Raw genomic sequence first — 57,671 nt, 5'->3', positions numbered from 1 at the left:
ACGCGATCACGCCGTTATCGGTTCAAATTTTTGGATCGAGCGTCCGCTATCATTGCAGGTGAGCGACTTGTCCCTGGCCGCGCAGCTCCTCGTTTGTTCGAAAATCGCTACGCCTTAGGCATCTGGTCGACGCGGCGATGGTTGGCGGCAATTTCGTCGATCGCCTTGGTCGACAGTCCCGCTTGGGCGCCAAACTCTTTCCAATTCCCGATCGCCTCATCGACGGAGTAAAGCAGCTCCCGCAATCGCTTTCCCCGAAACAAGCGAAAACGCGCCGCCGTGGCCTCAAAGTCGGCGATCGTAAACTCCTTGCGTTTTCCCTGGAGCGTCATCTGATGCTGACTCGTCCAGGGACCGTCAGGGTTGTAGCTGTATGTCACGTCAAACGCTGGCGACAACCGCCACTGTCCGCCTTTGTCCATCAAGAATGCAATGTTCTTGGTATGGTCATCCTGGTTGCGGGCCAGAATATTGAAAACGGACCGGCGAAAGAGTTGCTCTCTTTCCGCTCGACCGACGCCGAGGCGTTCGGCAATTTCAATCGCCTGTTCATAGCTGTGCGCTCCCGCCTGGTTGAAGTCAAAATGCCCGAGCGCACATAGCGACTGCATGAAGACTTTCTCACCATCGTCGGTACGGTCGAACCGTTTGGTCATGAAATGGTTGCGTCCATTCTCGCAAAAGATTCGACATGGGCTCATCTCAATCCCCGCGGCGACCGCCATCTGGTAATACGCGAACTCAATCAGGCCGTACCCGCGCGGATCTTCCAGCTCTTTGTCTCGGTTCCCAGCGACGCCGTCGAACTTGAGCAGCCAATAACCAAACCCTGACGGGGCCTCAACTTGTCCGGAGCGGACTTCGCCGGTCGCTTCATTCCAAGCGATTACCGCCTTCGCGCGAGCGCCGCCGGCCGATGTGCCGACCCGGAGGATTTCCTGCATCGCAGCGACGTCCCCTTTCGCTTCCCCGCTAAACCGCGACTGGAGACTTTCCTTTTGCGCCAGTGCATCCGCGGCCAGCTTGACCAGCTGCGCTACGTCAATCGCCTCCGACTTGTCCGGTCGCTGGCGCAGGGCCGGTTCAAACTCCAGCGCCCCCATGCTGCGTCTTCCCATGTAGCAAAGTCGTTCGACCGGAGAAAAGCTCTCGCTGCTTCGCCCCGAGCGCTGCAACCACGCGTCAATCAACAGGTTCCCGAACTTGTCCGGCAAGGCGTCTGCCAGCATTCCGGGCAAACCATAGAAGGTTTCCGCAGCCAGGTTCGGAAAGCTGTGAATCGCAGGCCCCAGGGGCATCATGAACGGAGCGAGCTCGATCCCACTTTCCTGAAATGCCGGCATATATTCAAACGTCGCGACGTCACGATCGGCATTCCACGCCACAGCGCCAATCTCACTCCCCCACAGGCGAACCGTCGCGACGTCTATCGGCATCGACTACTCTCCCCAGGTCCAGCTGCCAAAATCTTGGCCCTTCTTCTTCGACTGCGATGCGCGCCGCCGCTCGCGTCCCTGCATTCGAGCCAACTGAACCGGGCTAAGCGTTTGCTCGGGCAAGAGATTTTCGAGTTGCGACAGCAGGCCCAAGCCGCGCAGGATCGCAACCATGGTCGCCAGTGTGGTGACCTCCCCCTCTTCCGCCTTCTGCAAGGTGCGACGAGCGATGCCCGCCTCCGCGGCCAGGTGTGCCTGGGTCAGGTTACGGTTCAGGCGTTCTCGACGCAGCCGATCCCCTAGCTCGCGAAGGATCTCGTCGTCACTTTTGGTGGTAGACGTCATAACATGCTCGTTTTTGCGCTTTAGACCTCACTATCCAGCATAATGCGCAATAACGAACGCGAAATACAAAAAGCGCACGACAATGCGCAAAAGACGAGAATATTAACCCAGAGCGCACTTAAATGCGCTTTGCAGCGAAATTGGATCTAGCTCAACAGCTTACGCCAGACGATCTTTCGCCCGATGCAACGTCAGCGCCATCAAGGCCGAATGGGTTCCCAGTTGCGAGACTTCTGGGTCGTCATCGGTCGGCGTCAGCATTTGGTAAGAGCCGTCGGCCTGCATCATCCAGGCCTGGCGACGATCCTTCAGGCAGATGTCGAGGATCTCCCACAGTCGCTCTTTCAGCGGACGCGCCTCGATCGGGACGATCGCTTCGACCCGTTTCGAGAGATTCCGCGACATCCAGTCGGCCGAGCCGATGTAGTACTCGCCGTCGAGCGGCGTTTCGGCGCCGTTGGCGAAGTAGTAGATCCGCGAATGCTCCAGGAACCGGCCGACGATCGAACGGAGCCGGACGTTGTCGGTCACCCCTTCGACTCCGGGGCGCAAACAGGCGAACCCGCGGACGATCAACTCGACATGCACGCCGGCCTGCGACGCTTCGACAATCGCGCGACACAACTCCGGATCTTCCATCGCGTTGAACTTGGCGACGATCAGGGCGGGTAAGCCTTGTTGATGATTGTCGATTTCGCGCTGCACCATTTGCAGGAACTTCTCCCGCATGTTGATCGGCGCGACCAACAACTTGTCGAACGACGGCGAGCGCGAGCGCCCGGTCAGCATGTGGAACAGGTTCACCACGTCATTGCAGATCACCGGATCGCAGGTGAACAGGCCGATGTCGGTATAGACGCGGGCCGTTTTGACGTGGTAGTTGCCGGTGCCGATGTGGGCGTAACAGCGCAGGCCGTCCGCTTCTTTTCTTACGACCAGCGCGATCTTGGTATGCGTCTTTAAGCCGAGCACACCATAGACGACATGGGCGCCGATCTTCTCCAGTTCCTTGGCCCAGTGCAGATTCCGCTCTTCGTCAAACCGGGCCTTCAGCTCGATCAGACAGGCGACCTGCTTGCCTGACTCGGCCGCTTGAATCAATGAACGGACGAACGGCGTGTCGTCGCCGACCCGATACACCGTCATCTTGATGGCGACCACTTTCGGATCGCGGGCCGCACGGCGAATGAAGTTTTCGACCGTTGCGTCAAAGCTGTCGTATGGGTGATGCACCAGCAGATCGCCCGCCTTGATGACCGAGAAAATATCGGCCTCGTCGTCGAGCAACGCGTTCGGGATCACCGGATTCCACGGCTCGTCGCGCAGACCCTTAATATCAAGACTGGCGATCGGCATCAGGCCCGAATAGTCAAGCTCCGACGGCAGTTCGTAGACGTCATCTTCGGTCAGCTCAAACTGCCGCATCAGCAGCCCGCGAACCCACGGGTTCGGGTTGTTTTCAATCTCCAAGCGGACGACCGGCTGGAACTTACGCTGTCGCAATTCTTCGGCGACGACGGTGCGGAGGCTCTCCATATCATCATCATCGTCGAGTTCGACTTCGGCGTTCCGCGTAATCCGAAACGCCGTCGAGTCGACGATCATCATGCCGGGAAAGAGGGTCTCGGCGTTGTGGTGAATCAGATCCTTCAAGCCGAGATAGAACCACTTCGACTTGTCCTCGTCTTCCAGCGCGATCCACTGCGGCAGGATGTTCGGCACTTTGACCCGCGCGAACAGATTCTCTTCCGAATCAGGCACCCGCAACACGAAGCCGAGCGAGATCGACAGGTTCGACATGTAGGGGAAGGGATGCCCCGGATCGAGCGCCAGCGGTGTGAGCGCCGGGTAGACGTTGCGGGTAAAGAACTCGTGCGCCCGCTCGCGCTGCGCTTCGGTCAAGTCTTCCCACTGCAACAGGTGAATGCCGTTCCCGGCCAGCTGCGGCAAGATCGCGTTGTCGTACGCTTCGCCTTGCTGGGCGTACATTTCATCGACCGCCTGCCGCAGCGCCTGCAGGTGAAGTTCGGTCGCCGGAGCGCCGATCGAATGCGATAGTTCGGCCCGCTTGCGCGTTCGCAATAGGGCGAGCCGTTTCATGAAGAACTCGTCCAAGTTCGACGTGAAGATCGCCAGAAACTTGACCCGCTCCAACAGCGGCGTCCGATCGTCGAGCGCTTGCTGCAACACGCGGCGATTGAATTCGAGCCAGCTCAAATCTCGGTCGAACCAGGCGTCGCGCCAAGTCTTTGGTTCATCAGCGACAGGAACTTCCGGTCGATCGAGCATCGTAACTCTCAGTAGTGGCGGAATAGGGATTGTGGGATTCCTCGTTGAATCCTACACGTTCTAGGGGGAACAGCAACAGCGGTTCTCTCGCGAACTCACCCCGAAATGCTCCTAATTTACCGGTTCGATTGGTCTTGGGAATTTGGGGGACTAGCTGCTAAAACCGCAACATATCACCAACTCCATTTTCCCCCGAGAGAGCGAGATGCACACCGCTGGCGGCGCCCTGTTTCTAGATCGCGACGGCACCATCAATGTCGAACGCGAATATCTCTCAGACCCGGGACAGCTGGAACTGCTGCCGGGCGCCGCCGCCGCCATCGCCGCCGCCAACCAGGCCAAGGTGCCGGTGATCGTCGTCACCAACCAATCTGGCGTCGCCCGAGGGATGTTTCCCGAGTCTCGGATCGCCGAGGTGCATGATCGCCTGGATCAGTTGTTGGCCGAGCAAGAGGCGTCGATCGACGCCTACTACTACTGCCCGCACCATCCGAAATCGGCCAGCGCCCAATATCGGCACAACTGCGAGTGCCGCAAGCCGCGGGCCGGAATGCTGTTCGCCGCGGCGGCTGAGTTTGGCATGGATCTTCGCGAAAGCGTGATGATCGGCGATAAGGCGTCTGATCTGGGACTGGGCCCGCTGGCCGAATGCCAGACGATGCTGGTCCGCACCGGCTATGGCCGAGAGACCGAAAGTCAGCTTCCCGCCGCCGTTCCCTCGCTGGTCGGCCGCTTTGACTCGCTGTTGCCGGCAGTCCAGTTTTGGCTGCAAGCTCGGGCCCAGCGCCAAATCATCGCCGCCTAGCTGCCTATTGGAAAATGCCATCGTGGCATCTTCCAACCTCGCCAGGCTCAGAGCGTAGCTCTTCGCGGCTCGCAAAATAACGACTTACGTCGCTATTTTGGGATCGCATCCCTGCGATCACGCAGTCCGTCGAGAAAATCAACGGACTGCTAGCTGGTCAATCCGGCCCAGGTATCTATACCGTAAGGGGAATTGCCTCCCCTTTACTGGCAATCCTGGCTGTGTCCGCTGGTCGTTCGTCGATCATCCGGGATGACCGCAGCACTTCCTCGTTATGCGCGCCCGGTCGAACGCACCCGGGCGGAGACAGCTTTTGTGACTCGAGAGTATCGAATCTCCCCGACTGCGGAAGTGGTTTGGGGTCGAACCTAGCTCGTGTGTGCCGGAATTCTCGCCTTAACTCATCCTCAGAGTCGAAAGGGGGGAGCCGATCGCAACTTTTCGCATAGCGGCACGAAGGTTGCCTGAAGGATGGATGGAAAAATAGTTGAGGAGAGCAATCAAGCTAACCAATCGCCAGCGACTCCTGCCGGGGCGCGGCACAACCGCTGAGGGAGACGGGCCATGGTCGATTCACCAAACCCCTTAGAGTCGTCAGACTCGGACAAGGACGAAAATCTATTTTCCGCCGCCGAAGAGGCGGAGGGTCCCGCACCTGCGGATCTTGCGCAGCCGCAATTCCCCATCGTCGGTTTAGGAGCATCGGCGGGGGGATTGGAATCGCTGGAATACTTCTTCACCAACATGCCGCTCGACTCGGGCATGGCGTTTATCGTCGTGCAGCATCTCTCTCCCGATTTCAAGAGCGTGATGGACGAACTGCTGGCGCGGCAGACCCAGATTCCGATCCACCGGGTCACCCACGGCATCGAGGTCGAACCGAACTCGATCTACCTGATTCCGCCGAAGAAAGAAATGATCATCGCCAACGGCAAATTGCTGCTGAGCGATAAAGAGCCGAACTCGGGACTCAACCTGCCGATCGACATCTTCTTTCGCTCGCTGGCGCAAGATTGCGGTCCGCGCTCCATTGGAGTCATTCTCTCGGGCACCGGTAGCGATGGTTCGCGCGGTATTCGCGACATTCACGAAGCGGGAGGACTGGTCGTCGCCCAGGATGGTTCATCCGCAAAATTTGACGGCATGCCCAAGAGCGCCGTCGAGACCGGTGACGTCGATCTGGTGCTGCCGCCCGATCGGATCCCAGCGGCGATTGTTTCCTACGTGCAGCGGCATGGCGTCATCGACCCCGATTTCGACGCCGCGAACAACCCGGCGCTGTTGGAAGGTTTTGACGCGATCTTCCAATTGCTGCGGACCAACTACGACATCAACTTTTCGTTCTATAAACGGACAACCGTCGCCCGGCGCGTGCAGCGTCGCTTGGTAATGAACCAGATCACCGATCTGGACGAATACGTCGAACGCCTGCGCAACGACTCCGGCGAATTGAATCGACTTTACAAAGACTTGTTAATCGGCGTCACCAAGTTTTTCCGCGATGGCGATGCGTTTGAACGCCTGAAGAGCGAAGTCTTGCCGCCGCTGATCGATAAAGTGTCGACCGACGGAGAGCTGCGCGTCTGGGTCGCCGGCTGCGCGACCGGCGAAGAAGCGTACTCGCTGGCGATCTTGATCCAAGAGATCGCCGACCAGCGGAATCGCCCGCTGAACGTGAAGATCTTCGCCACCGACGTTCACCGCACGTCGCTCGAATTCGCCAGCGCCGGCGTCTATACCGAGTCGTCCGTTTCGGAAGTTCCATCAAGTCGGCTCGAGCGATTCTTTACCCGCGTCAAGAATGGCTTCCGCGTCTCGCAAGACTTGCGACAGATGATCGTGTTTGCGCCGCACAACGTGATCAAAGACGCGCCCTTCACCAAGATCGACCTGATCACCTGCCGCAATATGCTGATCTATTTAGAGCCGCTGGCGCAGAAAAAGGCGGTCTCTCTGTTTCATTTCGCCCTCAATACCGGCGGCGTCATGATGATGGGGCCGAGCGAAACCCCAGGCGAACTGGCGGAAGAGTTCACCGCGATCGACGAGCGCTGGAAGGTCTTTCGCAAACGGCGCGACAAACGTCTACCGCCCGATATGCGTCTGCCGCTATCGGCCGGGTATCGCCGTCCGCCGGGAGCTACCAACTTTAGCGCCCCCACGCTTGCGCCGCCTGACGGTCCGCTCCTGCGGGCCTACGACGACTTGCTGAAAGACTACGCGCCGGCGAGTCTGCTGGTGAACGATCATCGCGAATTGGTTCAGTCGTTTGGCGGCGGATCGGAGTACATGAAGCTGCGCGACGGGCGGCCGTCGCGTGACTTCCTCGACCTGCTGTTGCCCGACCTGCGGATCCCGGTGTCGACCGCCATGCAACAAGCGGCCAAAAAGCAGGCGCCTGTCCGATTTCGCGCGCTGCAGATCGAGGAAGGCGAGCAGCGGCGATTGGTGAACCTGACGGTCAAGCCGCTGCAAGATCGCCAGTCGGGCGGCGAGTTCTACCTGCTGAAGTTCGAACCAGTCGAGTCGGTAAGCGGAGGCGGCGACGAAGAGCCGGACGACTCGGTAGGACTCGATGAGGCGTCGCGCGATCAAATTGCAGCCCTTGAAGGCGAACTGAGTTACGCCAAAGAGAACCTGCAGGCAACCGTCGAAGAGATGGAGACGAGCAACGAAGAGTTGCAAGCGACGAACGAAGAGTTGGTCGCCTCGAACGAGGAATTGCAGAGCACCAACGAAGAGTTGCACAGCGTCAACGAAGAGCTTTACACGGTCAACGCCGAGTATCAAAAGAAGATTGCCGAATTGTCGGAAATAACGGCCGACCTCGACAGTTTGCTGCACAGCACCGAACTGGGCGTCATCTTCCTCGACCGCGATCTTTGCATCCGAAAATTTACGCCCACGATCGGAGACGTCTTTCACCTGGTGCCGGCCGACGTCGGCCGCCGGATCGACAGCTTTTCGCACAGCATTCGCTACTCCCACTTGATTGAAGATTTGCGGAGCGTTCTCGACACCGGCGAGATGATCGAACAAGAGGTGAAGTCCGGACAATCGCAGACTTCGCTGATGCGGATCTTGCCCTACCGGCCAAAATCGGTGATTGAGGGGGTCATCTTGACCTTGATCGACGTCAGCCGATTAAAGCGGATCGAAGCCGAGTCGCGCGACATGTCGAAGGTGTTTACCGACGCCGCCGATCCGATCATTATCGAAGACCTGGAAGGCCGCGTTACCGACCTCAACGCCGAAGCGGAACGAGTCTATCGTTTCCAACGAAGCGAACTGCTGGGCAAGAGTTTTGAGCTGCTAGTTCCGGAAGAAGAACGTGCCCGCGCCCGTGAACTGCGCCAGCGCTGTTTGCGCGAAGGAGGGCTGCGCAACGCCGAAACCGTCAAGCAAAACCGGAATGGCGACGCCTTTCCGGTACTTCTGACTCTCTCGATCTTGACCGACGAAGAGGGACAACCGCGGGCGATCGCCAGCACCGCAAAGGACATTACCGACCGCGTGCGGGCCGAAAAATCGGCGCAAATCGCCGCCAACAATCGCGACCAATTTTTGGCGATGCTCTCGCACGAACTGCGTAATCCGCTTGGCGCTACGCTGACCGCGACTTATGTGCTCGATCTGGAACCGAATCTCTCGCCAAACGTTCGCGAGGTGTGCGACGTCATCCAACGGCAAACGTTGCAAGCGGCGCGACTGCTCGACGACCTGCTTGACGTGGCGCGTGTGACGCGCGGCAAGATTGAAATCCGTCCTCAAATCGTCGAACTTCGCACCCTGACCGACGACGTCGTCCAAGCGGTCGATCCGCTGATTCAAGCCAGGCGGCACAACCTGATCATCGACGTCCCGGATACGCCGGTACTGGTGAAAGGGGATCCGACGCGGCTGCTGCAGATTCAGGAAAACCTGCTGGCCAACGCCGCCCGGTATACGCCGCCGGAAGGCGAACTTCGTTTTTCGCTGTCGGTGGAAGATGGCGAAGCGGTCAATCGCATCCAGGACAACGGTAGCGGAATTCCGCCACACATGCTGGAGCGCATCTTTGAGTTGTTCGTCCAATCGGACGACACGCTCGACCGCACCGACGGCGGCATGGGACTTGGCCTGACCTTAGTAAAAACCTTGACCGAACTGCACGGCGGCCGCGTTACCGCCAATAGCGATGGACCGGGACAGGGGAGTGAGTTCGTCGTGCGCCTGCCGCTGCTATCCGATGACGCGGCGCCGACGACCAACGGTAACGGCAAACCCACGTCAGCTCATCGGCGCCGCCGGATTGTGCTGGTCGAAGACAATCAGGATTGCCGCGAGATGCTCGAAGCGATGCTGCGTCTGGATGGACATGAAGTCCGCACGGCGAAAGATGGGCGCCAGGGACTCGACCTCATTTTGCATCAACGCCCCGACGTGGCGATCGTCGATATTGGACTTCCGCAGCTGACCGGCTACCAAGTTGCCCGCGGCGTGCGGAAGGAACTCGGTAGCTCGATCTACTTGATCGCGCTGACCGGGTATGGCCGCAACGAAGATCGCCAGGCGGTCTACGACGCCGGGTTCGATAAGCACCTGGTCAAACCGCTGAAACCGGCGGAAATGACGCGGGCGCTCAACGAGATGTCCGACTAATCCAGCTCTTGCGGATCGTTCACAGTGAGCCGGGAGAGGGGCGAAATTTGCGTTGCTTGGCCTGGCGGGGAATAATGGTCCTCACGTACCTACCCGCCTTTTCCTTCGCCACACCTGAGCCGCCCATGCGATACGCCTTTTGCGTCCTGGTTCTGGCTGTTTGCGCAGCCTCCTCCGCCCAAGCCGCCGAACGTCCGAACTTCGTCTTCTTCCTGGTCGACGATCTCGGCTGGGCCGATCTTGGTTGTTACGGCAGCACGTTCCACGAAACGCCCAACATCGACAAACTCGCCGGCGGAGGGATGCGATTCACCCAGGGGTACGCCGCTTGTCCCGTTTGCTCGCCAACGCGGGCCAGCATCATGACCGGTCGCCATCCGGTGCGGGTCGACATCACCGACTGGATACCCGGCGCCCGCAATAACAAGGGACGGTTTAAGCATGTCAACGATCGTGATGATCTCGCCTTGGAAGAAACGACGATCGCCGAAACGCTGCGTGAGAACAACTACCAAACCTTCTTCGCCGGCAAATGGCATCTCGGCAATGAAGGGAACTGGCCGACCGAGCAGGGCTTCGACATCAATATCGGTGGACATCACAAAGGATCTCCTCCCGGCGGCTACTACTCGCCTTGGAACAACCCGGTTCTCAAGTCGAAGGGGGACGGCGAATACCTGACCGAACGTTTGACCGAAGAGTCGATCCACTTCCTGGAGACGCGCGACCAGGCGAAGCCGTTTCTGCTGTACCTGGCGTATTACAACGTTCACACTCCGATCCAGCCTTACAAGAAGCGGGTCGATCACTACCAGGAAAAAGCGAAGCAGTTTGAAGGCAAGACGCCATTCCAGGCCGAGGGCGCCGCGAGGTCGCGCATGCGGCAAGACAATCCGGAATACGCCTCGATGGTCGCCGCCGTCGATGATAGCGTCGGCGCAATTCTCGACGCGCTCGATCGATTGAGCCTAGCCGACGACACGGTCGTCATTTTCTTCTCCGACAATGGCGGCCTCTGCACGGTTGGCGGCATGGGACCGACTTGCAACTTGCCGCTTCGAAGCGGCAAAGGTTGGCTCTACGAGGGAGGCGTTCGCGAACCGATGATCATTCGCGCCCCCGGCGTCACCAAGCCGGGCAGCGTCTGCGACACGCCGGTCGTCAGCATGGACTTCTTCCCGACGATGCTGGCCCTGGCCGACTTGCCGGCTCAGCCGCAGTTGCACGTCGACGGCGAAAGCCTGGTTCCGCTGCTAGAAGGCGAATCGCCGACCGAACAGCGCACCTTCTATTGGCACTACCCGCACTACCATGGCTCGAAATGGACGCCGGGCGCTTCGATCCGCGACGGCGACTGGAAGCTGATCGAGTTTTACGAAGATGACCGGGTCGAACTGTTCAACCTGAAACAAGATCCCGGCGAACATCACGATCTGAGCACGTCGAACCCCGAGAAAACGACACAGCTTCGGCAGAAGCTGAAAGCCTGGCAAACCAAGCTGAAGGCGAAAATGCCGGAAGAAGTTGCCGGTTTTAAGAAAGATTAACCGGTTCACACGCCATCTACCTGGGATGAACTTATCTTTCTGGTGACCAATCGGGGCGAATTTCGCCCCGGTTTAAATCTTGGTGAACGGGGAAAACCATGAATCACTTACGTCTCTTCCTCCTGAGTATCGTTGTTCTGACTTCGGCCAACATGCTGCCTGCCGGCGATTGGCCGCATTGGCGGGGGCCCAATGATCTCGGCGCCGCCGAGCCGGGACAAAGCCCACCAGCCGAGTTCAGCGACACGCAAAATGTGCTCTGGAAAACGCCCGTCCCAGGTCGCGGGCACTCTTCCCCCACCATCATTGGCGACAAGGTGTTTCTAACGACTGCCGACGTCGCCGCGCAAACGCAATCGGTGCTCTGCTTCGATCGCCAGACCGGCAAACCGGTTTGGAGCACCATCGTCAATACCGGCGGTTTGCCGCGTGAGATCCACTCCCACAACACGCACGCCACGCCGACGGTCGCCTGCGACGCCCAGCAACTGTTCGTCGTTTTCAACAATCATGAATCGGCACAACTGGCGGCCCTCGACCTCAATGGCAAGATCCTTTGGAAGAAGCAGGGGCCTTTTTCGCCGGAGCAATACAAGTTTGGCTACGGCCCCTCGCCGCTCCTCTACGACGACCTGGTGATCGTGGCGGCCGAATACGAAAAGGGGTACATCGTCGCGTTGAACAAGAAGAATGGGGACGTGGCCTGGAAGATTGATCGCCCGCAGATCAGCTTCTCTTCTCCCGTGGTCGCCAATATCGCCGGTCGCGATCAAATGCTCATCAGCGGTCTCGGCAAGGTCTGCAGCTTTGACCCCAAGAGCGGCAAACAACTGTGGGCGGTCGACGGTCCGGCGATCGCCACCTGCGGCACGTTGGTCTGGCAGGGCGATACGGTATTCGCCAGCGGCGGCTATCCCGAGAAAGAGACGATGGCGGTCAAAGCGGATGGTTCCGGCAAAGTCCTGTGGCGGCAAGGCGTTCGCTGCTACGAACAATCGCTGGTCGCCGCCGATGGCTATGTCTACGCGGTCAGCGACGACGGCATCGGCTATTGCTGGAACGCCGAGACTGGCGAAGAGATGTGGAAAAAGCGCCTAGGCGGGTCGGTAAGTTCCTCTCCGACGCTGGTCGGCGACTTGATCTACCTGTTCAACGAACGGGGAAAGTGCTTCGTCTTCAAGACGAACCCCGAAAAGTTCGAACTGGTCGCCGAAAACCAACTTGGCGACGAAGCGTACGCGTCGCCATCGTTCTGCGATGGCAAGATGTTCATGCGAACCGCCGACTCGACCGATGGAACCCGCAGAGAGACGCTCTACTGCATCGGCGAATAAGCAAGACACTAGCCCGCCGCGCAAGCGAGGAAATGCGGTTGCGCTCCGGGCTAGTAAAGACCTTACGACTCCGGCTTGATTTCGACTTCGACCGGCTTCAGGCTGACGCCGCCGGAGGAGCGTAGTTCCAGCTCGTACGTTTTGCCTTCGATCATCTTGATGTTCGGCGCTTCGCCATGGGCGGTGCGGACCCCTTTCGACTTGGCCGCTTCGGGATCGTTGGCCAGCTTCCAGAAGTCTTTCCAGAGTTGGTTCTCGAACTCGGTCACCTCGGGGTTTTGCGCGTAGACGGCCGGGCGATCGCCGATCGTATCGATGTCCGGCACTTCGCTCGCCTTTTGGTCTTCGCCAAAGATCTTGCGGAAGAGGAAGATCGACGTGTTGCGGAAGGGGTCGGCTTCTTCGACATATTTGTCGTCGAATTTCACGACCCAATACTCGATGTAAGCGACGTCCCCTTTAATCTCAAACTCGCGGGGCAGGCCGATCGGTTTGCCTTGCTTGTCGATTTCGAGGAACCGCACCTTCGAGACCTTTTCGCCGCTTTCCGGATCAACCAGCTGGTCGACGACGTGAAATTGGCCAATCCGTTGATCGACCTTCAGCAGCTTCAGGCGAACGCCCAGCTGCTCGATTTCGGCCTGTTTATGCGAGATCTCTTCTTCCAGCGCCGAGACCTTCTGCAGCGCGATTTCTTTCTCGTGATAGATGTTGTAGCCGAAAAAGGAGGCGATACCCAAAACGGTCGCTACCAACACCGCGAGCACCGTGCGGAGCGTGCTGTTAATCGTCGAGATCGTTTCCATCGTCTTGGCCATCAGCACATCTTCCCCGTTGCTTGATTTCTTGCGGTCGCCTACCGGAATTGTACACCACGCCGCACGGCCGCGAAGCGCAAAAGAAGAGGGTCCAAGTTGGCCCCTCTCCTGAAACCCTGAGTAGTGCAGGCAATTTTACGGGCGTTGCGGATCTTGCGAGAAGATCTGGAAGCTGTACGGGGCAAGCGCCACCGTATCGGAATAATCGTGGCCGTCATACGGCTCGGGATCGGGCTCGTTGTCGACGGCGTCGTTGTCGCCGGCGTCGTGGAAACCGCCGGGGCCGGTTTCGTCGTGCCGGTTAAACGTGCCGACATGCATCTCGTAAATCACGAGCTGGTTATACGTCGGCAGTTCGAAGGCGTCTCCTTCCCATTCGAAGCGATCGGGCTCGTAAATGATGCCATCGCCGACCGAGTTGGTCACTTTACGAGCGTAGGGATCAATTCGCGACAGCTCTTGCTCTCCGTTGCGAATCATAAAGCGATAACGCTGACCTGGTTTGGCGCCTTGAATATCGGCGTACCAATAACCATGCTCTTCTCGCGTCATCAAGTGGGTTTCGGCGTTCCAATCGTTGAACTCGCCGATAACGGCGACAGAATCGGCATTGGGCGCCCAAACGCGAAATGCCGTGCCATGCTCGTAGGGAATCGCTCCCATGCCGAGATGATGTTTCACCTGATCGAGCGATTGCTCTGTCGTCGTCGCCATCTTTGCTTATCTCCGCGAACCGATCCTAGAAGTGACAAACCAGTCCCCAGCGTTTCCGTCTGACGGAATCCGCCAACCAACAGGCTGACAATAAACAAGATCACGAACACAACCGCGGCGATCAAAGCGATAACGAAAAACGTGATAGCCCAACCCAACATGACTGTCTCCTTTGGTATAGATGGAATTGTTCGTGATAACTTCGCGAACAATTCCCAGGTTACGCAAGCAGCGTTCCAAACGACGTAAGTCGTTAAATAGCAATACCTTTTCCAGATCGAACAGCGAAAATTTGATCGTGTGGCCGCCTGACCGGCAGCAAGTCAGCCGCGCCAACGGCGATTGCCCGCATATTAAAGTAGAGTGGTTCGTACACCACCTGCATTTCCGATCCACAACCGCCGATGGAAACTGATTCCGCTACCCAGCCAGAACGCCCGGCCATCGTCCAGCTCGACCATGTCGGCCGCGTCTTCACCATGGGCGAGGTGAAGGTCGAAGTGCTGCGCGACTTCTGCCTCGACATCTACGAAGGGGAGTTCCTGGCGGTCGTCGGCCCTAGCGGTAGCGGCAAGTCGACCATCCTGAACCTGGTCGGCGGGCTCGATCAGCCCACATCCGGCCAGATCCTCTTTCGGGGCGAAGATCTCACCTCGGCGACCAATCGCCGTTTAACGTCGTATCGCCGCGATCATGTCGGGTTCGTCTTTCAGTTCTACAACCTGGCGCCCAACCTGACCGCCCGCGAAAACGTGCTGACCGCCACCGAGATCGTCCGCGATCCGGCCGACGTCGACGAGGTGCTGGAGATGGTCGGGTTGACCGAGCGGGCCGATCACTTTCCGGCTCAACTCTCCGGCGGAGAACAACAACGGGTCGCCATCGCCCGGGCAGTCGCCAAAAACCCCAGCTTGCTTCTCTGCGACGAGCCGACCGGGGCGCTCGACTATGCGACCGGCATCAAGGCGCTCCGGCTGTTGGTCGACGTCAATCGGCGGATGGGGACCACCATCGTCTTGATCACGCACAACAGCGCCATCGCCGAGACCGCCAATCGCGTCGTTCACCTCCGCAGCGGGCAAATCAGCGAGATGGTCGTCAACGAGCATCCCATCGCGCCCGAAGAGGTGACCTGGTGAGTATGCTTGATCGCAAACTTGCCCGGGACCTGCTGCAATCGCGGGGTCTGCTGTTAGCGATCGTCAGCATCATGACGCTGGGCATCGGCCTGTTCGTCGGCATGCAGTCGACCTACCACAGTCTCAGCGAAGCGAAACAACGCTATTACGCCAACTGCCGGGTCGCCGACTTTTGGGTCGACCTGAAGAAGCTGCCGCTGGCCGAAGTTGACGCCGTCCGCCGGATGGAAGGAATTCGGCAGTTGCAGCCGCGGATCCAGTTCGCCGCGACGGTCGATCTCGACAATCGCGTCAAACCGCTCAACGGCCTGGTGATCGCCATGCCCGAGCGGCGGCAACCGGTCTTGAACGACGTCATGATGGTCCGGGGAAGCTATTTCACCGGGCGGCGTGAGAACGAAGTGGTGATCAACGACAAGTTCGCCGCCGCCAATCGAATCTCGCCCGGCGACTGGATCCATCTGCTGATGAACGACCGCCGCCAAGAGTTTTTTGTTGTCGGCACGGCGATCAGCGCCGAGTTCACCTATCTGCTGGGCCCGGGCGCATTAACGCCCGACCCCGAGAACTTCGGCGTCTTTTACGTCCCCCAGCGATTCGCCGAAGACGCCTACGACTTTTCCGGCGCCGCCAATCAGTTGGTGGGCGCTGTCGCGCCGGAGACCAATCTCGATCGCCTGCTGGACGATATCGAACTGGAGCTTGATCCGTACGGCGTTTTCTCGGCGACGCCGCTGAAAGACTACACCTCGAACTACTATATCTCGAACGAGATCGAACAGCTGGCGACCTTCGCGACGTTCTTGCCCTCGGTGTTTCTCGCGGTCGCCGCGCTGGTGCTGAACGTCTTAATGACGCGACTTGCCCGGCAACAGCGGGTTGTCGTCGGCACGTTTAAGGCGATCGGCTACAGCGACTGGACGTTGTTCCTCCACTTTTTGAAGTATGGCGCCGCGGTCGGCATTGCTGGGGCGATTGGCGGATCGGCGCTCGGGATGTTGCTGACGCAAGGAATGACGGCGCAGTACCAAACGCTGTTTCAGTTTCCCGATCTGCGGGCCGAGTTTTTCCTCGGTACGCATTTGACCGGCCTGGCGGTCAGCTTGGTTTGCTCGATCCTCGGTTCGCTGTACGGCGCCCGCTCGATGCTGATTTTGAAACCGGTAGAAGCGATGCGGAGCGAACCGCCGAAACACTCCGGCCGCATCTGGCTCGAGCATTTCCCCTGGATCTGGAACCAGCTTTCGTCGCCCTGGCGGGCCGCCTTGCGCGGCATGATGCGCAATCGCGTCCGAACCGGCGTGGCGATCTTCGCGTCGATGACCGGCGCTTCGATCCTGGTCGCCGGATTGATGATGTACGAAGCGACCGACTATTTCATCCGCGTTCAATTTGAAGAGATCATTCGCAGCGACGTCGATCTCTCGTTCAAAGAGGTGGTCGATCAAGCGGCGATCAACGAACTGCGACGGTTGCCCGGAGCCGATCTGGCCGAGCCGACGTTTAATGTCGCCTGTACGCTGGAGAACGGCGTTCATAAGAAACGGAGCGGAGTGCTGGGGATCATCCCTAGCGCAAGTCTGACGTCTCCCCGCAATCAAGCCGGCGAGCCGATCAAAGTGCCGGAAGTTGGTCTGACGCTCGATCGCCAATTGGCCGAGATCCTCGACGTCGGTCGCGGCGACTTGCTGGTCTTGCGGCCCGTGCAGGGAGATCAAACGCCCAAGACCGTTCCGGTCGCCCAGATCTGCGACGGGATGTTCGGACTCAGCTGCTATGCCGACATCCACTATCTCAATCAGCTTCGGGGCGAAGAGTTCGCCGCCAGCGGCGCTCAATTGAAAGTCAATCCAGCCCCCGGCAAGATCGATCAGCTTTATCGAGAACTGAAGCGAATGCCGGCGATCGAATCGGTGAACGCTCGGATCGATATGATTCGGAACATGCGAGACACGTTCGTTCAGGCGCAGCTGGTCATGATCTTCTCGATCGTCCTGTTCGCCGGCATTATTTTTTTCGGCAGCGTCCTGAACGCCACGCTGATTAACCTGTCAGAGCGAGAGCGCGAGGCGGCGACCTTGGGGGCGATCGGGTACACGCGATGGGAGATCGGCGCCATGTTCTTGCGCGAAAGCATGCTGGCCAACGTGATCGGCACGCTGCTCGGTTTTCCACTCGGCTATCAGCTGGTCGTGCTCATGACCTATACGATTGATAAAGACCTGGTTCGATTTCCGGTGGTGACGGCGACCTGGATCTATGTCGCAGGCTGCGTCGCCTCGGTCTCGTTCGCGTTGCTGGCCCATGCGGTGGTGCAGCGGCGGATCAACACCATGAATCTGCTTGACGCGCTTCAAGTGAAGGAATAGCCATGACGAAGAAACGGGCCGGCGAAAGCTGGCTGAACAAATGGACGATTCTGGCGGCCGTCGTCGTCGCGCTGGTTGGCGGCTGGCTCGCCTTTGGCCAAGCGTCCGGCGTGCCGGTCGAAACGGTTCGCCCGACGCAAGGCCCGATCGCGCAGTACGTCGACGAGCAGGGGAAGACGCGCCTGCCGCGGACCTACGAGATCACCATGCCGCTGGCCGGGCGGATCGAGGCGATCACGCTCGAGCCGGGCGATCCGGTGCGGAAAGGAGAGACAGTCGCCCGACTGGTGCAAAGCGACTTGCGCAATGACCTGGACGAAGCGGAAGCGGCGGTAGAGCGGCTGACCGCTTCGATCGCCGAAAACGCCGACACGACGGTCGAAGCTACCAGCAAAACCCAGGCGTCGCACTTCGTCGAGTCGATGAAGTCGACCGTCGAAGCGGCCAAGTCGCGGATGGTCGCCGGTCAGTCGCGCGTCGACTACGCCAACACCTTCCTCGGTCGGGTCGAACAACTGATTCCCTCGCGGGCCAAGACCGAAGTCGAACTCGATCAGGCGCAGCTCCGTAAAGTGGAAGCCGATACCGACTACCAGCAAGACGTGTTGATCTACCAGGCGATGAAGTCAATCGACTCCGCCACGATGCTCTTGCCGACGTTGGTACAGCAGTACATCGACCGTAAAGACCTGACGATCGCCGTCCTCAAGCAGGAAAAGGCGGAGGCCGAAGCGCGGCTGCGGCAGGCGAAGACCAACGTCGAGCGGAGCACGATGACCAGTCCGATCGACGGCGTCATCCTGGAGCGATCGATCGTCAACGAACAGCAACTTCCCGCCGGCGCCGCGCTGCTGACGATTGGCGACCTGCAGCAACTGGAAGTCGAAGCCGATCTGCTCAGTCAAAACGCCGTCAATTTGAAGGCTGGCTCGCGGGCCCTGATCTACGGCGCCGCCGTCGGCCGCACGCCGGAAGATGGCCTGGAAGGCGTGATCGAGCGAATCCGCCCCGCCGGGTTTACCAAACGCAGTTCGCTCGGCGTCGATCAGCAGCGGGTCCGCGTCATCATTCGTCTGCGTGACGGCGAACTCGAGAAGGTCGCCGCCGAGCGCACGCTGGGTGTCGACTATCGCGTCCAGGTCCGCGCGATCGAGGAAGAAAAAAATAGTGCGTTGACGATTCCCCGCGCTTGTCTGTTTCGCGCCGCCGACGGCAGTTGGCAAGTGATGGCGGTACGCGACGGCGTCGCCCGGTTGGTCCAGGTCGAAGTTGGCCTGATCAATGATCGCCTGGCCGAAATCACCGCCAACCTGGCGGCAGACGACTTCGTGATCCTGGCGCCGGAGTCGAGCCTGCACGATGGCGACCCGGTACGGGGGATCAGCGGGAAATAACACCACGCTGAAGCAGGGCCAAGAAAAGAAAAAGCCCCCACAAACGGGGCAGAGTCTGTGAGGGCCTCTCGGTCGCAAGCGACCAAGGATACGTAGCGATGACTAACTGCCTGTTGAAAAATCAACGGACTGCTAAGTGAGTCAGCGGCTGTTTCGTAATCAATCGATGTTTTATAAAGTTTATTGCATATGACTTGCAAGCGAAAAATTAGCGAGTCGGCTGGAATCGTCGCGGGAAAGTCAACCGATAATCTTAGGTGAGGCCGCTCGACGCGTGAATCACATTCCGAGAAGATACGACGCGTCGACTCTATCCGCCTTCACCTCGTTCTGTCGTTCTCCATTATCGACTCCGTCGCACCGGAAAAAATAGTATGCCGCTCACCGTCGAACCAGTCGTAACGCGACGCCAGCAGAAGCAATTCATGCAACTCGCATGGGACCTCTATCGAGGGGACCCCAACTGGGTGCCGCCGCTGCGGCAGACGCAAAAGGAAATGCTGAACTTCGATCCCGACCCGTTTTATGAACACAACGAGATCCAATGCTTCTTGGCGCTGCGGGATGGCAAACCGGTTGGACGCGTCGCGGCGATCATCAATAACGGGCACATCGAGCGTTACAAAGAGCGACGCGGCTTCTTCGGCTTTTTCGAATCGGTCAACGAGCAGGAAGTCGCAAACGCCTTGTTTGACGCCGCTCGCGCGTGGCTCAAAGAGCATGACATTCTGCTGGTTCGCGGACCGACCAACCCTTCGCTGAACCACGAGTGCGGACTGCTGATCGACGGCTTCGATTCGATGCCGACCTTCATGATGACCTACAACCATCCGTACTACCCCGACCTGATCGAAGGGTACGGCTTCCGCAAGACGGAGGACTTGTTCGCCTTCTGGGGTGATCTCAGCATGCTGGAGACGCTCGACCCCAAGCTGAAGTTCGTCGTCGACGAAGCCAAGCGACGTTTCAATCCGGTGTTGCGGCCGATCGACCGGAAGAACTTCAAGCAAGAGATCCGGATGTTCCTCGACATCTACAACAAGTCGCTGGTGGCGACTTGGGGCTTCGTGCCGATGTCGAGCGCCGAGATCGATCATATGGCGGCCGGTTTGAAACACCTGCTGGTGCCGGAGCTGACGACCGTCTGCGAGATTGAAGGGCGACCGGTCGGCGCCGTCTTCGGCCTGCTCGACTACAACCCGATCATCAAGAAAATCGACGGCCGCCTCTTCCCGTTCGGCTTCTTGCGTCTGCTGTGGGGCAAGAAAAGCTTGAAGCGGGTTCGCTTGATCAGCACCAACGTCTTGCCCGAGTTTCAGCGATGGGGCATTGGCCTGGTGCTCTTGGAACGCCTGATTCCGGATGGTCTGAAATGGGGCATGGAAGAAGCCGAATTCTCGTGGGTGCTGGAAAGCAATCATCTTTCGCGAGCCACGCTGGAGCGCGGCAACGCGAAGAAGGTGAAGTCGTATCGGATCTACGATTACGCCCCGACCGAACCGGTCCAAGAAGAAAAGAAATAGGTCGCTCGGCGTCGTCGTCGATTGAACTCAAAATAGAGAAAGGGGATGCATTTGAGTCCCCTTTCTTCGTTTGCGCAAGTCTGACTCCATTCCGGCCAGCGCGATGCTCCGACGATCAGAGCGACCGATTCGCTAGCGTTGATCGAAGAATGTTTCTGCGCGCAAACCCCCGCAAGACTTGAGGTTTTCCGGACAGTTTCGCAATTTCCCCGAGTGTGGCGCGCACCTTGCCTCTAGAGCGGTTTTCCTCCATCTGTATCGTTCTGGCTGGTTGCGGCCGCGCTGGTCGGCGTTGACCTGCATCGACGTCGGCGAGTTAATCGAACAAGCCTCCTAACAGTCCTTTGATTTTCTCAACGGGCTGCTAACGCCCGTCGCGTAACGTCGGGCAAAGTATCCCTCCGCGGAGCCGGCACATGTTTCGACATGTGCCGGCTTTGTGCGTTTTGTCGGCCGTCGCGATAGCAGTGACGGCGCCGGAAATTGCCGGTAAAACTCCGCTGCGGCCCCGGTTGACAGGTCCGCGGGAGGCCGGCATAATTCGTGATTCCTGCAGGAGATGCAGCCCTTTTAAGGGCAACTTCTGTTCAGGAGGGAGAAATCCCAGCGGAGAGGCTTGCAGGGCGGTTGATTCATCGTCCTGATGGCGTATAATCCGTTGTTTCCGCTGATTGAGGCGGGTCGTTTGTGCGGGTGTAGCTCAGTTGGTAGAGCACAACGTTGCCAACGTTGTTGTCGAGGGTTCGAATCCCTTCACCCGCTCTTTTTCAAATTCGCTCGGCGATTTCCGGGCTCAGGACTCTAAGCAGCCGCAGCGGAAGCGTTTCGATCATCGCTTCTCTTGGATAGGAACCTTGTCCGGCGCTCGGCGATCCGCAATTCTCAGCGTCGCAAGCCGCTGTCGCTTCGAGCGGGTCTTCTTCGTACAACCAAATACCCTACCTCAGTAATTGGCAAGCATTCAGATGACGTCACCGGATGAAACCACGGCGGTCGAAGCCGAGCAAACCGAAGAGCCGAAAAAACTGTCGCTGGAAGTGAAGGTCGAAAGCCCCAGCTCCTGCCAACGTCACGTGACGGTGACCGTCGCCAACGACGACGTCGAACGCTACTTCGACAAGGCGTTTGACGACATGGCCCCGACGGCGGCCGTTCCCGGTTTCCGCCCGGGTCACGCTCCGCGTAAGCTGGTCGAAAAGCGTTTCCGCAAGGAAGTCGCTAACCAGGTCAAGGGTTCGTTGCTCATGGACAGCATGGCCCAGGCCAGCGACGAGCAAAACTTCTCGGCGATCAGCGAACCCGACTTCAAGTTCGACGCCGTCGAACTGCCCGAAGACGGCAGCCCGCTGACCTTCGAATTCGACATCGAAGTTCGTCCCGAGTTCGATCTTCCCAAGTGGAAAGGTCTGGACCTGGACAAGCCGATCAAGTCGTTCGAGAAGGAAGACATCGACAAGCATCTGGCCAAGGTGCTGGAGCGATACAGCGAAGTCGCCCCGGTCGAAGGCCCGGCTCAAGCCGACGATTACCTGACGCTGAACATCGTCAGCAAGCTGGACGGCAAAGAAATCGCCAGCGCCGAAGAAGTCAGCGTTCGCCTGCGTGACACGCTCAGCTTCCAAGACGCCAACTGGGAAGGCTTCGGCGAAGCCCTCACCGGCGCCAAGGCAGGCGACAAGAAGACCGGCAAGGCGACCGTCAGCGACGAAGTCGACAACGAAGAGCTGAAGGGCAAAGAACTCGATCTCGAGGTCGAAGTCCTGGAAGTCAAGCGTTTGGAACTTCCCGAGATGGACGCCGAGTTCCTGAAGAAGATCGGCAACTTCGATAGCGAAGGAGATCTTCGCGACGTCGTCAAAGCCGACATGGAACGCCAGTTCAGCCTGCATCAGGAAAAGTCGCTGCGTGGCGCGATCACCGAGCAGCTGACCAAGGACGCCGAGTGGGATCTGCCGCCGGCGCTGCTTCGTCGTCAGGCGAACCGCGAAGTCGAACGCGCCATCCTCGAACTTCGTTCGTACGGCTTCGACGACGAAATGATCCGCGGTTACGAAAACACGCTTCGCCAGAACAGCCTGCAGTCGACCGAAAAGGCCCTGAAGGAACACTTCATTCTGGAACGGATCGCCGAAGAGGAATCGGTCGAAGACGCTCCGGCCGATTACGAACGGGAGATCATGCAGATTGCCGCTCAGCGTAATCAGTCGCCCCGTAGCGTTCGCGCTTACCTTGAGAAGCAAGGCCTGATGGACACGCTTCGCAACCAGATCATCGAACGCAAAGTGATCGAACTGATCTCGGGCGAAGCGAAGTTCACGGAAGTGCCGGCCGACGCCGACGCTCCGGCCAGCGTCGCTCCGGTCGAATTCGCCATCTCCGGCGCCCCGGCCGAAGGCGGAATTCCGGACGCTCAAGAGGAAGAAGGCGAAGACGCGTAAGCGTTCCTGCTTTCTACGAAACAAAAAAAGCCGCCGACATCACTGTCGGCGGCTTTTTCATTTCTTGCCTGGGCCGCTTGCTTATAACTGGGTCACCGCCACGATCGCTAGCGTCAGTACCGCGACGCCGACGCCTGCGTAACCGAAGATCGTCAACCAGTTCCGCATCCGATCGCGACGCCGGGCGTCTTCGGTCCAGCTGACGTAATTCTGGGCACCAAACACCAGCGTCATCACGCCCGGCAGAAACCCTTGCTCGGTCAGCGGATCGCTGCCGGTCGCCGCCAGGTACCAGCCTGACGGGATCCAGTCGCCGTGATGCTCTGGGTAGAGCCCGCGGGTCAAGATCCGCAAGATCGCATCGCTGCGCCGATCGAGCGAACTGACGAATTGGTACAGCATGCGGTTGCTCTCGATCTCGCGGCGCTGATCGCCATGGAACGAATCGCGTTGGGCGAAAATGCGGTAGGCGAGCGCTGACGCCAGCGAGCGATTCACCCACTGCACGCCGCGGCGCAAAATCTCTTTGATATTGCTGAAGTCGGCCGCCGGGATGTTCGGCAATTCGGCCCCAAACCGACGACGGCGATGCTCTTCGGGAAAACGACGCAGAAGTTCGTCGCAACCGCCGATCTGCTCGGCGTCGCAGAAGATCGCGGTCACCGGCCCAGCCACTTCGCTCGCCTGGCGAACTTGTTGTAGGTCATGCTGCATCAAGACGGCCGTTTGCTGCGCTACCGCCAGGTTTTCGGTTGCATCGCCGGGGACCAGCACGATCACGCCGTTGTGCGTGCAATAGGGCGCCCGGGCATGGCGAATCAGGTCAATGACATAATCCAGCCGATCGAGCGCTTCGTCGACCTCTTCTTTGGAGATCTCAACGGTCGCCTTCACTTCGGGTCGCTGCGCGATCCGAACTTTGGCGGCCGCCGAAGGCTCGGCAAAGGCGAGCGCCAGGTTCGACTCCGCCTCGTCGAGCGTCGATTCGGCCGAAGCGGCGGTCGATTCCACCTTTTGCTTCTTGGTCGGCATCACGGCGACGTCGCGCGGCTCGGCGTTCAGAAAGTCGGCGTAAACCGGAGCATTGGCAGGCTCGCCGCCGGTCGCGATCACTTCCATCGGACTCGCTTCTTCCGCCGCTCGCGCCATTTCCTGCAAGCGCGTCGCCTGCAGTCCGAGCAGCGAGGCGCCGCGGAACGAAACGAAGACGCCTCGTTCGTCAGCCCAAACGCGCAAAGGTGCGTCGGCGCCGCGGGGAGTTGGCGGTTGCGTCAGCGACAGCCCGGCCGAGCCGCAGAAGTTGGCGTCGCCGGCAGCCGTTTGTCCGAGCACCAGAAACAGCGGTTCATTTTCGAGCGACACGCTGTTGCGCATCAATTGTTCGGTCGCTTCGGTCCAGGCCTGATCCAGATCGGGGTAGGGGGAGACGCTGACTCGCTGGCGAATCAGCCGCATCATCCACCAGACCTGCCAACCAAGCGCATAGCCCAGCAAGAACAACAGCGGCAGCCAGGTCGAGCGAACGAAGGCCGAGGGAAAGCGGACCGATTTTTCGAGTTCCAGGTAATCGTTCAAGAACCAGAGCCCGATCAGGATGCCGACAATCGCCAACCCGTGCACCAGCCAAAGCAACAGCCGGGCCGTTCCTCGAGCGCGAGCCGTCGCGGCGACCGGAGCAGTGATCAGGTTGCCCAGACTCGCCAGGCCCTTCCACATCGAACTCAAAATCTTCATCAACATCGCGTACGTTCCGAAATAACAGGGTTAGCGGCCAAACCAGTCGACGACGACGAAGGTCAGAAAGGGAGCGGCGATCAAGCCGACGACGCAAGCGGCGGCGATCATCGTCTGCATGCGACGTTCGCCTCGCAGCGGCCGCGCTTCGCACGACGGCGGCAGTTCCGCTTCCAGCGATACCTGCAGGTCGTCGACGTCGCCCACCGCGACGCGCGCCCGCGAGATCCATGAGTTCAGCTTCTCTGGCTGCGATCGCATCTCGCCCCGAAAACCGAGCGCGACGCACAAGTAATAGACTTCCAGCGGATCGTTGTCGCCGCGCCGCAGGGCTAATTCCGCTTCGTGCCAGAATCGCCAGGCGCGATCGTTGGCGCCAAACAGGTGCATTTCGATTTTTCGCTCATTCCAGGCGGCGGTCGACTGAGGGCAGTCGGTGAAGATCTCGTCGAGCCAGCAGGAGAGGGCGTATTGATAGTTGAGAGGCTGCTCGTCGCGGCGAACGCTAGAAACGGCGACGATTGAATCTCGTTGCAACAAGTCGAGCAAGACCGCCTGTTCGTATTCGACATCGACCTTCTGCTGCGACTCGAGTCGACGGTGCAGATCGAGACCGTAGTCGACTACGGCACGTACGTCTTCTGCCAGGGGAGATTGCATGGCGTGCGTCTCGTCTAGGTGGGTAAGGGGTTGGGGGCGGCGTGTCCGGCGATGGGAACGACCATTCCATATGTCCGTTACAAGCGGCGGAGCCGGTTTCGGCGACGGCATCCGCCGTTTGCAACGGGGCGCGAGCGTTGCTGCGACTCGCTGCGACGCACAAGGCGTCGCGACAAACTCGCAAGCGGAACGCTACGGCTGCGGTGGGTCTGTATCGTCGGTCAAGCGCGGGCGACAGATCGGCGAGATCGCGGGTGCGCTGCTTTGGGGTAGGTTCGTAGGAATATAGGTCGTAGTAACCGCCACGTCCGGTACGAGAAAAAATTTCGCGATTTTTGCCCTCCGCGTAATTCTGACCTAGCTTTTCCGGAATCCGATCGACGACCCGCTAAGGGGCCTGCGATCGACGCCCCCACACGAAGTCGCTTTCTTACGGCGACTCCTTCCTCACCAATAACAACCTCCAGCGAACATGGCCGAAGTAGACGTAGCCGAACTGATTTCGCCCGTCTCCGATGATCGTCCTGCCGGCGATCCGGACGCCTATTCGCACCGTCTGCACGACCAATTTCGGGAACTGCGTCGCGAAGAAGACGCCGACGACTATGACGACGTCACCCGGCCCGAAGTCCTCAAGCAGGCCGATTGGGCCGGTATTGTCGATCTTGCCCGTAATTCGCTTCTGCACGACAGCAAAGATCTGCGCGTCGTTGGCCACCTAATCGAAGGTCTGGCTCGCACCGAAGGGATCGACGGCATCGCCGCTGGTCTCGACCTGCTGAAAAACCTGATCGATCAACGCTGGGATTCGCTGAACCCGCCGCTCGATAACGGCTCCGAAGCGCGGCTCGCTCCGCTGGCCAACCTATTGGATGACGAAGATCGCGGCGTGCTGTTCCCGCGCACCGTTCGCCGCGTGCCGCTGCTATCCAACAGCCAGGGCCAACTGACCGCCTACGACTGGCTGCAGTGGCAGCAATCGAAAAATCAAGAAGACCAGGCTCGCCTGTCGCGCATTATAACCGCCGCCACTCGCGACGAAGTCGAGCACGCCAACACCCAAGCGCAGCGTTCGCACGAAGCGGCCCGCGAGATCGCCAAGCTGCTTGACGAGAAACTGGGCTGCGATGCGACGGCCCTGCTTAATCTGCAGCGGGCGCTGGAAGAGTGCCAACGTCTGTTGGGCGCCGAACTGGCGAAGCGGCCCGCCGCCCCACAAAACGAACAACCGACGAACGAAGCGCCGACCTCGGCCGCTTCGCCGACGGGCAATTTTGGTTCTGGCGGGGACGTGGGCGACATCGTCGTTCGCCGCCAGGAACTGTACCGGCAACTTTCGGCGGCCGCCGATCTGCTGGAGCGAATCGAACCGAACAGCCCGGCGCCCTTTTTGGTGCGTCGTGCGGTTCAACTGGGCCAGCTGCCGTTCCCGCAACTGATGCAAGCCATCGTTCGCGAACAGGCGGTGTTGGATGAGCTGCAAAGACAAATTGGCGGTTCGCAGACGTCTGCGACCGCGAGTTGAACCTCCCGTTATCGTTTCGACGGCGACTAGACGCACCGCAGCAAGAGAGGCGGCTGCGATCGCAAAGCGCCAAACACCTTTAAGGAACCTGACTAATGAGCGAAAGCCTGCAACACAAGCTTGATCGCGTGCGTCCTCCGCGCGTGCAAATTACGTATGACGTCGAAACTGGCGGCGCCATGGAAGTGAAAGAACTTCCGCTGGTCGTTGGCGTGATGGCCGATCTTTCGGGTCAGCCGAAAGAAAATTTGCCCGGCATCAAGCAACGCAAGTTCGTCCCGATCGATCGCGACAACTTCAACAGCGTCCTGGAAAAGAGTGGCGCTCGCGTCGCCATGCAGGTTCCGAATGTACTGGAAGACGACAACACGAACCTCAGCATCGAGCTGAACATCAAGGACATGACCGACTTCGAGCCGACCAACGTCGCTCGCCAGGTTCCGGTTCTGGCCAACCTGCTCGAAATGCGCGATCGCCTGAAGCAACTGCTCAGCAAGATGGAAGGCAACGACGCCCTGTGCGGCCTGCTGGACAACACCCTGAGCGACGACTCGGCTCGCGATGAAGTCACCAAAGACCTGGGCGTCGAAGCTCCGACCGCCTAGTTCCCGCTTCGCAACCACACGCAACACAAGCAACGCACATAAGAGGAGATTTCGAGAATGGCTGCTGAAAACGAAACCAACGCCGGCGGAGCGGCGACCATGGAGCTGACGCTCCTGGACCAGATCCTGGAAAACACCCGTCCGCTTGACGACGCGGAAATGGAGTTGAACAAGTCGTACATCGAAGAATTCGTCCGCCAGGCCGCGACCGACCAAAACAAGGTCTCGAAGGACGCCGCGACGAAGATCAACTTCTGGATCGCGGAGCTGGACAAGAAGATCTCGGATCAGCTCAACGAAGTGATGCACCACGAGAAGTTCCAGACGCTGGAAAGCACCTGGCGCGGTCTGCACTACCTGGTCCACGAATCGGAAACCGGCACGTCGCTGAAGATTCGCGTCATGAACGCGACCAAGCACGACCTGCTGAAGGACCTGGAAACCGCCGTCGAATTCGACCAGAGCGCGATCTTCAAGAAGATCTACGAAGAAGAATATGGCCAACTCGGCGGTCAGCCTTACGGTCTGTTGATCGGCGACTTCGAGTTCTCGCGTCGTCCGGAAGACATCAACCTGCTGAAGCTGATGTCGAACGTCGCCGCTGCGGCTCACGCTCCGCTGATCTCGGCCGCTTCGCCGTCGCTGTTCAACCTCGACAGCTTCTCGGACCTGCCGAACCCGCGCGACCTGGCCAAGATCTTCGAAGGCGCGACCCACACCTCGTGGCGTTCGTTCCGCGACAGCGAAGATTCGCGTTACGTCGCTCTGACCCTGCCGCACGTCCTGGGACGTCTGCCGTATGGCGAAGAGTTCAAGAAGGTTGAAGAGTTCAACTTTGAAGAAGCGGTCGACGGCAAGGACTACACCAAGTACTTGTGGATGAACGCCGCTTGGGCCTATGGCGCTCGCATCACCGACGCGTTCGCCAAGTACGGCTGGTTCGCCAAGGTTCGCGGCGTCGAAGGCGGCGGTAAGGTCGAAAACCTGCCGGTTCACACCTTCCCGACCGACGACGGCGACGTCGCCATGAAGTGCCCGACCGAAATCGCGATCAGCGATCGTCGCGAGTTCGAGCTGTCCAACCTCGGCTTCCTGCCGCTGTTGCACGCCAAGAACACCGACTACGCCGTCTTCATGGGCGCCCAAAGCTGCCAGAAGCCGAAGGTCTACTTCGACGACGACGCCAACGCCAACGCCGAACTGTCGGCCCGCATCAACTTCCTGTTGTGCGTGTCGCGCTTCGCCCATTACCTGAAGGTCATGGCCCGCGACAAGATCGGCTCGAACCTGGAAGTCGCCGAAGCCGAACGTTGGCTCAACAACTGGATCAGCAACTACGTTTGCGATCCCGCCACCGCCGGCGACGAAACCAAAGCCAAGTGCCCGCTGGCCGACGCTCGCGTCGAAGTCCGCGAAGTCAAAGGCAAGCCGGGTTGGTACGAAGCGGTCGCTTGGTTGCGTCCGCACTTCCAGCTCGAAACGCTCGAAGCCTCGATGCGTTTGGTCGCCGAAGTGCCGAAGCAAGGCTAGTTGAAACTCACGCGGATCGCGCCGCCTAGGGGGGCGCGATCTTCTTTCCCTTTCAATCAACAAACCCAAACATAACCAACGGAGCCAATATCATGGCAGTCGATTACTTCTTGAAAGTTTCTGATATCGATGGCGAATCGGAAGACTCGGTGCACGCCAAAGAAATCGAAATCTCGGAATTCAACTGGAGCGCCACGCAAACCGGCACCTTCGCGCAAGGCGCTGGCGGCGGCGCCGGTAAGGTCAAAATGAACGACTTCGAATTCATGACCCGCACCGGCAAGGCCTCGCCGAAACTGATGCTGGCCTGCGCCAAGGGGGATCACATTCCGGAAGTCACCCTCACCTGCCGTAAGGCGGGCGGCGGTCAGCAAGAGTTCTACACGATCACGATGAAGGACGTCCTGGTCGCTCACTATCAAACCGCTAGCCATCGCAACAACGGCACGAGCGAAGAAAGCGCTGGTTACGACGACGGTCTGCCGCGCGACTTCGTGAAGTTGAACTTCGCCAAGATCGAATGCGAATATCGTCCGCAGAAGGACGACGGCAGCATGGACAACCCGGTCAAAGCCGGTTACGACCTGAAGGCCAACAAGCCTGTCTAAGCGATTCGCCTCGCTAGACGCCAACCACCAAAATCAGGCGGATCGCCGCCGCGACCGCCTGATTTTCCTTTTTTTTCCCTGCTCGCCTCGACCGCCGTCCGCTTCTTGACCCGCCGCTGGACGCACCCAACTGCTCCACTCCCCAATCGGAGCCGTGGCCATGCCGAGACCGAATCTCACTCCTGATTTGACGCCGTCGATTTACGATCGATTGGTCGACGCCTGTTTCGAAATGGAGCCTGACAGCCGCTCGATGAGCACGCGCGGCTTCGTGCTGGGCATCTGTCGCGATCTAGAAGACCTGCTGAACACCTCCGCGTCTCGTCCCGCAGACGAAGTCGACGCCGCCGCGGTTCGCGATTCGGTCTACTGCTACGGGGTTCCCGAACTCACGCTGCACGACGGCGCCACGCGAGCCGACATGCTGGCCCTCGCCGCCGATATCGAAAACGCCATTCGCAAGTTCGAGCCGCGACTCGACACCGTGCACGTCAAACTCGACGTGACGCAGCGCAACATGTGGAACCGCATTTCGTTTGTCATCGAAGCAACGTCCCAGGCGTTGCCCAACGCGCGCATTAGCGTCGAAGCGGCCCTCAATCCCACCAACCGTCGCATTGAAGTGACGCCGAACGAAGCATCATGAACGACACGTTATTCCCCTACTACGAACGAGAGCTGCTACTCGCTCGCCAGCAGTCGCAGAACTTCGCCCGCAAGCATCCCGCCGCCGCCGGGCGTTTGCTGCTGGAAGCGAACCGCAGCCGCGATCCGCACGTGGAACGCTTGATCGAGTCGTTCGCCCTGATCGCCGGACGCATCCAAAAGAAGCTGGATGACGATTTTCCGGAAGTGACCGACGCGCTGCTCGAGGTCCTCTATCCGCATTACCTGGCGCCGATTCCGTCGTTGGCCACCGTCCAGTTTCAACCCGATCCGACTAACCCGCAAGTGATGGGCACCAAGATCGCCCGTGGTAGTCAATTGCGCACGCAGCGCGTCGGCGACGGCCCTTGCTTCTTCCGCACTTGCTATGACTCCACGATCTGGCCGATCGAAGTCGCCCATGTCGAGACCCACACGCCGCCGTGGGACACATCGATCGCCGTCCGTCGCGACGCCATGGCCGCCATCCGCCTTCGCTTGCGCTGCCAGGCAGACGCCACCTTCGCCAAGCTGCCGATGGACTCGCTTCGCTTTCATCTGCACGGCGGCGACCAGGTCACCGCTGTCCTGTACGAATATCTGCTGAATCACTGCAATCGCGTCTCGCTCGTCGCCCCCGGCGACAAGCCGAACGCGCCGTGCGTCAATCTTGATCCGCACAAGGTGATCCAGCCGGTCGGCTTCCAGCCCGACGAGGCGTTAATGCCGTCGGCGCCGCAAGGCCAGGCCGGATATCAATTGCTGACCGACCTGTTCGCCTATCCCGAGAAGTTCCTCTACTTCGACCTCCACGGTCTCCGCCGGGCCGCCGGCATCGGCTGCCAACAAGAGGTCGACGTTTGGTTCTTCTTTGATCGGGTCGAACCGCTGATCCATGGCGGGATTCATACCGACACGTTCCAGCTTGGCTGCGTTCCGGTGATCAACCTGTTTGACAAGATCTGCGAACCAGTTTCGCTCGATCATCGCAAGAGCGAGTATCGAGTAACGCCTGACGTGCAGCGTCCCAGCGAAGTCGAGATCCATTCGATCCGTAAAGTGAACGCACAGACGGCGACCGGCGACGTCGAGTTCCGCCCGTTTTACGCGGTCGGTCACGCCAGCAGTTGGAACCCCGCTTCGCCTGACGAGGCGTACTGGCATCTCTCGCGGCGTCCTTCGTCGCAACCGGGCGATGACGGAGAAGACGCGTTCCTGCAGTTGGTCGATCTCAACTTTGATCCCTGCCGGCCTTCCGACGCCGTCGCCACGGTGCATGCCGTCTGTTCCAATCGCGACTTGCCGACCAAGCTGTATCACCAATGGGGGACGGCCGAGTTTCAGTTGCAAATCCCGGCCCCGATCAAGGGAACGCGCTGCCTGCGACAACCGACTCCGCCGTTGCGTCCGCCGGTCGACAACGGCAATCGCTGGCGGTTGGTCTCGCACCTGTCGCTCAATCATCTGTCGCTAACCGACATCCATGGGATCGACAGCCTCCGCGAGATTCTGCGGCTGTACGATTTTTCGACCGACGGCAACGGACACGAACGGGCGATCCGCAATCGCCAGATGATCGAAGGGGTGCAAGTCCTAACGTGCGACCGGACCGTCGCCCGGATCGGCAGTTCGTTGAAAGGAGGCTTCTGCCGCGGCCTGGAGATCCGACTAGAGTTAGACGACCAAAAGTACCACGGCATTGGGGCGTACCTGTTCGCGTCGGTGCTGGAACGCTTCTTCGGGCTGTACGTCAACATCAACTCGTTCACGCAGTTGGTCGCCGTCACGCAGCAGCGCGGCGTCCTGAAACGGTTTGAACCGCGAGCCGGGGAGGCGATGCTGTTATGATCACCGCCACCCAACCGCCAGAGCTGCGAGCGCCGGAAGGTTCGGTCCTCGAGCGGCTGTACGAAGAGCCGCAAACGTTCGACTTCTTCCAAGCGGTCCGTTTGCTGGAGCACAACAATCGTGCGCTGCGTCAAGAAGAACGCTGCCCCAGCGTTCGCTTCCGCGCGCACAATTCGTCGGCGTTCCCCGCCAGCGAGATCTTTGACCTCGTCGCATCGCCGGATCATCCGCAAGCGACCGAGATGACGGTCACGTTTCTCGGCCTGACCGGACCAACCGGCGTGCTGCCGCATCACTACACCGAGATGCTGCTGCGTTTGCACCGCGAACTGCGGGGCGACCACAAGTTTGCGATCCGCGATTGGTTCGACCTGTTCAACGATCGCCTGACGCGGCTTTTCTATCGCGTCTGGGAAAAGAACCGTTTTTGGGTTCCCTATTCCCGCCGCGAATACGAACAACAATCGCCCGACGCGTTCACACAAGGATTGCTCAGTCTCGGCGGCTTCGGCCTGCCGACGCTCCGCGATCGCTTGCAGCGGCCCGACGACTGCGCTGGGGTCAGCGACTTGGCGCTGCTCCGCTATAGCGGGCTCTTCGCTCAGCAGCGCCGCTCGGCCGAGAACCTACGGCGGATGCTGGTCGACTACTTCCAAATTCCGATCGAGGTCAAACCGCTGCAAGGGCAGTGGCTGTCGCTCGACCAAAGTCAGCAAACCAAGATCGGCCGCCGCCGCCACAACCAACAGTTGGGCCAGACTGCGGTCTTGGGACGCCGCGTCTGGGAACTACAGCACAAGTTTCGCTTGCGACTGGGCCCGCTTTCGCTCGACCAGTTCAACGAGTTCCTACCGGCGCCGCCGCGGCTTGACGCCGCTTCGCACCGCAAGGCGAACGCGATCTGCGGGCAAGGGCAGTGGTCGCTCGGTCAGTTGACGCGGGTCTTTGTCGGCCCGTCGCTCGACTTCGACATTCAGCTGGTCCTGAAGAAAGAAGAAGTCCCCAGGACGCAACTCTCCGGCGATCCCGCCAAGGCGTCGCGACTCGGCTGGAACTCGTGGATCGGCGCCAAACCGGCGACGGCCGATCGCGACGACGCCTGTTTCGTGATCGACAACTAGCAACGCCTGATCGGCAGGCGTTGCTAGTTGTCGATATGCGCATCGTTCGGCGACGGTCGCCATTTTCGGGCCATGTGGGTTCGCAAGTCTGCGTCGAGGCGACGTTTTATCGAGATAGCCAACCTCGCCTTTCCCTTGCGGACGCTTGCCATAGCGTCGCTTCACGTATCGCGACTCCACCCATTTTGGCGGATTTCCGCTGCGCCATTAGCGGCAGACCGCACTGACATTTGCAAACGTCAACCTAACTTTTCTGAGGCCCATCATGCGGCACTAGAGCGTTTTTCTGATCGATGTAGCGTTTCTGGCGTTAGTGAGGCAAGCTGGTCAAGGCGACCGAAGCAGGCGAATCCTCAAGATTCGTCGATGCAGGTCAACGCCGACCAGCGCGGCCGCAACCAGCAACAACGCTAAAGATTGAAGAAAAACGCTCCAGATAAGTTACTTGAGCCATCCCTTGAGGTGTTTCGTAAGGAGATTTCCATGAGTATTGGCAAGAAGATCCTCCTCCTTAGTCTAGCGGGACCGATCGCCTGCGCTGTGGTCATTATCGTAATCGTGGCGGTCAACGGGAGGGCTCTCGACAAGACCGTGCTTGAGCAAGCCGAGCAGATGGCCTACACGCAATGCGAATCGGTCTCGAGCAACGTGCGGATCATTCTCGACGCCCAGAACACGCTGACCAAGCAGCAGTTGAACTCGACCATTCAGTTCAGCGAAGAGCTGTTCAACGAGCGCGGCAAGCTTGTCGTTCAAGACGAACGCCTGAATTGGAAATGCCGCAATCAATACACCGGCGAGATCACCGACCTGCAGTTGCCCGGCGTCGCGATCGGCGACGCGCCGCTTGGTCAGGTGGATGACCTCGATCAACAGGTCGCCTTTGTCGATGACGTCACCAAGTGGTCAGGCGGCACCTGCACGATCTTTCAGAAGATGAACGACCAGGGAGACATGCTGCGCGTCGCGACCAGCGTCGAAGGCTCGGACGGCAAGCGGGCGATCGGCTCTTACATTCCGGCCGTCAATCCCAACGGCGAGCCCAACCCCGTCGTCGACAAGCTGCTGCACGGCGAACCTTACTACGGCCGCGCGTTCGTCGTCAATCGTTGGTATTCGACCGCCTATCATCCGGTGACCGACGATTCCGGCGAATTGATCGGCGCTCTTTACGTCGGTCTGCTGCAAGAGGACGCGGCCGACCTGCCGAAGCGTCTAGAGAGCCAGAACCTGGGCGACAGCGGCTACGTGTTCGTCGTGCAAGGGTCCGGCAAAGACAAAGGAACCTATCTCGTCTCCAAGAATGGCGCTCGCAATGGCGAGAACATCCTCGACACGATCGACGCGCAAGGGAAGCCCTGCATTCGCGAGATGATCGACAAGGCGCAGGCCGCCGACGACGGCGAGATCGTCTCGCACGAGTACTACTGGAAGAACGAGGGGGATCAGGAAGCCCGCGAAAAGCTGGCGATGCTGTTCTACTACGAGCCGTGGGACTGGGTCGTCGGCATCAGCATCTACAAAGACGACTATCGCGATTCGGCGCTCAGCACTCGTAACGCCCTCAACTGGATGGCGTTTTACGTGATCGCCGGCGCGTTGGCGGTGGTGGCGGTCATCTCGATCTTGGCGGTGTTCGGCTCGCGACTGCTGGTTAAACCGATAAAAACGATGACCGATTCGCTCCGCGATATCGCCCAGGGAGAGGGAGATCTGACCAAGCGGCTAGAGATCGCTTCCCATGACGAAATCGGCGAGTTGGCCAATTGGTTCAACGTCTTCATGGACAAACTGCAGACGATCATCAGCCAGGTCGCCAACTGCTCTTCGTCGTTGTCGAAGACCTCCGGCGACATGCTCGGCACCGCCGAGGATCTCTCCAGCGGAGCCGAAGAAGCGAAGGGACGCAGCACCAGCGTGGCGGCCGCTTCGGAAGAAATGGCGACCACGATGACCGAGATGTCCTCTTCGCTGCAGAACATGACCGGCAATCTCGGCTCGGTCAGCACCGCGATCACCGAACTGACCAACTCGATCACCGAAATCTCGAGAAACACCGAGACGGCGTCGACGGTCGCTCGCAATGCGTCTAACCTGGCGCAGCACAGCAATGAAAAAATCACCCGGCTCAACGATTCGGCCGTGGCGATCGGCAAGATCGTCAGCGTGATCGAGGACATCGCCGAGCAGACCAATCTGCTGGCGCTGAACGCGACCATCGAAGCGGCGCGAGCCGGAGAAGCAGGCAAAGGCTTCTCGGTGGTGGCGACCGAGGTCAAGCAACTCGCCCAACAGACCACCAAGGCGATCGACGACATTCGCCAGACCGTCGCCGGCATTAATGACTCGAGCGCTGACGCCGTGAAATCGATCAGCGAAATCACCGACGTCATCTCGCAAATTCGGGAAGCCAGCATCTCGATCGCCTCGGCGATCGAAGAGCAAAGCTTGACGACGAAGCAGATTTCGACCAGCCTGAATCAGACCAACAATACCGCCTCAGCGATTTCGTCAGGCGTGCATGACTCGGCGCTCGCCAGTCGCGAGATCACCGAAAACGTCATTGGCGTCGACAAGGCGACCAAGCGCACCGCCGAAAACGCTTCGACCACGCGCAGCTACGGCGACAGCTTGGCGCGATACGCCAAAGAGATCGACAGCCTGGTCGGCGGCTTTAAGGTCTAAGCGACCGCGCTCGCAACAGCGCTAGATGCCAAACAGCATCGTATAGCCGACCGTGGTCCGAGCTTCGTAGCGATGCGTTTGATATTCGTAGCCGGGCGTCGCATAACGGGGCGTCGGCGTCGAGTAATAGGGCCGAGCGTGGCGACGAAAAAAGCCTCGCTGACCCGCTTGAAGCGAAACGGAACTGGCGACGACCGCAATGGCGGCGATCAACAAAACGGCTACGCGACGAAAATTCATAGAACTGCCTCTGAAATAGAAGAAAGCGAAAAAGTCAACTTTCACTCTAATTCGAGAGGCGCGGCGTTCAACTCGAAACCGCTCCCAAGCGGCGGCCATTACGACCGCCGCTACCGCTACAACCCCTAGAACCAGTCCGCCTCGGGCATTTCTAGAGCGTTTTTCTGATCGCTGTAGCGTTTCTGGCGTTGGTGCGGCAAGCTGGTCAAGGCGACCGAAGCAGGCGAATCCTCAAGATTCGTCGATGCGGGTCAACGCCGACCAGCGCGGCCGCAACCAGCCACAACGCTAAAGATTGAAGAAAACCGCTCTAGAAGAAGAGTTGGATCTGCGAACGCAACACCGTTTGCCCGCTTTGCCCCGCCTCGTCTTGCAGGAAACCGGTGTTGGGGACCGAGACCGGCACTTCGTCCAGCGCGTGCATCGCTTCGATCGTGAACTTGAACGCCTGGCGATGGAAGTACCAGTTGAAACCGACCGACACGATGTCGAGCGTGCTGTCGTTCAAAGGCGTGCCGGTCGCGCTGATGTCGGCGTAGCCGTCGTACCAGATATGCTCGTACCGTACGAACGGCTCCCAGTGATTGGGAATCACCTGGTACGAAATCTGCCCGAGCCCGCCATATTGGTTGATGTCGGGGCCGTCGTGCTGCGAGTGCCGACCAACCAGCGAACCAAACGCCGCAAAGCCATGACTCTCGTAGGTCATTTCGCCCGAGTAGGAGATGTAGCTCGCCCGTTCGCTCAGCGGCAGCGCGTCGGCATGCTCTTCGTTTTGCCAGAAGAGCGATGACCGCAGAAACATCGCCGGCTCTTCGTCGGGCCACGAGGTAAAGTCGCCATACTGGACCCACTCGCCAAACAACTTGAAGTCGACGCCCGCCGAACAAGCGATGTCGGTGTAGTCTTGATAAAAGTCCTTGCTATTGGAGACCGATCCAGAGTTGGCGCCGTCGTTCAGCGTGGTCATCCAACGAAAGCAGTCGTATTGCTTGCTTAGCGATATTCCTTCAATCACGCCCGAAGAGAAAACCGCGTTGTAATACGAGCGTTCGACCGGCAATTGCCGCGTGTAGCTCACTTCCATCTCCCGCAGAAACGCGGGATCGCGGAACCGCCCCGCCTGAAAGACCATACCGTTATCAAACGCGTAAATGATCTTTCCCTCTTCCAGAAAGTTCGTCCCGCTGGCGCGACTCGCCTGCAGGATGAACCAGTACTTCAGCTTGGGCGAGAGGACGTTGCCGGAGAAGATGATCGGCGCCCGCTCGACGACGAAGCCCGCCTCGAAGTCGTCGCCGGTCGTCACATTCCGCCAGTCCGAATATTGCCGCACCTGCAACAAGCCGTTGACCTTCAGCGTGAAGTCCTGGTCGCAGGTTCGCACATAAAAGCCATTGTCGTAGCCGACGCATTTCGAGAAGAAACAACCCTGCGGCTCGGGCGACGGGCACGGCAGAAACTCGGTCGGCTCGGCCGGAAACAACGCTTCCTGCGACTGGGCGACTTTCGCTTCCAACTCGGCGATACGACGATAGAGCACCTCGATGTCGGCGCTTAAATCATTGTCGATCACCTGCAGCGAGGCGTTCGATTCCAGCTCAACCTGCGCTACCGCCGTCGCCTGACCAGCCCAGAGACGACAAGCGATTACCGCCGCGCAGACCATCCCCCTTATCCATGCACGCATCATCCTTCCGCTGCCCCCATAAAGTGATTCTCAACACTGTGATTTACGGAGCGCCCAAGTTGTACGTCAAACTTGATTCGCTCCCGCCTGTTCGCTCCGTCCAACTGAATCGGCGCCAGCGCCAAGCCCCACGCAATCGCTACCGACAACCAACCGGCCGATGTGGTAAAGCGCATGGCAAAACCGAGCCAACTGCTATGACCTGAACGCGAGCCGGCGAAAATGGTCGTTTTCTCACCACAGCAAATTTGACGCGCCCTGAATCGCGCGCTGCAATGACCACCGGATGCCGAGGCGCAAAGGGCGCGAAAGAAAGCGCATGCGCCTCACCGCATCAAGAAAATGAAAACGGGCGAGCGGTGTGGCGACCGTCGCCCGTTTTCTCACCCTGTTTTCACCGACGGTAGGTTATTTCCGCAGCGTCTTGGCGGTTTGCACCAGCTTCAGGAACTCGCCCCGATAGCTGTCGTCGCCGACGTTGTGGCTGACCAGTTCGGTGATCTCGTCCAGGTTCACCTCGGCGTCTTGCTCGTCGCCCCGCAGCAGCATGCCGAACATCGCCACGCCGGCCGCAAACTGAAAGTCGCCGGTCGCCTGGCCGAAGCGATGGCCCGAGTCTTTCACGCCGACCAACATCAACGTGCTTTCGTCTTCGTCCGGTTGCTTGTACCGAATCTTCAGCGTCAGCAATTCGTCGCTGTCGGCCGCTTCGGTCTTTTCGCGGGTCGTCTGGTACTTCAGGTCGTCTACCTTGGCGGTCGAGACCGGCGTATCGGCCGAAGCGGGAACCACTTCGTAGAAGGCGGTGACGCAATGCCCGGCGCCGATTTCCCCGGCGTCCTTCTTGTCGTCGTTGAAGTCTTGATTGGCGAGGATCCGGTTCTCATAACCCACCAAGCGATAAGCGGCGACCTGGTTCGGGTTGAACTCGATCTGGATCTTCACGTCCTTGGCGATCGTCGTCAGCGTGCCGCTCATCTGCTCGACCAGCACCTTCTTCGCTTCCTGGATCGTGTCGATGAACGCGTAGTTGCCGTTCGCCTTGCCCGACAGTTCTTCCATCATCGCGTCGTTGTGGTTGCCGATGCCAAAGCCCATCACGCTGAGATAGACGCCGGACTTCGCTTTTTCTGATGCCATCGTAACCAGATCGCTGGTGCTGGTGACGCCGACGTTGAAGTCGCCATCGGTGCACAGGATGACTCGATTGACGCCCCCTTTGATGTAGTTTTCGACCGCCGTTTGATAGGCCAGTTCGATCCCGGCGGCGCCGTTGGTCGAGCCCCCAGCCTGCAGCCGATCAAGCGCCTCCATAATGGTCGACTTGTCGTCGCCGCTGGTGCTCCCCAGCACTAGCCCGCTCGCCCCGGCGTAAACCACAATCGCCACCTTGTCATTCTCGCCCAACTGATCGACCAGCAGCTTCATTCCTTGCTTCAGCAGCGGCAGCTTGTTGGTGTTGTTCATCGAGCCCGACACGTCGAGCAAAAAGACCAGGTTACTGGCCGGGCGATCCTCGTTTTCGATCTCTTTCCCTTTGATGCCGATCCGCACCAGGCGATGATCGGGGTTCCAAGGGCAGGCGGCCGCTTCGACATTGGCGGCGAACGGATGCTGGTCCGTGGGGGCGGCATAATCGTACGTGAAGTAGTTGACCAACTCTTCTACCCGAACCGCCCCTTGCGGCGGCAGCTGGTTGTGGTTGACCAGGTACGAGCGAATCTTGGAATACGACGCGGTATCGACGTCGATCGAGAAGGTCGATAGCGGCTCATCGGCGACCGTGCGGAACGGATTCGCTTCGACATGCTCAAACTTGTCGCCGCCGACGCCGGGTCCTTCGCCATGCCCGGCGCTGCCGTCGACAATCTGCGGCATCTCGCCCGCCGCCGCAAACGATGGCGAGGCGGTTGTCGCGCGACTGCGCGCCAGCTTCATCTGGTCCTTTGCCGCATCCATCGGCGCCGGCGTCGATGGGTAGACGACAGGCCGATCCATCGCCTTCTTCGCTTCCTGTTTCCCATTGACGGCGCCAGGGACCGTCGCGAAATCGGTCACCAGCATCTCGTCCACTTCTTCCGCCTCTTTCGTACCAGAGACGTTTTCGACCTCCGTGATCGCCACATCATCGGTCGCGTGATATTGGACCCGGTTTTCGGCCGTCTTGTCGCGACAGCCGCAGAGCGCAGCAACCGTCAATAACAGTACAAACTTCGAGACGCGCATCGGATTCTCCCTCAAGATTAGCTGGCTGCGCCGCCGCCACACTCCAGCGCGGGCAGAGGATTGTCGTTGGTTCAACCAGCTAGACGAGAGATCCCCCGTTACGGTTTTGCACTTTTTTCGCGAGCCTGTTTCTTGGCGATCAGATCGGCCACCCGCTCCGGCTCGCTCGCCGCCAGATTCTCGGTCGGATCGGCCGAGCTTTGCAGGTCATACAACTCGGTGATCGGCGGCTTTCCTTTTCTTTCCTTCACAATCAAACGATGCGTCGGCGAACGGATCGAGGTCGCTCCGCGCCAATAACTGAGCGAGACGTCATGCACCTGATCGGCGTCGCCGCTCAAGATCGGCCGCAAGCTGACGCCGTCGAGCGGATGCGTCGTCTGCATGAAGCTCGGCTGGCAAAGATCGACTAGCGTCGGATAAAGATCGATCGAGTCGACCAGCGCGTCGCTCACCACGCCCGGCTCGGTAACGCCCGGCACGCGGATGATCAGCGTGCTCTTGAGCGTTCGTTCGTACGGAGCATGCTTGCCCCACAGCGCCGACTCGCCCAAGTGCCAACCATGATCGCCCCACACGATCACGATCGTATCCTCTTCCAAATCCAGCCGCTTCAGCTCGTCCAGCACTTTGCCGATCTGCCGATCGACATAGCGCACGCACGCCAGGTAGGCCCGCTTGGCGGTCAGCGCGTCGTCGGTCGCCAGCGGATTCGACTTTTCATACGGTGCGTCGTACTTGTAGAACTCGCCGCTCTTGTGCCAGAAGGACGACTCCGGTTTCTCGGGCGCGGTTGGCGGCGGCACGTCCAACTTGCTGACCGCTTCCCAGTCTTGCTTGGTCGCCACAAACGGCAGGTGCGGCTTGATAAAACCGACGCCGAGGAAGAACGGCTCCTTGCGCTCCTTCAATTCCTTGAGCGACTCGATCGCCGCATCGGCGAGCATCCCGTCAGGCAAGTCTTCGTCGCGGGTCGCAGTGAACTCCATCAGGTCTTTGCGGCCCGTGCCATCTTCGCGATGGCTGCCCCCTTCGTAACCAAAGAAGAGGCCCCAGCCCCGCTTCCACGGACCATACGGCGTCGGCAACTCGTCCCAGGCGTTGGGGACTTCGTCGCGACCATCTCCCTTGCCGTTGTACTCAAACACCTTGCCGTCGGCGGTGTGCGAGATCTTCCCAATACAAACCGTGTGATAACCGCTGCGGCGGAACAGCTCGGGCATCGACTGGGCGCTTGGCAGTTGCTCGGCCGATAGTTTGTTGTTGCCGCTATAGAACGCCGTGTTCTGCAGGGCATTCGTTTTCGAGGGGCTGCGGCCGGTCAGCAGCGCAAACCGCGACGCCCCGCAGGTTGGCGCCTGCACGTAGTGATTGCGGAACAGCAGCCCCTCAGCCGCCAACTTGTCCAAGTGCGGGCTCTCGACATACGGCAATCCATAACAGCCCAACTCGGTCCGCAGATCGTCGACCGCGATCAACAGAACATTCGGCTGCTTCTCTTCCCCCCATAGCGACGTGGCGAGCAGTAGCGTCAGGACGAGCGGCGTCAGAAATCGGCGTGCAAACATGCGAGGCTCCGCGGTCAGGTGGGACGAAAGGGTTCCGCTATTTTAGTCAAATTGTCAGCGAATGTCCCGGCGCCGGGGGGATCGTCGGGGAAACGCTTGTCGGAACCGACCCCAGGGCGTAGAGTTGAGCGGCGTTTTGTATTTCCTGCCGCTCAAGTAGACGCTATGACGACCAAGTACATCGAATCGCTGATCGCCGACCCCATTGGCAATTACCCGGCCGCGACGGTCGCCTGTTTTGATCCGACCTGCGGCGACTTGCCGCGCCGCCAGCTTGATACCAAACGGCTGGCCGCCTATCTCGCCAACCTTTCGCACGCCGGCGCCCCGGCCGCGCTACTGGCCGCATCGACCGGCCAAGGCCACCTGCGCACTGTCGACGAATTGGCCGAGTGGTTCACCGCCGCCGGCCAAGCCGACGTTGGTCCGCTGGTCAAAATGGCGCTGCTGCGTCCCGAAGATGGCCAGGAGGCGAACGCCCGGCTGCTTGAGGTGTTGGTCGAACAAGCGATCCCGGTCGTCTTCCTCCGTCCCGGCGCCAACTTGCCGCCTGGCGCGACCGACGTCGACGTCGTCGAAAACATGGCGCCGCTGCTGGGGCAAGCGGCCGACGCGGGCCTGGCGATTGGCGTCTACTCGATCTCCGACGTCAGCGGCGTTCCGCTGACCGCCGCCGCCGTCGAGCAGTTGCTCGACAAACCAGGCGGAGACCGGATCGTCGCCGCCAAGGTGACCGAGGCCGACTACGAAGCAAGCACGCTGCAGTACCTGGAGAACCCGCGACTGTCGCGTCTGAAAATTGTGCAAGGCTGGGATCCCCATCTCGCCCGGGCACTGCAAGACGGCCCCAAGTACGACGAAGATGGCCGCCAACGGGTCGGCGTCACTTCGGGACCGATGTCGCTGGCCGTCTACCAATACAACTACCTGCTGCAAGCGGCCGAAGCAGGCAAGTGGAACGAAGTCGCCCAATCGCAGGCCGCCGTCTCGGCGATCTTCGCCGCGATGCAAGATGACCCGACCAAGTTCGCCGATCTGCAGCGAGCCAAAGCAATCATGGGCCTCGGCCAACCGCTCACTGGCGAAGTCACCGACGCCCAAATCACCCGCATCTTCGAAGCCCTAGAAAGCCTCCCCCGCGGCGAAGACCGCCGCCGGCTAGCCTGGAGCTTAGACCTGATGGAAGACGGCCCGTATCATGAACGCCTGGTAGCGCTGGCCGACGCGACGTAAGAACTAACACTAGCCCAAAACACTAACCCGAGGCGCAAGCCGAGGGAATGCGCCCGCAGGTTCAGCAGAAAGCATACAGTCGCAAGTCCAGTCACGTCCAACACTAGGCCGCAATCCCTTCTCCATCTGCGATCATCTGCGTAAATCTGCGGTTCAAAAACTCTGCTGGCGAAGGATGGAACCGCAGATGTGCGCAGATGGTCGCAGATTACAGAAAATGTCTTGTCTGTCTTGCTCGAGCCCAACGGGTTGAGTCGGCCTCGCCGCATCCCCCAAAAATGCTTGACCCACCACCCCCACTTTTAGTATAAACTTGTACAGGCACGCAGATCTCGGCATTCGTCCCAGATCGGCGAGCGATTCCTCTCCTTTCCCGGCGCCTGCAGGATGCGTTGGGTTCTCTTTTTCATAGCGCGCTCGGCCCGCAGGATCAGGCCGCGCGTGGTGGTTTGGGCAGTGTTGTTTTCGGAAAACGCCGACTCCGGTGGCGCTCTCCGTACGCGCGCTCCTACAGCCAAGGGAGAAGTTGGTCATGTCGATCGCGATGTTAGAAAGTTGCGAACTGCAGCAGCCGAGTTTTGAAAATCAGAGCTGCGTTGAAGCGGCCCCGTCTCGAACCAGCCAACCAGAGACAGCGCCGTCCGATTCTCCGCTAACAAGTGTGACGACGGCACAGATGTTCGCGCGGCGGCGGCCGCCGGCTTGGCTCTTGCCGGGGATGTTGCGGCAGCATCAAGCGGCCGTTCTCTTGGGGCCGAGTCGTTGTCTGAAAAGCTCGATCGCCATCGACCTGGCCGGCGCGCTGGCGACCGGCGGTACGTTTCTGGGGCAGTTCGCCGCCGAGCGGGCTTTTCGCGTTGGGTTTGTCGCCGGCGAGGCGACTCGCGACGTGGCGGTTGACCTGACCGTGCGGTGGGCCAGTGCGAACGGAACCGAGCTGGAGTCGCTCGAGCGTTTGACCTGGAGCTTCGACCTGGCGAGCCTGGACGGGCCGGCCAACTTGCGTCGGCTAAGCGATTGGATCGAGCGGCACAAATTAGAGGTGGTGCTGATCGACGCGGCCGATCTTCTGGCGCCGACGCGGCGGGGAGCCGCGGCCCAGCTGCGCGATCTGGTCCGCTGCATTCAAAACGCCGGGGCGACGCCGATCTTCTGTTGCCCTTTGCGCAAAGAGCCAAAGCCGCGCCCCTTGGGCACGGCCGACCTGGCCGGCGATCCATGCGATGCGATTGCCCGGCAATGGATCTTGGTCAACCGCCGCGAAGCGTTTGTGCCGGGGAGCGGCGCGCATCGGCTCTGGCTCACCTATGGCGGCAGCGGCGCCGTCGGTGATCAATTGGGGGTCGACATCGACGAAGGAGCGGCCGGCGACGCTTGGCAGGTGACCCCGCGCGACTTGGCGTCGATCCGCGCAGAAGAGGCCGATCAAATCGCCGCTGATCAGGCCGAACATCTGCGGTGGAAGTTGCGGGCCGTCCTAAAGCGGGTCGATCCGCTACTCGCCACAAAGCTGAAAATCCGCGAGCTGTCGGGCATGAACGGCGGCAAGTTCGCCGCGACGTGGGACCGCATGGTCGCCGACGGCGAGATCGTCCCAATTCGCCCGCGTTACGCGGCGGCGGCGCAGTTCGGCGAACCCTGTTATCGCCTGGCGGATGGAGCCGAAAAAAAAGAAGCGAGTCGAGTCCACTCCCCTCTGGCCGATGACAATGACGAACTCCAAGACCGGCCAGAAAAAAACGAACCGCGGAGTCCACTGCCGTCCGACGAGCCAGGCTTCGTGACGCTAACGTGCGCCGAGTTACTCGCCTTGGACGAGGCGGAGCAAAAAAAAGCGCCGCCGAGTCCAGTCCCTACGCCGCGCCAGAGACCCCGGCAGCTTCCGAAGAAAAAGAAACGGCGACGATGAGGGCGTAGGGCAGGCCGTGCCTGCCGAATGCAAACGCCCGCAAGTCGGCAGGCACGGCCTGCCCTACGATTTCCCTTGCGGCGCCCACTCGCGTTTACTCTTTCGGAATGACGCCAAGCGTGTAATGCGCTTCGGCCGGGAAGAGCTTTTTCCCGGCGCCGGCAACCGTGGGATCGATGTGCAGCTGGTAGACGAAGCCGGCACGCAATTCGGGCAGCCGTAGCCGGACTTGCTTTCGGTCGGCGCTGACCTGGATCGCGTCGATGATCTCGGGACGCGAGTCGATGTCGTCGCCGCCGTAGGCTGGGGTCGACTCGCGGCGGTACGAGTGGAGCGTGTAGTTGCTCTTCGCGGCGGCCTTGGCGGCGTCGATCGGTTGGGTGAAACGAACGAGAAAGCCGTCGCTCACTGCGCGGACCTCATCGACGCCGCTTGGCGGCGGTTGATCGAGCAGTCGCATCGTCACCAGCGAACCGACGTTAGCGCCTCCTCCCCAGCCGCCGTCGCGCATGTTGCCGATCACCAGTTCGCCGCTGGGCGAGACCGCACAGGCAATCGGCCCCAGCAGGGCGTTCTTCACCTCGTCGCCGGGGTCGAAGGTGAAGGGATAGATGGCGCCTTGGATATGACCGTCAACATGATCCAGACTCATCCGCACAAGCCGCCGCGTGTCGTACTCGCAGCCGATCAGGTCTCCCTCGAACGGCCCAAAGGCGGAGCCGCCGAGCTTCTCTTGCAGCGCGGCGGGCGTTTCCAGAAAGCAAATGCCGTTGACGCTGCGAGTCCACGGATGCGGAATCGCAATCGCCGGCGGCGTCTCTTCGGGGTTGAAGCCAGGCTTCCGTTCAACACGATTCAAAAAGCCGTATCGCTTGCCCGGCACAATGTGATTCAGTTCGTTGAACGGATTGTAGTTCCCTTGGTTGTCGGTGACGAACAGCTCGCCGGCTTGGTTGCGGGCAATGCCGATCGGGAAGCGGTGCCCGGCGGTGAGTTGCTCGATGGCGAAATGGCGCGGATCGTCGGCGGTCGGCTCGCGCGGGGTCAGCTTCATCACGACGCCGCGCCACTTGGCGGCAATCAGCGAGCGGCCATCTTGCTGACAGGCGGTCGCAATGTAGTAGTTGCCGTCCGCGTCGCGCGGCAGGCCGAGCGTCCAGTCGTGATAGTCGGCGGTGTGCCCCCAGCCGTCGGCCAGGGTCTCGACGCGACTGACGCCGCCAGCGTCGTCGTAGTAGACCCGCAGCAGCGCGTACTTCGTGGTGACGTCGAAATAACCGTCATACGCGGCCAGGCCAAAGGGCGCCGCCAGTTCGACATCCAGCGGAATCAGCGTCTCTCGCTTGCCGTCGCCATCGGCGTCGCGAACCAGCCAGACGCGACCTTTCAGCGAGGCGACCAGCATATCGCCGTTGGGACTGAAGGCGATTGCGGTCGGCATCAGTTCGACGGTCAGCGGCAAACGGTCGGCCGACCAACCAGGCGTGATCGGCAGCTCCGACTCGGTGGCGACGGTCGGATCGACTTCGGGCCGGGGCAGATAGCGATCGGCCGGTAAGCCGGAGAGATAAGTGGCCGTGAAGTTCGCTTCGCTCTGCGGCGGCGTGATCTGCACGATGCCGGAAGGAAGCAGCTTGGCGTCTCCGCCGACCGAGATCGACATCCGCTTGCCCGGCAGGGTCAAGGTATCGTCTTTGATTTCGGCGGCCGCCGCTTGCTGCGAGTCGACCAGCCGCAGCGCCAGCTGATAACCGGCGGGCAAACCTTTCGCCTGAAAGCTGCGGACAAAGCCATGCTGGCCCTGGGCGTCCCAAACCGGCGTGATCGTTTGCCGCATCGTCAACAGGTGCGGATCGTCTTTGCCGAACTGCAAGCGATACTCAACGGTGACGCCGCCATCGCTGCTGCGCCGCCATTGGTCGAACCTGGTGACAAACTGCCCCGTCTTCTGCGGCGCCAAGGTCTTGCCATCGGGTCCAACCAGCGACAGCTCTGGGGCGTCGTCCTGCAGCGACAACAGCCCCGCGCCAGCCAGTTCCCAGAACCAGATCTTCCCTTCACTGCGCTGATAGGCGGCGTCCCCCAGCGTCCAATGCGCCAGGCGACCGGTCTCCAGATCGAACTGCAGGTTGTGGCGGTTCGGCAGACCGACCAGCAGCGGCTTGATGAACTGTTTGTTCTGATCGACATCGCGGAGGACGTCGGTCAGGACCAAGGCCGATTGATTGTCGGCGGCGATCCCGCTGCGACGGGCGACGCGCACCGGGTTCGGCTTCGGCGGCTGAAAGCCAGGCGTGTTCAGCGCCAGCCAGACGGCCGCCAGCTGATCGTCGATCTCGTCATGCAACACGCCGCTGACCGGCACGGTGACGCTGGGCATTTCCATCTGCGGCACAATCCGCGCCGGCTTGCGCACCCAGCGGTCAAACCAATCGCGGCGGATCCGATCGCCCAACATCGAGAGGGTCGGCCCCTTCGCATTGAGCGGCGCGTCGGACGGGATCCAATCGCCTACCTGATGACAGCTGGTGCAGTTGAAGCCATCGCCGCCGACCAGGCGCCGGCCAGCAACGGCCAGTGCGGCCGGCTCCAGGTCCGACGGACGGCCGACCAGGGGATGCTCGGGAATGCGATCTTGCTCGACCAAGTAATCCTTCACCGCGGTCAGCTCTTCTTCGCTAAGCCGGAACCGGGGCATCTGCACTTTCAGCCAAGGGCGATGAACCGGGTCTTTGCGAAGAATGACGTCGACCAGGGCCTGGTCATGCAGTTTGTCGCCGACGCTGTTGAGCGAAGGGGGCAGCAGCGTCGGCAGCACCGCGGCAAGGGCCGAGTCGCCGGCCGCCGCTTGGGCCGCTGTCGGGGCCAGGCCTTTGCCGATGCCGCGAGGATGACACGCCAGGCAGTTCCGCTCGCGGACGATCTGGGCGCCAGGGATGTCGTGCGCAGCGACCTTGCGCGCCGGCGCCTTTTGCTGCAGATAGGTCTTGATCGCCGCCTGCTCTTCGGCCGAGAAAGCGTAGCCAGGATGCTTCTCGACTTCCGGTTTCACCAGGCAGGCGTCGCGCCACAAACTGCCGCCGGTCAGCGGAGAGAGCGGCTTTTGCTCGCTGCTTTTCAAGTCGCCTGGCAAGCGGTGACAAGCGTCGCAGCGATTGGCCTGGACCAGCTCGCGGCCCCGCTTCACTTGCTGCTCATTCTGCTTGGCTTGCGGCGTCGAGGCAAGCTTCCCCGACTTAGTCAGCGTCGACAGGTAGGCCGCCAAGTGATTGCGGGTCGCGCCGTCGAGCTGATAGACCGGCATCCGATGATCGGCGTTCAGCGCGGCGGGGTCTTCCAGCCATTTGGCGAAGAAATGCGGGGGACGCTTCGCCGCGATGTCGCTGAGGTCGCCGCCGCTGAAGGGCCCAGCGGCGCCGAGCTTGTCAACTTGATGACAGGCCAGGCAGCCCAGCGAGCGAAACATCCGCTTGCCGATTCCGGCGCTGGCCTTCTTCACGGGCTCCCCTTTTTCGCCCACTGTCGCCGACTCGGCGATCAGATAGGCGGCGATCGCCTCGGCGTCTTCCTGATGGAGATTGTAGTGCGGCATCTTGCGGGTCGACTTGTCGTCCGCCTCTGGCGCCGACGTCAATCGATCGACGATCCAAGGCTGCGACAGGTTGCCGGCGACGCGATCCAAGGCAGGCGCCGGCAGCTCGGTCTGGCGATCGCCCTCGTGGCAGGCGGCGCAGCGATGGGCGCGGACCAGATCGCGGCCGACGTCGAACGGCTGGTCGAAGGTGTCGTCGATCTCGTGGAAGTACCACTCGGGCGTGATTGGCTCCAGGCCGAAGTCGGGCCCGGTCCAGTAGATCGCAATCTGCCCGGCGGCGGTCTTTTCAAAATCAACCGTGAAGGGATGCCAGTCGAACTTCAGGTCGATCGGCTTGGCGGTCAGCCAGCCGGGGGTCTTCGCCTCGGCGTCGAGCACCACCTCGCCTTCGATCTGGATGCGGACCTTTCCTTGGGCGTAAACATGCAGCGTGTAAGGGCCAGGGGTCTTCGACAACAGCAAGCCATCCCAGCGGACGGTGAACTTGTCGCCGGTCAGCCGCGAGTCCGGCGGGGCCTGACCATAGCGAAACGCGATCTGCGAATCGATGCGGCGGCACTTCGATCCGTCGGCCGAAACATAGTCGGCGATCAGGCCCGAAGCGAACTCGTCTTCGAATTGAGCCGTGGCGAGCGACGTCAAGCAAAGTACCAGCAGACCGGCGGCGAGAGGGCGATAGGTGGGCATGAAAGACCGCTGTTGCAGGAAGGAAGGGAGGCGTTTGGGCGGTTCCAGTCTACTATGTCCCCCAGCCAATTTCACGTGATCTCTCGCGACATCAAAAACTATTGCCGGCGGCGGAAAATCGGGTAATTCGCAAATGGGTTCCGTTTGAGCTAGACTATCGAGCGATGGTTCGCCTTAACCCCCGGAATCCTCGCAGAGATAGAGCCCACCGATGAAGCATGCCCCCCCTGCCGTCGCCCTGCTGGCCGCCTTGTTGTTGTGCGGCGTCGCCGCCGCCGCCGACAAGCCGAACATCCTGTTCATCATGTCGGACGACCACGCTTACAACGCGCTGAGTTGTTACGGCAGCAAGATCAACAAGACGCCGAATCTCGATCGGATCGCCAAAGAAGGAATGCGGTTTGAAAACTGCATGGTCACCAACTCGATCTGCGGTCCGTGCCGCGCGGTGATCCTGACCGGCAAGTTCAGCCACAAGAATGGCTTCATCGACAACCATAGCCGCTTCAATGGCAAACAGCTGACCTATCCCAAGCTGCTGCAAAAGGCAGGCTACCAAACCGCCGTCGTCGGCAAGTGGCACCTGGTCAGCGATCCGACCGGCTTTGATTATTGGGAAGTGCTGCAAGGGCAGGGGCCTTACTACAACCCCAAGATGCTGTCGAAAGATGGGCCGCACAAATACACCGGCTACACGACCGACATCATCACCGACCTGGCCCTGAACTGGCTGAAAGAGTCGCGCGACCCCAACAAGCCGTTCCTGCTGGTCTATCAACACAAGGCGCCCCATCGCAACTGGCAGCCGGGGCCGAAGTACCTGGACATGTACGACGGCGAAACGATTCCGGAGCCGGGCACGCTGTTCGACGACTACGAAAACCGGGCTTCGCCGGCCGCTGATCAGGAAATGACGATCGCCAACCACATGAACGCCAGCGACCTGAAGCTGACCCCGCCTGGCGGTTTGACCAAAGAGCAACTGGCCAAGTGGAACGCCGCCTACGAGCCGAAAAACAAAGCTTTTAAAGAGGCCGATCTGAAAGGCGAAGACCTGGTTCGCTGGAAGTACCAGCGGTACATCAAAGACTATCTCCGCTGCGTCGCTTCGGTCGATGACAACGTCGGTCGCGTCCTCGACTACCTTGATGAGTCAGGCCTGGCCGAGAACACGATCGTCGTCTACACGTCGGACCAAAGCTTCTACCTGGGCGAGCATGGCTGGTACGACAAGCGGTGGATGTACGAAGAATCGTTCCGCACGCCGCTGATGATTCGCTGGCCCGAGAAGATTAAAGCCGGCACGACCAACGACGCCCTGGTGATGAACTTGGACTTCGCCGAGACCTTCCTCGCCGCGGCCGGCGTGGCGATCCCCGACGAAATGCAAGGGCGCAGCTTTTTGCCGATGCTGGAAGGGAAGGAGATTCCCGACTGGCGGAAGACGGTCTACTACCACTACTACGAGTACCCGCGACCGCATCGCGTGGCGCCCCACTACGGCGTTCGCAGCGATCGGTACAAGTTGATTCACTTCTACAAGACCGACGAGTGGGAGTTGTTCGACCTGGAGAAAGATCCAAACGAATTGAAGAGCGTGTACGACGACTCGGAGTATTCGCAAATCAAGAACGAGCTAAAAGGCGAACTGAAGCGACTACGCGACAAGTACGAAGACGACGGCGCCGTCGTGCAGTTTGATAAAGAGGGGAATGTGAAGGCCGGGTAGGGCGCTTCGCTTCCAATGACGAATGACTAAATCAGAATGTCTAATGCCAGAGTTCCAGTATTAGACATTCGTCATTTTCGAACCAGCGTTTTCTCCACCGAAGCTTTGCCCCAAGAGAATAGGTAGACACTAGGAGTCGCGCGCAACAAAAAACCCCTCGTTCGGCATGGCGTGCGAACGAGGGATTTTATGAATTCAAAGGCATTGCGTAATCGCCGTGCCGCCGATCTGGCCTTCGACTAACGTCGGGGCAGCGGATTCAAGATCGGCAGCGAAGCTTCTTGCGGATGAAGCATCAGCGGTTCGTCCAATTCCTTCGCTTCGAGTTCAACTTGCTTCGGCTCTTTGGTCACGACGTCCGACTTCTCTTCTTCAATCGGCTCCCCTTCTTCGTCGGTGATGACGATCATCGGGGGTTCGTCGATGTCGGAGAGGCCTTCTTCGACCACGGCTGGGTAGTCTTGCGAACTGGCGACGCGGCCGTTCGGCATCCAGCTCATCCAATGGCCAACCTGCACGCCGTTTTTGTACCTGCCGTCGGTCTTCTTCAGGCCGTTTTCGTGCCACCAGAGCCAGCGACCATCTTCTTTGCCGGCGACGTACGAGCCTTGGATCGCCTTCTGGCCGTTGGAGTACCACCAGATGAACTTGCCGACCGGCACGTCAAATTCGTATTCCCCTTCGACCTGAATCTGGCCGTTGGGATAGTAGGTGATCCACTTGCCGTGACGTTCGTCTTCTCCTTGCGGAGCGTACTCGGCCAGTTTGGCGTCCCACCAGCTGTCGCGGGTTTTGGCGACCAGCGGAGCGTACAGGTAAACCCCTTCGCTCTTCTTGCGGCCGTTCTTTTCTTGATCGACTTTGGGGGCCAGCTCACGTCCTTTGATGAACATCGAGCGGCTCGGCTGTTTGGCGCCGCGCGGGTACTCGAGCACTTCGCCGTCGAGCAAACCGTTGACGTAGTTCGCTTCCTGCAGCTTGGCGCCGTCGACATTGTAGAAGTTGGCCGGGCCGTGGCGATCGCCCTCGACGAAGCTCACTTCCATGATGATCCGCTGGTTGGCGTCGTGGATGCCCCACACGCCGTGCAGTTCGCCTGCTTTGAAGCTGGCGGTCGAAACGAACGGCGGCTTGAACTGGTTGAACGGCGCCGAGCGAAACAGGTTCGACTCGTTGCCGCGATACCACCGCGACCAGACGCCGTCGCGCTGGTTGCTGACGTATTGGCCTTCGGCCAGCATCGTGCCGTTTTCGTCAAGATGCTTCCAGTAGCCGTGATTAACGTAGTTGCCTTCGTCATCCTGCGTCACTTCACGTTCGATCTTGATCGAGGCGTTGGGGTAGCGCTCTTGGATGAGTTCGACGTCGCCCGTCGCGGCTTGCGCCGGCGAGCAAAGCGCGACGCAGCCCAACAGGGCCCACGCAGTCGCGTTCATGGTTCGTCGCATGATGCACTCCTTTGCATTGGATCGTTCGTGAGGGTCATCCATCGTCGCTTTGGTGGCGTCAGCAGCTAACTTGGCCGACGCGGCGGACGAGACGTTCCCCTCGGCGCCCGTCTCTTGACTCCAGCTATCCACGGATAACCGCCCCATCAAGATTCGTCCTGATTTCTGTTTCGACGCGATCGCCAGGAATTTTCAGCTCCTTCGTCTCCAGGCGGATTAGCCGCAAAAACGCAACCATCCGAATAACCGCTACCAACTACCACAGCCGCTGCAGTTCGCCAGCCAAAAGGGGGAGAGAAATCGGCGCATGCGTTTTGGGCGGCAAACTGTTACGATAGGGCTATCCTTCCCGCCCGATCCCTCTGCGATTTTCCCCCATGGTTCGACAATCTCTTACCGGCTTGTTGCTGCTACTGCTGGCGGCCAATGTTGCTAGCAGTCAAACCTTGTCCGACTATCGTTCGCCGGTCGACGTCGCCCTGTCGCCAACGGCAGACTGGCTGCTCGCCGCCAATCAGACTGCCGGGACGGTTTCGCTGGTTGATCTGCAAAGCGGGCAAGCGATCGATGAGATCGCCGTTGGCCCCCGGCCCAGCTATGTGCAGCTTTGCCCAGACGGCAAGTCGGCGCTAGTCAGCGTTACCGACGCTGGCCAACTGGTCAAAGTCGCCATTGCCCGCGGCAAGCTCTCGCAGGTCGCCGCGATCGACGTCGGGTTCGATCCCCATGGCGTCGCGATCATGCAGGATGGCACGCGGGCCTTTGTCGCGCTTCCCAGCGGTCACGCAGTGGCGGTGGTCGATCTAGTGCAGAACCGTCTGATCGAGCTCTCCTATCCCGGCAAGTCGCCCCGCTACCTGGCGCTGACGCCCGATGATTCGCGGCTGGCGGTTGGCCTGTCAGGCGACGGCAGCGTGGCGGTGATGGAAACGGTCGGCAATTCGCCCCTCTACACGACGCGCATCAAAGGGCTGAACGTCGGCCATATGAAGACCTCGGCCGATGGCAAGCAGGTCTATTTCCCCTGGCTCCACTACGGCGAGAACATCCCGTCCCCCAACAACATTCGCCGCGGCTGGGTGCTGGGCAATCGACTGGGGCGGGTTGATCTGACTGCAGACAAGCTGGACGAGGTCCTTTCGCTCGATACCGAAGGAAACGCCGTCGCCGATGCGTTCGGTCTCGACGTCACGCCCGACCAGTCGCATGTCGTCATCTCGGCCAGCGGCACGCACGAACTGCTGCTGCTTCGCCTGAGCGACCTGAAGATGTACGACGTTGGCTCGACCGAACATATCGACCAAGAGCTGCTCGACGATCCGGCCCGCTTCGCGCGGATCCCGGTTGGCGGACGACCGATGGGCCTACAGATTGCGCCGGACGGCAAGCGGGCGTACGTCGCGAACTACTTGCTGGACGCCGTGCAGGAAATTGATCTGGCAAGCCGTCGCGTGACGCGGACGATCTCGCTGGGCGAGCCGGTCGAAGTTTCCCTCGCCCGGCAAGGAGAAGCCCTCTTTTACGACGGCGACAAGAGCTTCGATCGCTGGTACAGCTGCCACAGTTGCCACTACGACGGCGGCAGCAACGCCGAGATCTTTGACACCCGCAACGATCGCACCGTCGGCACCTACAAGACGGCGCCAGTGCTCTGGAACGTCAGCCAGACGTTCCCCTGGACCTGGCATGGCTGGCAAGAGAACCTGCGCAGCGCCATGCAGACCTCTTTCCGCGAAACGATGCAAGGGAAGAAGCTGCAGGAAGAGGAAGTCGACGCGCTGATCGCTTACTTCGATCAGCTGCAGCCCCCGGCGAATCCGTTTGCCCGCGATGCGGCCAGCTCCGCTGCCAGCGCAACCGCCGTCGCCCGGGGCAAAGCGGTCTTTCATAGCGCCAAAGCGGCCTGCGCCGATTGCCACGCGGGCGAGCATCTGACCGACGGGCAAATGCATGACGTCGGCACCAACTCGAAGCGCGATTACTATGACGGCTACAACACGCCGTCGCTGCTGGGCGTTTACTCGAAGACGCGACTGCTGCATCATGGCCGGGCCAGTTCGCTGGAAGAACTGCTGACCGAGTATCACGCCCCCGAGGAGATCGCCGGCGAAGAGCTGAGCGACCAGGAAATGCGCGATCTAGTCGCGTACCTGAAGACCCTCTAGAGGATGTCGCCAGCGGTGATTTTTTTCACTTCTTTTTCAGAAAGTTGTCCGGCCCCAGGCCCGCTTTGCGTTTTATTAGGTAGGCGGACAGGCGCTTTGCAACAACGAAGATTTCGTTAGCGAATCGCAGCCGGCGGCAAGACTGCGAACCTGGGTAAGACTGCGAAGCGAAAAACGGACAGCGTAACGATCGCAGGCTCTTCTCGACCATTCCCTGCGCATCCATTGGCTCGGCCTGCCGATCAATCTCTCCGCAAGCGCGCGAGTAACGCGCCGCTCCCCTTTAAGCAATCAATTGGTTGCTAACTTGATTCTGCATTTCAAGCGTCCTAGATTGACGCTTGCAAATGTTTGCACCTACTTACATTTCGACAGACGTCTGTCATTCCGGGCAAGGAGGATGATGATGCGATTTCAGAGGCTTGTCTTCGTCAGCGTTTTCTTTTCTCTCACGATGCTGACCGCTCTGCCGCTGTTTGGACAAGGTTTTGGCGGCCTGTTCGCCCCACCTTCCGGACGCAGCAATTCCTGGGGCGAATACGACTATCACCCGCCAAGCAGCAACAACAGCAACAACAACAATAACGGACTAGAGAAGGCGATCGTCGGCGGCATCTTCGGCGCGATCGAAGAAGGGATCCGGGCCAGCAACAATAACAACCGCCAAAACGACTACCCACGTCAGCGCTACTACGACAACTATCCCCAGCAGCGCTACTATCCGCAGCAGCAACAACGTTATTACCCCACGCCGACGCCTGCTCCAAAACCAACTCCGACGCCCAAAAACGTCGAGCCGAAGAAGAACAAAGCGCCGGTGAAGAAGGTCGCCGCCAAGCGCAACACCGTGGTGAGCTCGGCCAATTTTCTGGCGCTAACCAACCAAGACATCCAGCGCGCCAACGAGAAGCTACAAGACCAGCAAGAGAAATCGATTGATGAGATCGAGGCCGACTTGCAGGACAAACTTCCTCCCAGCGATACCGATCTGATCACCCAGATGCAAAACGCCGGCATCGATCCCGCTACCCAGCAACAAATTCTGGACGCCAAGAACCGGGGGGACGCAGGCACCGTGCAGATTTTGTTCGCCAATAACTCGATGCCTCCCAACGCCGCCGGCGCCGCCGACCTGGCGAACAAGATCAATCTGCAAAACGATCTGAACGATCTGCGGCAGCGCAACAAAGATGGCGATCTCCGCCCGCGCGATATTGAACGATTCGCCAATCAAAACAAGAACCTGTTTCCGCCGGGGCCCGATCGCGATCAATTCTTTGATCACATGGATGACATGACCCAAACCGCCGAGGTGCAGCAGTTGCTGGGGGGCGCTACGCCCAATCCCGGCATGAACGGCCTGGGGGGCGGTACGGTCACCGTGATCCACAACCCGAATCTTCCCAATGGCACGGTCATCAACCTCGGCAATGGTTCGGTGATGGTCGGTACCGGCGGCCAGGGAGACCTGAACGTCGGCACTTCGTCTTTGGCCGAAGCGATGGGCCTGCCGGTCGCCAACTCGCAGCCGGTACCCGAATCGGACGCTACCATTCCGACCAGCGGGGTCGTCTTACGCAACGGCGCCGATAACGAGGCGACGATCTCGTACGTCATCAACGACAAGTACGAGTACACCATGAAGGCAGGGCACATCCAGTCGCTCGGCGAAGGCAAATGGGTCGTTCGCTACGACAAGGGTGGTTCGCACGGCGAAGCGAAGTACACGCTCAGCGAAGGAACCTACGAGTTCACCCCCAGCGACAACGGCTGGGCCCTCTTCTCGAAGAAGTACGACGTCACGATCGACAACTCGGGCAACCCGAACGAGTTCCACTACGTCGTCAACAACGTCGCCGCCAAGGTCGACGCGCACGGGACGAAAACCCACAACAGCAAGTACCCGCTCGAAGTTCGCTTTGATCCGGGAGACGGCAAAGGGGAAGAGCGAAAAGTGCTTGATGGCGGCACGTTCCAAGTCGCCGTCAGCCCAGGCGATAACCGGTGGGATCTCTACTCGGCCGAGGGTACGGCGATCCTGGCCGATCACCCCAGCGGCGGAATCGACCTGTTTGGCAATTAAGGCGGCATTGAGTCTGGTTGCAAATTTCGCGGGGGCGTCGCCAGTCGACGCCCCTTTTTCTTTGCGCGCTACATAGAATCTTGCAGCAAATCTCTCTCTCGCGCGGGAAATATCGGGTGTTGGCGAGGCCGTTTCTGGTTATCAGAATCGGTTTAGGCTAGACTTAGCAGTACGCCTGCAGCGGCGGATGCCTACCAATATGCTGCGTCGGACGGCGCTATTCACACCCCACGCCGCCCGCTTCCCCCCCTATTCCAATCAACATCGCGAGAAAGACCCCATGAAGAAATCGCCTGGTCTTCTTTTGCTTGTCGCCATCTTTGCGACGACCTCAATGCTTTCGGTCGCCGCCGCCGAGGACGGGTTCAAGCCGATCTTTGACGGCAAAACGCTGAACGGCTGGCGCGGCAAAGAGCAGTTCTGGAGCGTCCAAGATGGCGCGATCACTGGCCAGACTACCTCGGACAATCCGACCAAAGGCAACACCTTCTTGATCTGGGATCAGGGGACGGTCGACGATTTCGAGCTGAAGCTGAAATACAAGATCGTCGGCGGCAACTCCGGCATTCAATATCGCTCGACTGACCTGGGCGATTTCGTCGTCAAAGGGTACCAGGCCGACATCGACAGCGGCGACACCTACAGCGGCATCAACTACGAAGAGCGCGGCCGCGGCATCATCGCCAATCGCGGCATCACGGCGACCATTCAGGATGGCAAAGACGGTCGCAAGGAAGAGCGCTTCGCCGATTCGGCCGAGATCCAAAAGAAAGTCAAGAAGGAAGACTGGAACGAATACCACATCGTCGCCAAGGGGAACCACCTCACCCATTACATCAACGGCGTGAAGACCTCGGAAGTGATCGACGAAGGCGAAAAGGACAGTCGCACCAGCGGCATCTTGGCGCTGCAACTGCACGCCGGCCCGCCGATGACCGTTCAGTTCAAAGACATCGAGCTGAAGCGCACCAAGCTGGAAGGTGACAAGAAGAAGGTCGTCTTTGTGCCCGGCATGCCGAGCCATGGTTGGGGCCAGCACGAGCACTCGGGCGGTTGCCACCTGCTGATGATCGCGCTGATGGAAAACGTTCCCAATATCGAAGCGTCGATCTATCCCGGCGGCTGGCCGGCCGATCCGACCGCCTTCGATAACGCCGATGCGGTCGTCGTCTACTGCGATGGCGGCCCACGTCACCTGCTCAACCCGCATCTCGATCAGTTTGACAAGCTGATGAAAGAGGGAGTCGGCCTGGCGTGCATTCACTACGGCGTCGAGACTCCGAAAGGGGAGCCAGGCGACAAGTTCGTCGACTGGATCGGCGGCTACTTTGAAACCGACTACAGC

Annotated in this window: 36 protein-coding genes and 1 tRNA gene (1 of these 37 running past the window's edge); 24 read left to right on the top strand and 13 right to left on the bottom strand. The window is 60.0% G+C overall.

Annotated elements, in window-relative coordinates; translation table 11 throughout:
* Positions 1-107: 107 nt before the first annotated feature.
* From Enr8_RS13105 to ppk1, 3 genes are all read right to left on the bottom strand, one after another.
* Positions 108-1,436 (bottom strand): type II toxin-antitoxin system HipA family toxin, encoded by a 1,329-nt coding sequence (locus Enr8_RS13105; RefSeq protein WP_146432204.1) that lies wholly within the window; start codon positions 1,434-1,436, stop codon positions 108-110.
* A 3-nt stretch (positions 1,437-1,439) separates the two neighbouring features.
* Positions 1,440-1,781, bottom strand: a complete 342-nt coding sequence (locus Enr8_RS13100) for a helix-turn-helix domain-containing protein (protein WP_146432201.1) — start codon at positions 1,779-1,781, stop codon at positions 1,440-1,442.
* Between the two features lie 159 nt (positions 1,782-1,940).
* Positions 1,941-4,070: a polyphosphate kinase 1 gene (gene ppk1 / locus Enr8_RS13095; RefSeq protein WP_146432199.1), complete on the bottom strand. Its 2,130-nt coding sequence runs from the start codon at positions 4,068-4,070 to the stop codon at positions 1,941-1,943.
* 205 nt (positions 4,071-4,275) lie between these two features.
* On the opposite strand from ppk1, the gene Enr8_RS13090 reads away from it, so the two are divergent.
* From Enr8_RS13090 to Enr8_RS13075, 4 genes are all read left to right on the top strand, one after another.
* Positions 4,276-4,875, top strand: a complete 600-nt coding sequence (locus Enr8_RS13090) for a D-glycero-alpha-D-manno-heptose-1,7-bisphosphate 7-phosphatase (protein WP_146432197.1) — start codon at positions 4,276-4,278, stop codon at positions 4,873-4,875.
* A gap of 564 nt (positions 4,876-5,439) precedes the next feature.
* A complete protein-coding gene (locus Enr8_RS13085) occupies positions 5,440-9,516 on the top strand; it encodes a chemotaxis protein CheB (protein WP_146432194.1) in 4,077 nt (1,358 codons plus the stop codon).
* Positions 9,517-9,641: 125 nt separating this feature from the next.
* The gene (locus tag Enr8_RS13080) at positions 9,642-11,063 is read left to right on the top strand and encodes a sulfatase (protein WP_146432192.1); all 1,422 of its coding nucleotides are present in this window, start codon (positions 9,642-9,644) and stop codon (positions 11,061-11,063) included.
* Positions 11,064-11,161: 98 nt separating this feature from the next.
* The gene (locus Enr8_RS13075; RefSeq protein WP_146432190.1) at positions 11,162-12,397 is read left to right on the top strand and encodes a PQQ-binding-like beta-propeller repeat protein; all 1,236 of its coding nucleotides are present in this window, start codon (positions 11,162-11,164) and stop codon (positions 12,395-12,397) included.
* Between the two features lie 62 nt (positions 12,398-12,459).
* Here Enr8_RS13075 and Enr8_RS13070 read toward each other — a convergent pair whose 3' ends face one another.
* Both Enr8_RS13070 and Enr8_RS13065 read right to left on the bottom strand, forming a co-directional pair.
* On the bottom strand, positions 12,460-13,215 hold the full coding sequence (locus Enr8_RS13070; RefSeq protein ID WP_146432188.1) for a hypothetical protein: 756 nt from the start codon (positions 13,213-13,215) through the stop codon (positions 12,460-12,462).
* Between the two features lie 135 nt (positions 13,216-13,350).
* A complete protein-coding gene (locus Enr8_RS13065; protein WP_146432186.1) occupies positions 13,351-13,929 on the bottom strand; it encodes a hypothetical protein in 579 nt (192 codons plus the stop codon).
* Positions 13,930-14,333: 404 nt separating this feature from the next.
* Here Enr8_RS13065 and Enr8_RS13055 point away from each other — a divergent pair, with 404 nt between their 5' ends.
* The 6 genes from Enr8_RS13055 to tig all read left to right on the top strand — a co-directional run bounded on the left by Enr8_RS13055 (position 14,334) and on the right by tig (position 22,792).
* The gene (locus Enr8_RS13055; protein ID WP_146432184.1) at positions 14,334-15,068 is read left to right on the top strand and encodes an ABC transporter ATP-binding protein; all 735 of its coding nucleotides are present in this window, start codon (positions 14,334-14,336) and stop codon (positions 15,066-15,068) included.
* 2 nt (positions 15,069-15,070) lie between these two features.
* Positions 15,071-17,437 (top strand): ABC transporter permease, encoded by a 2,367-nt coding sequence (locus tag Enr8_RS13050; protein ID WP_246120105.1) that lies wholly within the window; start codon positions 15,071-15,073, stop codon positions 17,435-17,437.
* Between the two features lie 2 nt (positions 17,438-17,439).
* Entirely contained in the window at positions 17,440-18,831 is a 1,392-nt protein-coding gene (locus Enr8_RS13045) for an efflux RND transporter periplasmic adaptor subunit (protein ID WP_146432180.1), read from the top strand.
* A gap of 374 nt (positions 18,832-19,205) precedes the next feature.
* Entirely contained in the window at positions 19,206-20,354 is a 1,149-nt protein-coding gene (locus Enr8_RS13040; protein WP_146432178.1) for a GNAT family N-acetyltransferase, read from the top strand.
* Between the two features lie 689 nt (positions 20,355-21,043).
* A tRNA-Gly gene (locus Enr8_RS13035) sits at positions 21,044-21,116 on the top strand.
* 203 nt (positions 21,117-21,319) lie between these two features.
* Positions 21,320-22,792, top strand: a complete 1,473-nt coding sequence (gene tig, locus Enr8_RS13030; RefSeq protein ID WP_146432176.1) for a trigger factor — start codon at positions 21,320-21,322, stop codon at positions 22,790-22,792.
* Between the two features lie 81 nt (positions 22,793-22,873).
* Here tig and Enr8_RS13025 read toward each other — a convergent pair whose 3' ends face one another.
* Positions 22,874-24,532 carry a type VI secretion protein IcmF/TssM N-terminal domain-containing protein gene (locus Enr8_RS13025; RefSeq protein WP_146432174.1) on the bottom strand — a complete coding sequence of 553 codons (1,659 nt, stop codon included), beginning with the start codon at positions 24,530-24,532 and terminating at the stop codon, positions 22,874-22,876.
* Between the two features lie 24 nt (positions 24,533-24,556).
* Positions 24,557-25,186, bottom strand: coding sequence for a DotU family type IV/VI secretion system protein (locus Enr8_RS13020; protein ID WP_186767629.1), 630 nt, complete (start codon positions 25,184-25,186; stop codon positions 24,557-24,559).
* A 472-nt stretch (positions 25,187-25,658) separates the two neighbouring features.
* Here Enr8_RS13020 and tssA point away from each other — a divergent pair, with 472 nt between their 5' ends.
* From tssA to Enr8_RS12980, 8 genes are all read left to right on the top strand, one after another.
* Positions 25,659-26,711, top strand: a complete 1,053-nt coding sequence (gene tssA / locus Enr8_RS13015; RefSeq protein ID WP_146432170.1) for a type VI secretion system protein TssA — start codon at positions 25,659-25,661, stop codon at positions 26,709-26,711.
* A 95-nt stretch (positions 26,712-26,806) separates the two neighbouring features.
* Positions 26,807-27,316: a type VI secretion system contractile sheath small subunit gene (gene tssB / locus Enr8_RS13010; RefSeq protein WP_146432168.1), complete on the top strand. Its 510-nt coding sequence runs from the start codon at positions 26,807-26,809 to the stop codon at positions 27,314-27,316.
* Positions 27,317-27,373: 57 nt separating this feature from the next.
* Positions 27,374-28,846, top strand: a complete 1,473-nt coding sequence (tssC, locus tag Enr8_RS13005) for a type VI secretion system contractile sheath large subunit (protein ID WP_146432166.1) — start codon at positions 27,374-27,376, stop codon at positions 28,844-28,846.
* Positions 28,847-28,938: 92 nt separating this feature from the next.
* Complete coding sequence (locus tag Enr8_RS13000; protein WP_222434866.1) at positions 28,939-29,454, top strand: Hcp family type VI secretion system effector; 516 nt, start codon at positions 28,939-28,941, stop codon at positions 29,452-29,454.
* Between the two features lie 160 nt (positions 29,455-29,614).
* Positions 29,615-30,100 carry a type VI secretion system baseplate subunit TssE gene (gene tssE, locus Enr8_RS12995; protein WP_146432162.1) on the top strand — a complete coding sequence of 162 codons (486 nt, stop codon included), beginning with the start codon at positions 29,615-29,617 and terminating at the stop codon, positions 30,098-30,100.
* Positions 30,097-31,947, top strand: coding sequence for a type VI secretion system baseplate subunit TssF (gene tssF, locus Enr8_RS12990; protein WP_146432160.1), 1,851 nt, complete (start codon positions 30,097-30,099; stop codon positions 31,945-31,947). The genes tssE and tssF overlap by 4 nt, the downstream gene beginning before the upstream one ends.
* Positions 31,944-33,068: a type VI secretion system baseplate subunit TssG gene (gene tssG, locus Enr8_RS12985; RefSeq protein WP_146432158.1), complete on the top strand. Its 1,125-nt coding sequence runs from the start codon at positions 31,944-31,946 to the stop codon at positions 33,066-33,068. The genes tssF and tssG overlap by 4 nt, the downstream gene beginning before the upstream one ends.
* Before the next feature lie 483 nt (positions 33,069-33,551).
* Complete coding sequence (locus Enr8_RS12980; RefSeq protein WP_146432156.1) at positions 33,552-35,753, top strand: methyl-accepting chemotaxis protein; 2,202 nt, start codon at positions 33,552-33,554, stop codon at positions 35,751-35,753.
* Positions 35,754-35,774: 21 nt separating this feature from the next.
* Here the strand turns inward: Enr8_RS12980 and Enr8_RS12975 are convergent, their stop codons facing one another.
* The 4 genes from Enr8_RS12975 to Enr8_RS12960 all read right to left on the bottom strand — a co-directional run bounded on the left by Enr8_RS12975 (position 35,775) and on the right by Enr8_RS12960 (position 41,477).
* Positions 35,775-35,993 carry a hypothetical protein gene (locus tag Enr8_RS12975; RefSeq protein ID WP_146432154.1) on the bottom strand — a complete coding sequence of 73 codons (219 nt, stop codon included), beginning with the start codon at positions 35,991-35,993 and terminating at the stop codon, positions 35,775-35,777.
* 310 nt (positions 35,994-36,303) lie between these two features.
* On the bottom strand, positions 36,304-37,662 hold the full coding sequence (locus Enr8_RS12970; protein ID WP_186767628.1) for a porin family protein: 1,359 nt from the start codon (positions 37,660-37,662) through the stop codon (positions 36,304-36,306).
* Positions 37,663-38,091: 429 nt separating this feature from the next.
* A complete protein-coding gene (locus Enr8_RS12965; RefSeq protein WP_246120074.1) occupies positions 38,092-39,909 on the bottom strand; it encodes a vWA domain-containing protein in 1,818 nt (605 codons plus the stop codon).
* A 98-nt stretch (positions 39,910-40,007) separates the two neighbouring features.
* Positions 40,008-41,477, bottom strand: coding sequence for a sulfatase (locus Enr8_RS12960; protein ID WP_146432152.1), 1,470 nt, complete (start codon positions 41,475-41,477; stop codon positions 40,008-40,010).
* Positions 41,478-41,642: 165 nt separating this feature from the next.
* Here Enr8_RS12960 and Enr8_RS12955 point away from each other — a divergent pair, with 165 nt between their 5' ends.
* Positions 41,643-42,710: a hypothetical protein gene (locus Enr8_RS12955; protein ID WP_146432151.1), complete on the top strand. Its 1,068-nt coding sequence runs from the start codon at positions 41,643-41,645 to the stop codon at positions 42,708-42,710.
* Between the two features lie 562 nt (positions 42,711-43,272).
* Complete coding sequence (locus Enr8_RS12950; RefSeq protein WP_390620193.1) at positions 43,273-44,619, top strand: AAA family ATPase; 1,347 nt, start codon at positions 43,273-43,275, stop codon at positions 44,617-44,619.
* A 94-nt stretch (positions 44,620-44,713) separates the two neighbouring features.
* On the opposite strand, the gene Enr8_RS12945 is transcribed toward Enr8_RS12950, so the two are convergent.
* Complete coding sequence (locus Enr8_RS12945; protein WP_146432150.1) at positions 44,714-48,901, bottom strand: c-type cytochrome; 4,188 nt, start codon at positions 48,899-48,901, stop codon at positions 44,714-44,716.
* 211 nt (positions 48,902-49,112) lie between these two features.
* On the opposite strand from Enr8_RS12945, the gene Enr8_RS12940 reads away from it, so the two are divergent.
* Complete coding sequence (locus Enr8_RS12940) at positions 49,113-50,630, top strand: sulfatase family protein (protein WP_246120073.1); 1,518 nt, start codon at positions 49,113-49,115, stop codon at positions 50,628-50,630.
* A 239-nt stretch (positions 50,631-50,869) separates the two neighbouring features.
* Here Enr8_RS12940 and Enr8_RS12935 read toward each other — a convergent pair whose 3' ends face one another.
* Complete coding sequence (locus Enr8_RS12935; RefSeq protein ID WP_186767627.1) at positions 50,870-52,210, bottom strand: toxin-antitoxin system YwqK family antitoxin; 1,341 nt, start codon at positions 52,208-52,210, stop codon at positions 50,870-50,872.
* A 245-nt stretch (positions 52,211-52,455) separates the two neighbouring features.
* Between Enr8_RS12935 and Enr8_RS12930 the strand changes: the two genes are divergently transcribed.
* The 3 genes from Enr8_RS12930 to Enr8_RS26180 form a co-directional block, all read left to right on the top strand.
* Complete coding sequence (locus Enr8_RS12930; protein ID WP_146432148.1) at positions 52,456-54,243, top strand: cytochrome c peroxidase; 1,788 nt, start codon at positions 52,456-52,458, stop codon at positions 54,241-54,243.
* A 406-nt stretch (positions 54,244-54,649) separates the two neighbouring features.
* Positions 54,650-56,326, top strand: a complete 1,677-nt coding sequence (locus Enr8_RS12925; RefSeq protein WP_146432146.1) for a hypothetical protein — start codon at positions 54,650-54,652, stop codon at positions 56,324-56,326.
* Positions 56,327-56,606: 280 nt separating this feature from the next.
* Positions 56,607-57,671 carry the 5' portion of a DUF1080 domain-containing protein gene (locus tag Enr8_RS26180; protein ID WP_186767626.1) on the top strand. Its footprint extends 459 nt past the window's final position, so the window shows 1,065 of its 1,524 coding nt (coding positions 1-1,065); it begins with the start codon at positions 56,607-56,609; its stop codon lies off the right edge, out of view.

The organism is Blastopirellula retiformator, from assembly GCF_007859755.1.
Lineage (GTDB): Bacteria > Planctomycetota > Planctomycetia > Pirellulales > Pirellulaceae > Blastopirellula > Blastopirellula retiformator.
The sequence above is the reverse complement of the archived record's forward strand: the minus strand, read 5'-3'. Positions and strand labels throughout refer to the sequence as shown.

Bases quoted from the DNA above. Each gene is read 5' to 3' on its own strand.
- Enr8_RS13105 (WP_146432204.1), bottom strand. From the start codon at position 1,436: ATGCCGATAGACGTCGCGACGGTTCGCCTGTGGGGGAGTGAGATTGGC.
- Enr8_RS13100 (WP_146432201.1), bottom strand. From the start codon at position 1,781: ATGACGTCTACCACCAAAAGTGACGACGAGATCCTTCGCGAGCTAGGG.
- ppk1 (WP_146432199.1), bottom strand. From the start codon at position 4,070: ATGCTCGATCGACCGGAAGTTCCTGTCGCTGATGAACCAAAGACTTGG.
- Enr8_RS13090 (WP_146432197.1), top strand. From the start codon at position 4,276: ATGCACACCGCTGGCGGCGCCCTGTTTCTAGATCGCGACGGCACCATC.
- Enr8_RS13085 (WP_146432194.1), top strand. From the start codon at position 5,440: ATGGTCGATTCACCAAACCCCTTAGAGTCGTCAGACTCGGACAAGGAC.
- Enr8_RS13080 (WP_146432192.1), top strand. From the start codon at position 9,642: ATGCGATACGCCTTTTGCGTCCTGGTTCTGGCTGTTTGCGCAGCCTCC.
- Enr8_RS13075 (WP_146432190.1), top strand. From the start codon at position 11,162: ATGAATCACTTACGTCTCTTCCTCCTGAGTATCGTTGTTCTGACTTCG.
- Enr8_RS13070 (WP_146432188.1), bottom strand. From the start codon at position 13,215: ATGGCCAAGACGATGGAAACGATCTCGACGATTAACAGCACGCTCCGC.
- Enr8_RS13065 (WP_146432186.1), bottom strand. From the start codon at position 13,929: ATGGCGACGACGACAGAGCAATCGCTCGATCAGGTGAAACATCATCTC.
- Enr8_RS13055 (WP_146432184.1), top strand. From the start codon at position 14,334: ATGGAAACTGATTCCGCTACCCAGCCAGAACGCCCGGCCATCGTCCAG.
- Enr8_RS13050 (WP_246120105.1), top strand. From the start codon at position 15,071: ATGCTTGATCGCAAACTTGCCCGGGACCTGCTGCAATCGCGGGGTCTG.
- Enr8_RS13045 (WP_146432180.1), top strand. From the start codon at position 17,440: ATGACGAAGAAACGGGCCGGCGAAAGCTGGCTGAACAAATGGACGATT.
- Enr8_RS13040 (WP_146432178.1), top strand. From the start codon at position 19,206: ATGCCGCTCACCGTCGAACCAGTCGTAACGCGACGCCAGCAGAAGCAA.
- tig (WP_146432176.1), top strand. From the start codon at position 21,320: ATGACGTCACCGGATGAAACCACGGCGGTCGAAGCCGAGCAAACCGAA.
- Enr8_RS13025 (WP_146432174.1), bottom strand. From the start codon at position 24,532: ATGTTGATGAAGATTTTGAGTTCGATGTGGAAGGGCCTGGCGAGTCTG.
- Enr8_RS13020 (WP_186767629.1), bottom strand. From the start codon at position 25,186: ATGCAATCTCCCCTGGCAGAAGACGTACGTGCCGTAGTCGACTACGGT.
- tssA (WP_146432170.1), top strand. From the start codon at position 25,659: ATGGCCGAAGTAGACGTAGCCGAACTGATTTCGCCCGTCTCCGATGAT.
- tssB (WP_146432168.1), top strand. From the start codon at position 26,807: ATGAGCGAAAGCCTGCAACACAAGCTTGATCGCGTGCGTCCTCCGCGC.
- tssC (WP_146432166.1), top strand. From the start codon at position 27,374: ATGGCTGCTGAAAACGAAACCAACGCCGGCGGAGCGGCGACCATGGAG.
- Enr8_RS13000 (WP_222434866.1), top strand. From the start codon at position 28,939: ATGGCAGTCGATTACTTCTTGAAAGTTTCTGATATCGATGGCGAATCG.
- tssE (WP_146432162.1), top strand. From the start codon at position 29,615: ATGCCGAGACCGAATCTCACTCCTGATTTGACGCCGTCGATTTACGAT.
- tssF (WP_146432160.1), top strand. From the start codon at position 30,097: ATGAACGACACGTTATTCCCCTACTACGAACGAGAGCTGCTACTCGCT.
- tssG (WP_146432158.1), top strand. From the start codon at position 31,944: ATGATCACCGCCACCCAACCGCCAGAGCTGCGAGCGCCGGAAGGTTCG.
- Enr8_RS12980 (WP_146432156.1), top strand. From the start codon at position 33,552: ATGAGTATTGGCAAGAAGATCCTCCTCCTTAGTCTAGCGGGACCGATC.
- Enr8_RS12975 (WP_146432154.1), bottom strand. From the start codon at position 35,993: ATGAATTTTCGTCGCGTAGCCGTTTTGTTGATCGCCGCCATTGCGGTC.
- Enr8_RS12970 (WP_186767628.1), bottom strand. From the start codon at position 37,662: ATGGTCTGCGCGGCGGTAATCGCTTGTCGTCTCTGGGCTGGTCAGGCG.
- Enr8_RS12965 (WP_246120074.1), bottom strand. From the start codon at position 39,909: ATGCGCGTCTCGAAGTTTGTACTGTTATTGACGGTTGCTGCGCTCTGC.
- Enr8_RS12960 (WP_146432152.1), bottom strand. From the start codon at position 41,477: ATGTTTGCACGCCGATTTCTGACGCCGCTCGTCCTGACGCTACTGCTC.
- Enr8_RS12955 (WP_146432151.1), top strand. From the start codon at position 41,643: ATGACGACCAAGTACATCGAATCGCTGATCGCCGACCCCATTGGCAAT.
- Enr8_RS12945 (WP_146432150.1), bottom strand. From the start codon at position 48,901: ATGCCCACCTATCGCCCTCTCGCCGCCGGTCTGCTGGTACTTTGCTTG.
- Enr8_RS12940 (WP_246120073.1), top strand. From the start codon at position 49,113: ATGAAGCATGCCCCCCCTGCCGTCGCCCTGCTGGCCGCCTTGTTGTTG.
- Enr8_RS12930 (WP_146432148.1), top strand. From the start codon at position 52,456: ATGGTTCGACAATCTCTTACCGGCTTGTTGCTGCTACTGCTGGCGGCC.
- Enr8_RS12925 (WP_146432146.1), top strand. From the start codon at position 54,650: ATGCGATTTCAGAGGCTTGTCTTCGTCAGCGTTTTCTTTTCTCTCACG.